Consider the following 57,671-nt stretch of genomic DNA (forward strand, 5'->3'; position numbering starts at 1 on the left):
CCGAAAAGCAAAGGCTTTTTTTCTCGCCGTTTTCGTAAACGTTGATGATGATATGAGCCGCTCCGAGCAAATGGCCGGCCGGTACAAAGGTCACATCGATGCTGTCGCCGAGCCGGAACTTCCGGTTATACTGAATCGGAACCACGTTGTCCATGGATTCCCGCACCTGCTTTTCCAGAAATAAATCCTTTTGCAGGCTCGCCATTTTTTTCCGGACCTTCTGTTTTTTGCTTTTCCCCATTTCGTTCAGCCGCCGGTGGTTGAGCGAAGCTGCGTCCTGAAGCAGCAGGTTGGTTAATGAATACGTAGGATCTGTACACAAAATCTGACCTTCATAGCCTTCCCGGTACAGGTTGGGAAGATTACCGCTGTGATCCATGTGGGCGTGGGTCAGCAAAACAACGTTGATCGAGGACGCTTCAAACGGAAAAAAACCGGCAACCGATTTCGGAGATTCTTCATCCTGACCGTTGCCGTTCAAGGCGGTTTTTTTATCCATGTCAGCCCCGCAATCAATCAATATTCGGTATTGGTCCTCTGTCTCCAGGAGAAACATGCTACCGGTTACCTGACGGGTCGCCCCCCAAAATGTTAACTTCATTCGATTCGGTTAATGCCTTTGCGACTGATTCTCACGATCCTGCAGTTTCAAAGGAAGCTACAACTAGTTTTATTTCGGTAGAACAACAGAAAAGGGCTATAAATTCTGGCTATTTTTGCAATATTACTGAAATCCGCTTTCATAAACTATCAGGAATCGGCACACCGACCGAACGAACAAAAAGGTCTTTCTTTTTCCAGTTCATGGCAACAACTGGCCGTGTGTTCCCTATTTTTATTTCCATGCATCGGTATACACCATTACTAATAGGTTATTTTTTTGTTATCCTTTCGTTTTGTCAGGCCCACCCGGCAACGGATTCGCTGGCCCTGCAACGGCTTCAAACAACGGTCAATCAACTGAAAACCAGCCCGTTTGTCCGCAACGGAACAGCCGCCGTTTCGGTGCGCCGGGTCCGCGATGGCGTGGCGTTGCTGGATGTGAACGCCCAGCTCAGTCTCCCTTCAGCCTCTACGCTCAAACTGGTTACAACGGCGACGGCGCTGGCCGTCCTGGGTGACAATTACACCTTTCGCACGGTTCTGGAAACAGACGGTTCTATCCGGGATAGCATTCTGACCGGAAATCTCTACATCCGGGGTTCCGGTGATCCGACGCTGGGCAGCAACCGCTTCGCCGAATTTGCGGATGCCCCCACCCTTCTCCGCACCTGGCGGGAAATGGTGCAGGGTGCCGGCATCAAACAAATCCGGGGTTCGGTCATTGGCGATGCCACGGTCATTCAGTCGCTGCCAGTGCCGGACACCTGGGTGTGGGGCGACATTGGCAATTACTACGGGGCTGGCATCTCCGGGCTAAACTTTAATGAGAACTTGTACCGGGCGGTTTTTAAACCCGCCAAAACCGTGGGTCAACCCGCCGGGCTCCTGCGCACGGAGCCCGCTACACCGTTTCTGCAGCTTCAGAACAACGTCCGAACCGGCCCCGCAGGCTCGGGCGACGAAGTGATTATCTACAACGCTCCGCCTTCATCCCAGGTTTTTCTGGAGGGAACGGTGCCAACGGGTGTCAATGAGTTTGGTGTGAAAGGCTCCCTGCCCGATCCGGCCTTTTTTACGGCTTTCGCCCTGCATGACCAGCTAACGCGAGCCGGTATATTCGTCAACAGCCTGCCCCAATCCATCGGCCCCGGCCGGATCGGAGCGCCGGTCGTAGCCGGAACACCGCCGATCACCCCCGCTACCAAACGCCAACCCTTGCACCTCCATACATCGGTACCGCTCTCCGAAATTGCCCGACTCACTAACCACCAGAGCATCAATCTGTACGCTGAATCGCTGCTGATTCTGGCGGGCAATGCACTGGCGAAAGCGCCGGTTAACACCGAACAGGCCGTTCAGCAACTAACCCGGTTCTGGCAGGGCAAGGGCGTCGACCTGAGCGGTTTTCGACCCAAAGACGGCAGCGGTTTGTCGCCGGTTGGGGCGCTGACGGCGGCAAACCTTTCCGGCATTCTGGCCGCCATGTCGAAGGAGAAAAGTTTTCTTCCGTTCTACGACAGCATTCCCGTGGTGGGCGAGTCGGGAACGGTCAAAAGCCTGGCACGCGGCACACCCGCCGTCGGGAACGTGCGGGCCAAAAGCGGAACCATCGAGGGGGTACGGGCCTATGCCGGGTATGCCACCTCTGCCGACGGTGAACTGCTGAGTTTTACGATTCTGGTGAATAAATACAACCCCGGTTCCCTGAAGGGCGTCATGGGGTATCTGGAACAGATCATGGCCCAGTTGACAAACCTGAAAGTCAATGAATAACGCCGGTTTTTTCTAATTCCGGCCGCTTACTTTCACGACATTGAACCAGTAGTCACCGATGGTTTGCGTAATGTCCATCAAGGTCTTGAAAGAAGACGGCTTGGTAATGAAGCTGTTGGCACCCCACAGGTAGGAATTGTCAATATCGATACCGGCGTCGGAAGTCGTCAGAATCACGACGGGAATGTGCCGGAGTTCACGGTCTGATTTAATCTCCTGCAAAGCCTCGCGGCCATCTTTCCGGGGCATGTTCAAGTCCAGCAAAATCAACTCCGGCAGCGAATGACTCGACGACTCGTAGCGGCCCGTCCGACGTAAAAATTCCATCAGTTCTTCCCCATCCTCAACAACATTCATTTCGGTCACCGGAAACTGCTGACGAAAGGCTTCGCGCGTCAAAAACCGATCGTCTTCGTCGTCATCAGCCAATAGTATATGTACTGGTTTCGTGGGTTGTTGCATTGTCATGAATAGACTGCGTCTGCTTTTCGGGTAATAGAATAATAAAGGTCGTGCCCACACCGGGCTGGCTTTGGGCGGTAATCAGGCCCTTGTGATTGGTAACGATGCGCTTGCAAATGGCCAGCCCGATTCCGGTTCCCTCGTAGGTGCTTTTTCCGTGCAGGCGCTGGAAGATTTTAAAAATATGGTCGATGTATTTTTCATTAAAACCGATCCCGTTGTCGGCAACCGTAATTTGGTAATATTTTTTTCCGGGAATAAGTTCGGGGTACCTATCGCCATCCACGGCCGCCCCCTTGATCGTAATAACCGGGGCCTTGCCGGGCTGCGTAAACTTTAGTGCGTTCGAAATCAGATTGGAAAAAAGGTGGTCCATCTGGCTCTGAACGGCTTCAATCACGGCCAGTTTTTCGATGTGAAAGACGGCCTCCGCAGCTTTTATTTTCAGTTCCTGATCCGACAGAACGCCCTGCACCACATCGGCCAGTCGCACCATCCGAAACGGTTCTTTTTTGCTGGAGATTCGGGAAAAGTTAAGCAGGTCCTTGATCATTTTCGACATCCGCTCGGCCGATTGCAGAATCTTGTTCAGATACATCACCCCTTCCGGCGTCAGCCCTTCTTCGTACCGGTCGCGCAGCAAATAGCCAAACGACTGAATTTTCCGCAGCGGCTCCTGCATGTCGTGGGAAGCCACAAAGGCAAACCGTTCCAGTTCTTCGTTCGAGATTTCCAGCAACTGAATTTTATCCTGCAATTCGTCTTCATAAGCCCGCAGTTGATCTTCCGTTTTCTGCCGGGTATTCAGCTCATTCTCAAGCAGGTTATACGAAACAATCAGCGTTACGAATGTCAGAAGCGACAACGTAAAAATAATAATCAGCGTATTGCGAAACGAATGCTCGGCGGCTTCAGAGTAGGTTTCAAACCGGGCCTGCTCGATTTCATTCATGGTTTTCAGCAATTGGCGAACCCGATCCATGCGGGATTTCCCCAGTAGCATATACGTCCGCGCAATGGAAATCGGCAACTTCTTTTTAACGGCATCGACCTGCTGGTAGGCCGTCGCTATTTTGGTATCGATCCGTTTCGACAGGGTATCGACATTCCGGAGTTGCTGCGGGTTGTCCGCAACGAGACGGCGAATTTCGTTCAGCTCCGGTGTAAACTGCGGCACGGCCACGTCGAAGGCTTCGAGGTAAATTCCGTCCCCGGAAGAAGCCAGGTACCCTCTTTCCCCGGTTTCGACGTCCGTAATCAACGACAGGATTCGCCCCAGCCGGTTGGTAACCTGCTGACTGTGTTCAATCCGGTCGCTGGCTTTCCGGTATTGATTGTAACTGTACAAGGTCAGCCCGAACCCCAAGGCAATCAGCAACAAGGCCGTACCGAAACCGAAGGTGATCCGCTTTCTCACTGCTTTGGGCAAAACAGCACGCAAACCTTTCATAGACAGTTGGTCTGTTTACGGTTTACGGTTTTCAGTTTACGGTTGATGGTTTACGGTTGGCTGACGCACTCAATAAAGGCTTGCGTCAGCCAACCGTAAACCATCAACCGTAAACCTAAACCAGATAATTACCGAATCGTTTCAACCACCAGATTGTGGTTGGTGTAAATGCAAATATCAGCCGCGATGTGCAGGCTTTCCCGTACCATTTCTTCCGCCGTCAATTGGGAAGCGTGTTTTTTCAGGGCGATGGCCGCCGACTGGGCATACATGCTGCCGGAGCCGATGGCGGCAATCTGGTTATCCGGTTCCAGCACATCACCGGTTCCGGAAATAACCAGCAGGTCGTCTTTGGAGGCAACGATCAACATGGCCTCGAGTTTCCGCAAATACCGGTCGGTTCGCCAGTCCTTGGCCAGTTCGATGGCCGCCCGTTTCAGGTTGCCACCGTAGGCATTGAGTTTTTCTTCAAATCGTTCGATCAGCGTAAAGGCATCGGCGGTGGAACCGGCAAAACCGGCCAGCACCTTGCCGTTCATCAGGCTGCGTACTTTCCGAACGTTACTTTTGGCAATGGTATTGCCCATCGTGGCCTGGCCGTCGGCTCCGAGCGCAATCTCGCCATTGTGCAGAATGCCAATGACGGTTGTGGCGTGTATTTTTTGCATTCGATTTTTTCAGTTTATGGTTTATAGTTTACAGTTTATGGTGTCTAGTCGGGAAAGGATGCCTAAACCATAAACCGTAAACTGTAAACCATAAACCCGTTTTACACCAGCATCCCGAACGGATTTTCCAACAGACCCTTGAACGTCTGGAGGAACGACGCGCCCGTTGCGCCATCGACGGAGCGGTGGTCACACGAAAGGGTCACTTTCATGATATTGGTGGGCTTGGCCACTTCCCCTTCAAACTTGACGGTCTGCTTGATCGAACCAATCGCCAGAATACAGGAATCGGGCGGGTTAATGATCGCCGTAAATTCGTCGATGCCGAACATTCCCAGGTTGGAAATGGAGAAGGTGCTGCCTTCCCAGTCTTTCGGCTGGAGTTTTTTATCTTTCGCCTTGCCAGCCAGGTCTTTCACCTCGGCGGCAATGGTCGACAGCGTTTTCTGATCCGCGTTGCGAATCACCGGTACCAGCAACCCTTCATCGACGGCCACCGCAACGCCAATGTTGACGTACGAATACCGCCGGATTTTGTCGCCCAGCCACGAGGAATTCACTGCCGGATGTTTTTTCAGCGCCAGGGCTGCGGCCTTCAACACAAAATCGTTGAACGACACTTTCACCGGGCTCACCTCGTTGACTTTGCCGCGCAGATCCATCGCCTTGTCCATGTTGATTTCCATGGTCAGGTAGAAATGTGGCGCGGTAAACAGGCTTTCCGACAACCGGCGGGCGATGGTTTTCCGCATCTGGCTCAACGGAATGTCTTCGTAACCGCCTTCCTGAGCGGCCGGTGCGGTTTGCGCAGCGGGAGCAGCCGGTTTGGCAGCCGGAGCCGGAGCCGCTTGTGCCGGAGCCGGTTGAGCAGCAGGCTGGAAGGTTTCGACATCGCGTTTTACAATGCGTCCGTCGGGGCCAGAGCCCTGCACCTTCGCCAGATCAACGCCTTTTTCTTTGGCAATGGTCTTGGCCAGCGGAGAAGCCAGCACCCGGCTATCGTGTCCGTTGCCAGTCGATGTTTCGGCGGGAGCAGCCGCCGGTTGGGCTTCGGCTTTGGGCGCTTCCGGTTCCGGAGCAGCCGCAGCGGGTTGTCCACCACCTTGCAGCAGGGCCTGGAAATCGGCACCTTTTTCGCCAACGACCGCAATCACGTCATCGACGGCCACCGCCGTTCCTTCTTTCGCACCAATGTACAACAGGGTTCCTTCTTCGTAGGCTTCCAGATCCATCGTTGCCTTGTCGGTTTCAACTTCGGCCAGCACATCGCCCGATTTCACGGTATCTCCTTCTTTTTTATGCCAGGCCACAATCGTTCCTTCGGTCATCGTATCGCTCATCTTCGGCATCCGGATGATCGACGCATTGATGTTGGCGGCCGGAGCCGCAGGGGCTTTGGGGGCTGGTTGTTCCGTTCCGTTGGTAGCGGGCGCAGGTGCGGTCTTTTCGGCGGGCGCTTCGGCCTTTGGTTCCGCAGAACCGTTGGAGGAGCCATTGCCATCCAGCAAGGCCTTGAAATCTTCACCGGACTTTCCTACCACGGCCAGAATGCCGTCGATCGGTACAGACTGGCCTTTTTCAACGCCAATGTATAACAACGTCCCTTCGTCGTAAGCCTCCAGATCCATCGTCGCCTTATCGGTTTCGACCTCGGCCAGCACGTCGCCCGACTTGACGGTGTCGCCTACTTTCTTATGCCATTCAGCGATGACACCTTCGGTCATGGTGTCGCTCATCTTGGGCATTCGGATTAATTCTGCCATATGCGGTTTTGTGCAAGTATATCAGTAGTTCTGCTTCGAGTGTTCAAAATTAGAAGAAAGCGGGGAAAGTTGGTTAATCTAAGGCGAAGTTTCCACTTATCCGCTTTGATTTGCAAATTGCCGCCAAATAATGGTTCATCCCGACTTTTCCGGTTATCCTCCCTATGAATAGAAGGAATTTCATTGAAACAGTTGCAGTTGGTGGTCTAACGGCGGCCGCTTCATCTTCTTTTGCCCCCTCAACTCCGGTACCGTCACCATCAGGCTGGTCTGCCCCATCTAAAAATAGTAACGAAATTTCGGCCGATGTAGTTGTCGCCGGTGGCGGATTAGGCGGTTGCGCGGCCGCTTTGGCGGCTCTTCGGAACAATTTACGGGTTATTCTGACGGAAGAAACCGATTGGATTGGCGGACAGATTTCGCAGCAGGGCGTGCCGCCCGACGAACACCAGTGGATCGAAACCCACGGTGCTACGCAGCTTTACCGGACCTTCCGTACCGCCGTTCGCGACTATTACATCCGGAATTATCCGCTGACCGACGAAGCCAAAAACCGCAAACACCTCAATCCGGGCGACGGTGCGGTTTCGCGGCTGTGCCACGAACCCCGGGTGGCCGTGGCGGTTTTGCAGGACATGCTGGCTCCGTACCAGAGTTCGCAGCAGTTGATCGTGTTGCTGGAACACAGAATCACGGGGGCCGACACGTCGGGCGACCGGGTTCGGGCTTTGAAAGCACTTAGTTACCGCAGTGGAAAAGAAGTGGTGCTGACGGCTCCGTATTTCGTCGACGCCACCGAGCTGGGAGATTTACTGCCGCTGACCGGTACTGAATTCGTTACCGGTACAGAGTCGAAAAAAGAAACCGGCGAATTACACGCGCCCGAAAAAGCCGACCCGAACAACCAACAATCGTTTACGGTCTGTTTTGCGATGGATTACGTTCCCGAGATCAATAAAAAGAAAACGGAACACCTGATCGAAAAGCCGAAAGACTACGCTTTTTGGCAGAATCTGGTTCCGAAACTAACGCCCGCCTGGTCGGGTAAACTGCTGGATCTCTCCTACTCGAACCCTTCGACGCTGGAACCCAAAAAGCTAGGCTTTCACCCCGAAGGCATTGCAACCGGCTCGGCGCTTAATCTGTGGAATTACCGCCGACTGATCAACAAAAACAATTTTAAACCGGGCACTTTTCTCAGTGATATTACGGTCGTCAACTGGCCGCAAAACGATTATTTTCTGGGTAACCTGGCAGGCGTCAGCGAAAAGGAATTCAAAAAGCACGTCGAGGGTGGCAAGCAGCTTAGCCTGTCGCTTTTCTACTGGCTCCAGACCGAAGCGCCCCGGCCCGACGGCGGTCAGGGCTGGCCCGGTTTGCGGCTTCGTCCCGACATCATGGGCACGGAAGATGGCATGGCGAAATATCCGTACGTCCGGGAATCGCGCCGGATCAAGGCGGTTTTTACGGTGCTGGAAGAACACGTCGGCGCGGCCAACCGGGCGTTGATTACCGGACAAAAAACCGGCAACACGGCGGCTGATTTTTACGACAGTGTGGGCACCGGCTACTACCACATCGACCTTCACCCCAGCAGCCGGGGCAATAATTACATCGATTTCGGTTCGCTGCCGTTCCAGATTCCATTGGGCGCTTTACTTCCCCAACGAATGGAAAACCTGTTACCCGCCAACAAAAACATCGGCACGACGCACATTACCAACGGTTGTTACCGGCTCCATCCGGTGGAGTGGAGCATTGGCGAAGCCGTCGGTCAACTGGTTGCTTTCTCGCTCGGTAAAAACGTGATTCCCCGGGCAGTTCGGGAGCAAAAACCGCTGCTGGAGGAGTTTCAGAAGCATGTGCGGAGTCAGGGAATTGAAACCCAGTGGCCGAAATAGTCCGCTTTTGTTCAATATTCGTTATTCAGTATTCGATATTTGAATAACATACATCACTGATAGACAATAGATAACGAAGTGTTAAATAGCGAATCATGAATAACGAATGTTGAATAACGAAGTTTAAATAACCATGAATGAAAAATTCGAAACATCGAAAGAAACCGGTGCTCACTACCAGTTAGCTTCCTTAACCGGGGAATGGGAAGGCTTGACCAAAACCTGGTTTGAAGCCGATCAACTGGCGGACGAGTCACCCATGAAGGGCACCATTCGACCGGTTCTGGGCGGACGGTTTATACTCCACGAATACCAGGGCCGTTTGAGTGGCGAACCGTTTGAGGGAATTGCACTCTACGGACATGACCTCGGCAGCGGGAAATTTCAGAGCGCCTGGATCGACAGCTTCCACATGGGAACGGCGATCATGTTCTCCCAGGCCGAAAAAACCGGTTCACATGTCAATGTGCTGGGTGGCTACGGTGCCGAAGGGCAGCAATGGGGCTGGCGAACCGAAATTGAAGTAATCAATCCCGATCAAATCGTCATCACGGCATATAATATTTCACCGGCGGGCGACGAAGCGAAAGCCACCGAAACGATTTATTCCCGAAAAAAGTAATCACACCGGTTCCCGGTCCAGTTCCCGCACCTGCTTCAGATAGGCTGGGGGCAGCAAAATCCGTTGGGTAAGCGACCGCAACTGTAACCGCTCTAGAACTTTGTAAAGCCACAGCATCGATGCCAGGACAGGCCGATCCGGCAAGGAGAGTCGTTCCTGAACCGGTTTGGGCACCAGCAACGATTGCGCCTGCAACAGCAAACCATACCGCCAGTTTCCCAACTCTTCCCGATACCGTTCAAAGAGTTTGTCGGTAAACGGGCTATGCGCCAAATCCCGGTCCAGATGAAGCTGCCGGTCGATTTGCCAGTCGGCATAATTCTGCGGAATCTTCGGAACGCCCATGCCCTCGCCTACCCGCCGGAAGGTGTCGTACAGTTCTTCGCGTTCGGGATTGGTCAACGGGCGGTGCAGCAGTTGGAAAGCCCGTTCGGAATAATCGATCAGCATGTACAGGACGTCGCGGTAGGCCCAGTCCGGAATCTGGTAACCCCGGCTTTTTTCGACGCCCCCGTGAATCGTCCGCATCCGGTTGATGGCCGCCACGGCTCTTTCATTCGGCATGAACACAATTTCCTGGGCATATTTGACCGTCGAAAATAACCGGCCAATCGGATCAGCGGGGAGCTTTCCGGTATAAAACAGCCAGTCGACGGCCCGATTCAAGGCAAACTCGGCGGCTCCACCCGCAAAAATGAGCAGAATTACATCCGCATCTCCCCAGATTTTTCGAACGATTGAATCTTCACGAACAAAGTAGCGCATCAGTAGAGTCAGCAGTCAGATGGTTTCTACCTTGATAACGTATTTTTTCTAAAAAAATGCCTCACCCTGTCAGCGTCGGGCCACCGTTGTGGGCGCAGACCCTGACCGCGGTGGCAAAGGTTACAATTTCAAAACCGTAAATTCGACGCGCCGGTTTAGTTTCTTATTGGCTTCATTGTCGTTGGGCGCAGCCGGGCGGTTGTCCCCGTAGCCCTGATATTGAAGGCGGTTTTCGGGAATTCCCCGCTGAATGAGGTAGTTGGTGATAACCCGCGCCCGGTTTTCGGAAAGAGACTGGTTCAGTCGGCGGTCGCCCACGTTGTCGGTATGTCCCGCAATTTCGATGACCAGTTTTGGGTAACTTTTCAGCGTGTTCAGCAGCATGTCCAATTGCGGATACGATTCTTTCCGCAGGATGTAACTGCTCTGGTCGAAATACACATTATCGAGCCGGATTTTGTCATTGACTTTCAAATCACGGAAAATGCTGTCGGCTTGTGCGGTGTTGGTCACGCCCACTTTCTCCATCAACGCAAGGTGTTCATAATTCGCGCAGGTATCACAAGGCACAAACAGCACTTCCTCCATCGCATAATAGCCTTTGGCCGTCGTGTTGATAATGACAGTATCGCTCCGCCCCAGCGTAAAAGCAAACGCCCGCCCCGGCTGGCTTCGTCCACTGAATTTCTTTTTCGAAAGAACCGCCTGCACCTGGTAAGCAGCCGGAACCTCGGCTTTCGTCTGTTCGTCAAACGCTTTGATCACGAAGTCCGTCGTATGACTCTTCATCAATTTGGCCCAGGATTGCGCCAGGCTGGCCGAAACCGAAAACATGATTAGCCAAACAAGTATTGTGAAGCAACGCATCGTAATTTTGCAAATTGGTTTACGGTTTTCCGTTTACGGTGGCTGATGCAAACCTATCCCTCGCGTCAGCCACCGCAAACTGAAAACCGTAAACCGGTTAATTTATTTTCAAAACCGCCATAAAGGCTTCCTGCGGAATTTCAACGTTACCAACCTGGCGCATCCGCTTCTTCCCTTTTTTCTGTTTTTCCAACAGCTTCCGTTTCCGGCTGATGTCCCCCCCGTAACATTTCGCCAAAACGTCCTTGCGCAGGGCTTTTACGGTTTCGCGGGCAATGATTTTCTGGCCGATGGCGGCCTGAATCGCAATTTCGAACTGCTGACGGGGCAGTAATTCCCGCAATTTTTCGCAGAGTTTCTTGCCCCATTCATACGCTTTGTCGCGGTGAACGATGGCCGAAAGCGCATCGACCCCTTCGCCATTCAGCATGATGTCAAGCTTCACCATCGTCGATTCCCGGTTGCCCAGAAACTCGTAATCGAGGGAAGCATACCCACGTGAAATGGTTTTCAGCTTATCAAAAAAGTCAAAAACCACTTCCGCCAAAGGCATTTCAAACTGGAGTTCGACACGGTCGGCGGTCAGATACACCTGGTTTTTGAACAGACTGCGTTTGTCCATACACAAACCAATAATCGCGCCAACGTATTCCGCCTTGGTAATGATTTGTGCTTTGATAAACGGTTCTTCAATCCAGTCGATGCTGCTTGGATCGGGCATCTCGGCCGGGGCGCTGACCTGAAGGGTTTCGCCCTTCGTCGTAATCACTTCAAACCGCACGGACGGCACGGTGGTGATGACGGTCATATCGAATTCGCGCTCCAAACGTTCCTGGACAATTTCCATGTGCAGCATTCCCAGAAAACCGCAACGGAATCCAAAACCAAGGGCTGCCGAGGTTTCCGGTTCCCAAACCAGCGAAGCATCGTTGAGCTGGAGCTTTTCCATCGCTTCGCGAAGTTCTTCATACTCGCTGGTATCGACCGGATAAATCCCGGCAAAAACCATCGGCTTGACTTCTTCAAAACCCTGGATGGGGGCAGCGGCCGGGGCAGCGAAGCGGGTGATGGTATCCCCTACTTTTACCTCTTTGGCCACTTTAATCCCCGAAATCAGATAGCCTACGTCGCCACACTCGATGACTTCTTTGGGTACCTGGCTGAGCTTTAGTGTACCAATTTCGTCGGCAAAATATTCTTTCCCGGTCGCCATAAACTTGACCTTATCACCCTTGCGAATGCGGCCATTTTTAACCCGGAAAATAACTTCGATGCCCCGGTAGGAATTAAACTGGGAGTCAAAAATCAGAGCCTGGAGTTCGCCTTCGGGGTCTCCGCTCGGCGGTGGCACCCGCTCGACGATGGCATTCAGAATGGCTTCGATCCCGATGCCTTCCTTGCCACTGGCCGGGATAATGTCTTCGCGTTCACAGCCAATCAGATCCACCATTTCGTCTTTCACCTCCTCCGGCATGGCACCGGGCAGGTCAATTTTATTCAGTACCGGGATGATAACCAAGTTGTTATTCATCGCCAGGTATAGATTCGAAATGGTTTGGGCCTCGGTTCCCTGCGCAGCATCCACCAGCAACAAAGCGCCTTCACAGGCGGCAATGGACCGGGAAACTTCGTAGGAAAAATCCACGTGACCCGGCGTATCGATCAGGTTCAGCGTGTATTTTTCACCTTTATAAAGGTAGTCCATCTGGATGGCGTGGCTCTTGATGGTAATCCCACGCTCGCGCTCCAGGTCCATGTCGTCCAGGAACTGAGCCTGCATGTCGCGCTCCCCAATGGTTTTTGTAAACTCAAGTAATCGGTCGGCCAGCGTGCTTTTGCCGTGGTCGATGTGGGCAATAATGCAAAAATTACGTATGTGCTTCACGCTGTGAAAACGGTTGTCTGTCTCGGTGTAAATGCAAAAATACTTAAAAAACCGCAGATTCTCGTCACCCTGTCAGCGGTCGCAGACCCTGACAGGGTGACGAACGTTGACTGGTACTTGACCATGTCAGGATCAAAGACTGCTGACAGGGTTAGGGTGACGCCAATTGCATCAAGATCCCGCAGAGATAACCCATATAGGTTCCAACGGCATAGCCTAAAATCGCCATCAACACCCCCACCGGCGCCAGAACCGGATGGAAAGCGGCCGCAATGATGGGGGCCGTGGCCGGGCCACCGATGCAGGCCTGACTGCCTACCGCCAGAAAAAAATACGGAGCGCGGATCAACCGGCTGAAACCGATCATTAGCAGCACATGAAAAAGCATCCAGACCAACCCCACCAGAATCAAACCGGGGTGATCGGCAATCGCCAGAATGTTCATTTTCAGGCCGATGGTGGCAATCATGAGGTATAAAAAAACCGTGGCAACTTTCGACGCACCCGCGCCTTCCAAATTCCGGGCTCTGGTGAAAGAAAGCCCAATGCCGATGGCCGTGGCCAGACCGACAATCCAGAAAAACGGCGCATTCAGGCTGAACTGACTCAATAGGGGAGAATTTCGGTCAATGTACGGTGCAATCTGATCAGCCAGCGCGTGGGCAACTGCCGTGGCTCCGAAACCGACCGCCAAAATCAAGACCAAATCGGTGGCGGAAGGAATCCGGCGAATGGCATTAACCTGATTCTGAATGCGTTGCTTCACTTCTTCCACCGCACTGGCGTCGGCACCCAGCCAGCGATCGATGGCAGCGGAATGGCCTGCGCCATACAGCAATGCCCCCAACCAGAGATTGGACACAAACACATCGACAGTAACAATGGCGGAAAACAGATTGCTGCTCGGCTGAAAAACCTCTTTCAGAGCGGTTTGGTTGGCCCCTCCACCAATCCAGGTACCGGCCAGCGTGGCCAGTCCGCGCCAGACAGCCTCCGGGCCCTGTCCACCCACCAGTTCCGGTGCAACCTGGGCGATGACCCAAACCGCCAGCGGACCGCCGAGCATGATGCTGATGGCCGAAGCCGCAAACATCAGAATGGATTTGCGACCCAGCCGCCGAAAAGCTTTAAAATCGACACTCAGTGTGAAGAGAACCAGGGAAGCCGGTAGCAGGACGCGCGACACCACGGGGTATAATTCAGTGTTGTCGGCATCGACCAGGCCAAAGGTGTTTAATAAAGAAGGGATAAAGTAACAAAGAAGCGTTGCTGGAACGTAGTGGTAGAATTTCTGCCAGAACGGACGCGCACTGTCGGCGGTGGTCAGAACCGCTGCTAAAATCAGAAAAAGGGCACCGAGGGTAATGGGGTCTGACATCTGAGCTATAACAAACAACGCCGGCCTCAACCTGAGCCGGCGTGTTAAGATTACACTTCATCAACAAACTAAAAACCAATCGGAATGCAGCTACAGAAACCAAATTGAGCTGCCGAAGCCTTAATTATGTTGCGGCTGATTAAAATCAGGCCATGAGCTGTAGGAGGGGGACTCGAACCACCCACGGTGCGGTTAGCTACAGTACAACTTCTGGTGGTCAACCCCAGTCGCTTTTGCAAGCGGCATTATGCTGCGTTTATCCCGAACTCACCACCCCCGAGACAGGAGGGCACGTCTGCCAATTTCGACATCCTACAAGGTAAAAGAACTCGGTTCGCCCGGTATATTGACCCGTTTACCGTTTGAACAGTGCAAAGTTACTATAAATCCGTGCAAGTTTACAAATTCTTTAGAAAAATTTTGGAAAAATTTCTGTTTTCTCAAAATATCACTTATTTTGTTGAGGATATTAAAAATTTTACGGTTCAAATGGAAAAAAATTTAGAGATTGACAATGTCGATCTCAAGATCCTCACGTTATTGATGGAAGATGCCAACATGGCCTACACTGAAATCGGTAAACGGATTTTTGTCTCGGGCGGTACCGTTCACGTCCGGATGAAAAAAATGGAGCAGATGGGCATCGTTCGCGGTTCCCAACTGGTCATCGATCACACCAAGCTGGGCTGGGACATCAGCGGTTTTCTGGGCATCTATCTGGACAAAAGCTCCCTGTACGAAGACGTTGCAACTGAATTATTGAAAATCCCCGAAGTCGTCAACATTCATTATACGACCGGCATTTACAGCATTTTTGCCAAAATTGTTTGCCGGGACACCCAGCACCTGCGCGAAGTATTACACGACAAAATCCAGAAAGTAAGCGGCATTCAACGGACCGAAACCTTTATTTCGCTGGAAGAGCGCATTTCCCGACCGATTCCGTTCGGCGTTAATGTACCTGCCGATAAAGAATAAAGGTTCATTCCGGACAATCGTCCAGTCGGGTAACTTCCCCTCGATCAAGAAGCCAGCAATTTCCGTAGACATCGGAATAGGTAATCTGAAACTGAAACGTTGAATCGCTGGTGACCTGTCCCAAAAAATCAGCCAAGTAGCTGCTGTTAGTCGTTTTATAGATTTCGATTTGATCACCGGCCTTAATAACGTCGCCCGGCACAACGGCATTCCAGAAGCGGCCTGCCTTCCTGACCGAGTCCTGGATTGTCTCTGTATTTACAATGTGATTCAGCAATTTCGTATGGGAGAACTCGCTTTTCCCGTGGTAACGGAATTCAACTTTTTTGATTAATGCCGGGCCGACGCCGTTGTTTTTTAGAAGCAGTTCGAAATTATTGTCAAGGTGATTGCTGGTAAGCTGAATGTAGGGCCAAACCGAAGCCTGCTGTTGCTCCCGGGCAATACGTGTCTGAAAAATAGAAACAATTAAAGCGGCAACACTCAAAAAAGTGGCTGACAAGCCAAGCAGCAGTTCGATGTTGATCGGTTTTCTGGGGTCAACCGGTTTGTCAGATTGCATCGTCAATAAACAGGCTTAGTTTAATCGGTTTTACCAAATAAAGGGAAACTTTCCGATATTTGCCTTATCAGAATGGAACAGTCCCCCGGTCCGTTGTGTTATCCTATAGACTTTTGCGTGTATTAGCCCGCAACCCATCATGAGCAAAGACGTTGAAATTTTAGAGAGTATTACCAATTCCGAATACAAGTACGGTTTCGAAACGCTGATTGAAGCGGATGAGGCACCGATTGGCCTGAGCGAAGACATCGTTCGGTTTATCTCTGCCAAGAAGAATGAACCGGAATGGATGCTGGAATGGCGGTTGAAAGCGTATCGGCATTGGGTGACGCTGTCTGAACCCCACTGGCCGAATCTCAAATACCCCGCAATCGATTATCAGGGACTTAAATACTACTCGGCCCCGAAGCAGAAAAAAACCATCAATAGCCTGGACGAGATCGACCCCGAGCTGCGCGCGACCTTCGAGCGGCTGGGCATTTCGTTGCAGGAACAGGAACGGCTTTCGGGTGTTGCGGTCGATGCCGTAATCGACTCGGTTTCCATTGCCACCACGTTTAAGGTGAAACTAAAGGAACTCGGCATCATTTTCTGTTCGATGACCGAAGCGGTGCAGGAATACCCCGAACTGGTTAAAAAGTACCTGGGATCGGTGGTTCCGCCGAGGGATAATTACTTTGCCGCCCTCAACTCGGCGGTTTTTTCCGACGGCTCGTTCTGCTACATTCCCAAAGGCGTTCGTTGCCCGATGGAACTTTCAACCTATTTCCGGATCAACGCGGCCGGAACCGGGCAGTTCGAACGGACGCTGATCGTGGCCGATGAAGGCTCCTACGTGAGTTATCTGGAAGGTTGTACGGCCCCGATGCGGGACGAAAATCAGTTGCACGCGGCTGTCGTTGAACTGGTTGCGGCCAAAGAAGCGCAAATCAAATATTCAACGGTTCAAAACTGGTATCCGGGCGACAAGGAAGGGAAAGGCGGTATTTACAACTTCGTGACCAAACGCGGCATTTGTGAAGGCGCTCATTCAAAAATCTCCTGGACGCAGGTAGAAACCGGTTCGGCCATCACTTGGAAATACCCGTCGGTGATCCTGAAAGGTGATTATTCGATCGGTGAGTTTTACTCGGTAGCGGTGACCAACAACTACCAGCAGGCCGACACCGGAACCAAGATGATTCACGTCGGCAAGAACACCAAAAGCCGGATTGTTTCGAAAGGAATTTCGGCGGGAAAGAGCCAGAATTCTTACCGGGGTCTGGTGCAGGTGTTCAAGCGGGCCGAAAACGCCCGGAACCACTCCCAGTGCGACTCCCTCCTGTTGGGCGACCGCTGCGGAGCGCATACGTTCCCGTACATCGAAGTGAACAACCAGACGGCGACTGTCGAGCACGAAGCCACGACGTCTAAAATTGGTGAAGATCAACTGTTTTATTGCAACCAACGCGGTATTCCGACGGAGCAGGCTGTGGCGCTGATCATCAATGGATACGCCAAAGAAGTGCTGAACCAGTTGCCGATGGAATTTGCGGTGGAGGCTCAGAAATTACTGGAAATCAGTCTGGAAGGAAGTGTGGGATAACCCTGCTTTCTGACTATTCATACAAAAGGCAGGCTTCGGCTTGCCTTTTTTGTTTTAAGCTTTCGGATTGGAACACGGATGCAACGGATTGAACGGATTTGCGCAGATTAAAATCCGTTCAATCCGTTGCATCCGCGTTCCAATCCAAAACCGCTGGCAACCAAAGCATCCATTCGCGCATCTCTGATCAAAAACCAGTTAGCATGAAATTCACCGGCGCTTTCCTGATCTTTCTTTTCGTCTCTTTTTCTTCATTTGCCACCTGGTCAATCATTATCGTCGACACAAAAACCGGCGAAATTGGCATTGCCGGCGCTTCGTGTTCTTACAATTGCTACGGAATAGGGCGAATCATTCCGGGCAAGGGAGCCGTCATTGTTCAGGCTATGAGTAACAATGATGCCCGGAAAAAAGGGTTGGAAATGCTGAAAGCCAATGCCTCGCCCGAGCAAATCATCAAGGCACTTCGTGATCCTGAATTCGATCCGGAAGAGCAGCAATATGCCGTCGTCAGTCTCAACTATCTGAATGATTCCAGAACGTATACCGGTGCCGCAACCCACACTTACCATGGCTCTTTAACAGCCCGGGGCGTTTCAGTTCAGGGGAATACGCTCACAAATGAAGATGAATTACAAGTGATTCTGAATGTGGTCTTGAAAGGACAAAAAGACGCCCTTCGCATCGATGAAATTCTGATGCTGGCGCTGGTGGCCGGGTCGGAAGCCGGTGGCGATAAACGCTGCGGGCAACAACGGGCCACCAGTGCCTTCATCATGGTGGCAAAACCTACCGACAAACCCAGAAAACCGTATTTGGAGTTACAGTTTTTCGGTCAAAAGCGGGGCGGCATGAACGCCGTCATGCTGTTAAAAGGAAAATATGAGAAGTGGAAAGCCAACCATCCGGAGTGATTTTCCCGGGAACGAGTCGGTTTTCCACTGCCAGGGGTTAGAATGAGCGTTGGATTCCTATCGAAACGCTTTGCCGTAACCAAATAACCGATCGGGGTTGATCGTACTTGAAATAGCTCATCTGGTACCTACAGGTTGCCTGGTATTTTCTACTGAATTGATACTGATAACGGGCCTGCACAGCCAGGATTGGATTTTTACCAAACCAGGTTGCCGCTATTTGTTCCTTATCGTTGTAATCGTAGTCGGGCCGATAAACCGCGCTGACAACCGAAGCAAAAGCCTGAATCTGTAACCGATGAACCGGAGTAAACCGGTACGAAACCAGGGCCGAGGCACCCAGCGAAACCGCAGCCGTTGCCTGAACGGTCGAAACTTCACTATCGGGTGAGTAATTCGTGGAGTTTCCCAAAAGTCGAAGTCCAATTCCGCCAAAATACTGAAGACGGTTTTCAGGTTGTCTGGCCGGAGAAAGCCGCCAATGGTAGTTCAGGATCAGATCGACGAGCCGGGTGGAGGCTTTTCTGGAAACTATGGACTGGGGGTTTGTCTGTGTATAACCAGCTTCCAGTTGCCATTGGGTCTTCGTTCGCTCCTGGCCATACATTCCCTGCAGACGCAGGCCGGTTCCCCGATAGGTGTAAGGCGAATAAAAATAATCCTTGATTTGCAGGGGAGCAACACCGGCGTGAAATTCCAAATACCGGCTCTGCTGCTGCGCTTCAACGCGGACAAAAACCGTCATGGACACGACACAAATCAGGATTTTACGAAATGACGGGTCCATCATAATGCAGGAAGAATACCGAACCGAATCATACCAAATAACTGCGCCGAAAGACCGGAATTCAGGTTCCCGGCGGTAGAAACTACTACTAAATTCTCGCCCGGAATCACGACGATAAAATGACCGCCATTGCCAGACGCATAATAAGCCGGATAGATTTTCCCGTCCATCGTAAACTGCCGTCGCCACCACAAATAACCGTATTCCTGGTTACGCAAAAGAACCTGATGGCGGGTCGATTCCTCAACCCAATCCGCCGAAATGAGTTGCCGTCCCTCCCACTGCCCTTTGTTCAGAAACAGTTGACCAATCTTGGCCATGTCGCGGGGCCGAATAAAGAGCCTACCGCTCGTATTGACCTGGCCGGTTGGCATTCGATCCCACCGGACGGGTTTGATCGTTAATGGTTCCCATAAATACTGTTGGGCAAACTCATCCACGGTTTTTCCACTCGCCTGCTGAATAATACCGCCCAGAATAGCCACGCCCCCGGTGCAATAGGCAGAGGTTGTACCGGGACTATTCGCCATGGGAAGGCCCAGCGTGTAACGAATCCAATCCTGAGACTGATACATCTTTCCCTCGCTCCCCGGCGATTGCGGATCGTCGTCGTTGCAATCCAGACCGGAACACATGGTTAGCAAATCGCGGATGGTCATCTGCTTTTTGGCCAGCGTCAGATTGGGCAAAGAACCCTGGGGAAAATAATCGATCACCTTCTCATCTACACTTTTGATAAATCGTTTATCCAATGCAATCCCGACCAGCGCCGAGGTTATACTCTTTGTTGCCGAGTAGATATTTTCGGGAACCGTTTGCGTGTAGCCCCCGAAATAATTTTCGTATACCAACCTGCCGTTTTTGATAATCAACAGACTGTGAATATTCCGATACTGCTCGGTCGTAATCATATCCGTTAGTTGCTCAATCGGTTTTGGATTCATTTGCTGACTTTGCAGCGAAGCAACCGACCACCCATCCTCCAATTGATCAGGGATTCGGTAGGTATACGTAGCGGGCGGATCGGTGGTTAACTGACTACAGCCAAGCAGGCTGGCTAAACTCACACTCAGTACGGATCGGCGTCGTAAAATCCAATGCATCATTCGTCACTTCCGGTTTATTGCCTCCAAAGTTGAAACGGTTGCTGAAGGTATCAAACGAAACCGGGTCGACTTAACAAACTTTAACAGGAATACACGCGCCATTTAATACAACCAGAGGAAAGGAGGATACCAAATGGAGTGTCTAACCTTTTGATTTGCGAGGGTATTCAAAAATGCTGTCGTATGTTTGCAAAACCACCAGACTGGTTCCGTTTTCTGATTATTGAAATTTATGTCCCTTTCCCTCAAAACCCCACTGGGTCGTTTCCGTTTCATTGGCATTCTGGAAGGTATTTCCTACCTCGTTCTGCTGGGAATTGCCATGCCGTTAAAATACTGGGCGGGTTGGCCGCTGGCTGTTAAGTACGTGGGCTGGGCGCACGGCGTTCTGTTTATCGCCTACATCATCGCTCTGATTGCCGTAACTTTCGACCGTCGCTGGTCGTTCATCCGCCTGGTCGTTGCCTTTGTTGCGTCTCTGGTTCCTTTCGGCACGTTCTGGCTGGAAGGCCGTCTCAAAAAGGAAGAAGAACAATCTGTCTCATAGTCAGAGCGAAACGCTTTTTGACAAAAAAATAGTCGGTACTTTGAATAACTTCCGGCGTTACCAACAAAACCTTTTGCGTATATTTCCCCGGACCAACTCCATTTCACCATCCAATTGTGTCGCCCGGAAGAAGATGAGCATTACAAAGAGTGCCCTAGTACCCCTTGCCATTTCGCTATTGACTGCCGCTACCCTGATTTCCTGCTCGCAAACAAACGAAACTTCGCAAACTACTGATACTAAAAGCGATAGTGCTACTGTAGCGACCGCCATACCGGCTTCATCGACCACCACCACGCCCGATCCGGCAACGATTCCGGCCGGCAAGATCGCCGATGCTGCCACCATCCTGAGCCGTAAACAGGTGCCGATTCTGTGCTACCACCAGATTCGGGAATGGCGCGCCAAAGACTCGAAAAGTGCCAAGGATTACATCTGCCCCACTTCGGTTTTTGAAGCCCAGATCAAAATGCTGGCCGACAGCGGCTACCATGCCATTTTGCCCGATCAGTTGTATGCGTACCTGACCACCGGCGCCCCGCTACCCAGCAAACCGGTCATGATTACGTTCGACGACGGGGACCTGGACCAGTATGAAACCGCCGTTCCCATTCTGGAGAAACACAACTACAAAGCGGCTTTTTTCATCATGACCGTAGCCATCGGACGACGCGGCTACCAGCCCTACATGGACAAACAGCAGATCAAGGACCTGGCCGACCGGGGGCATACCATCGGCTGTCATACCTGGGATCACCACAATGTCAAGAAATACCAGGGCCAGGATTGGGTGACGCAGATCGAAGAACCGACCAAAAAACTGGAAGCCATTACCGGAAAACCGGTCAGGCATTTTGCCTATCCGTTCGGTCTCTGGAACCACGAAGCCACGGTTGAACTGAAGAAACGGGGTTATCTGGGTGCCTATCAACTGGCTGAAAAGAAACGCGATGAGGAAAATCCGTTGCTGTCCGTTCGCCGGATCATCGCCAGCGGCTACTGGAGTCCCCGGACGTTGCACAACAGCATGGTGAACAGTTTCAAATAGCATTTCAACCCTGCACCCCTGAAGAGGGCTTTTAACGCCAGACGCGGTAAAACTCCCTTCAGGGGGTTAGGGTATCTTTCTCAGTTTCAACACGTATTTCGAGTACGGTATATCTCCTTTGTAAAATACTTCCCCTTCCGGCTCCATGCCAAACCGCCGGTAAAAATCGGCCGCCGAAAGCCGGGCATCACACCACAGCGTATGGGCACCCAGCGTTCGGGTTTCTTCGATAACCCGATTCAACAGGTGCGTGCCGACGCCCTGCCGCTGGCAATCGGGGCGGGTGGCAAATTTCCGAAAGCGGGCGATCCCTCTTTCTTCAAATAGGGAAATAACCGCCACTAGATCTGCATCACGAAAAGCCCCAAAATGACGGCCATCAGCATCTTCTTCCAGCACCACGTAGTCAAACGGTTTGTCGGGCCACAGCACCGCATGACGCAATGTGTACGTCTCCTCCGGTTTAATTTGTCGAATCGTCATCGAAATACATCGGGTAAATTGCTAAGTTAGGGGTTCATTATTTTCCAGACCCCGTAAACGCATGGCACAGAAAAAATTTATCCTGAGCGAAGCCGACATTCCCGAAAAATGGTACAACATCGTGGCCGACATGCCCAACAAGCCCCTGCCACCCCTGCACCCCGGAACCAAAGAACCCATTGGCCCCGACATGCTGGCTCCCCTGTTCCCGATGGAGCTAATCAAGCAGGAAGTGACCACCGACAAATGGGTCGATATTCCCGACGAAGTACGCGAAATCTATAAAATCTGGCGTCCCACGCCCATGTTCCGCGCCTATGGTTTGGAGAAATTGCTGGACACACCCGCCAAAATTTACTACAAATACGAAGGGGGCAGCCCCGCCGGTTCGCACAAACCCAACACGGCGGTTCCGCAGGCGTATTACAACAAACAGGCTGGCGTCAAGCGCATTACGACCGAAACCGGCGCGGGTCAGTGGGGCAGCGCACTGAGTTTTGCCTGTCAACTGTTCGGTATCGAGTGTGAAGTCTACATGGTTCGGGCGAGTTACGACGGCAAACCGTACCGCAAAATCATGATGAACACCTGGGGCGCCACGGTGTACCCCTCCCCCTCGAACCGCACCGAAGCCGGCAAGAAAATCCTGGCGGACGATCCCCAGTCGCCGGGCAGCCTGGGCATTGCGATTTCGGAAGCCGTCGAACTGGCGTTTCAGGACGAAAACACCAAATACGCCCTCGGCTCGGTGCTCAACCACGTGCTGATGCACCAGACTGTCATCGGTCTCGAAGCCATCAAGCAACTGGAGCAGGCCGGTGATTTCCCGGATATTATTGTTGCTCCGTTTGGGGGTGGTTCCAACTTTGCCGGGATCACGTTTCCGTTTCTGCGGTATAATCTGGAAGAAGGCAAAAAAATCCGCTGCATTGCCGCCGAACCGGCTTCCTGTCCCAAGCTGACGCGCGGGGTGTTCCGCTACGACCTGGGCGACACGGTGGGCATGACACCCCTCCTGCCGATGTATACGCTCGGCCACAATTTCATTCCGGCCCCGATTCACGCGGGCGGTTTGCGGTACCACGGCGCAGGGGCCATTGTGAGTCAGTTACTCAAAGACGGGCTGATCGAAGCGCAGGCACTCAAGCAGTTGGAGTGTTTCGAAGCGGGGATCAAATTCGCCAAAACCGAGGGCATCATTCCGGCACCGGAAGCCACGCACGCCATTGCAACGGCCATTCGCGAAGCCCAGCGGGCCAAAGAAGAAGGAACCGCCAAAACGATTCTGTTTAACCTCTGCGGGCACGGCCACTTCGACATGAGTGCCTACGAGCAGTATCTGTCGGGCAAGCTGGTGGAACATGAAGTGACGCAGGAAGAAATTCTGGAGTCGCTGGCGGAGCTGGATACACCGTTGATTGCCTGATCGTTAACCCCTCCTTCCGATATTCGTTATTCACTATTCAGTATTCGATATTTATTGATTTAACCTCACTAATATCGAATACTGAATAGTGAATAACGAATATTGACTAACGAATACCACATCTCAATTTATGCTCACCGTAAATTTCGACCCTTTCCCCATCCTAACCACCCACCGACTGCTAATCCGGCAATTGGTCGAAAGCGATGCAAATGATTTGTTTGCCCTTCGTTCCCATGAAACCCTGATGCGGTTTATTCCCCGCCCCCTGGCGAAATCTGTGGACGATGCGGTTTTGTTGATCCGGGGATTTGACGAACTGATTCGGGCCGGTGAAAGCATTACGTGGGGAATCGCGCTAAAAAATGAACCCAACGTGATCGGAACCATTGGTTTCGTTCGCTTTCAGAAAGAAAACTTCCGGGCCGAAGTCGGCTATTTGCTGCATTCGGACTACCACGGTAGCGGGCTGATGCAGGAAGCCCTTCTGGAGGTGGTCGACTACGGTTTTCGGGCGCTACAACTCCATTCCATCGAAGCCATTGTCGATCCGGACAATACCGCTTCCGCCAACGTTCTGGAACGAAGCGGTTTTCGGAAAGAGGGGCATTTCAAAGAAAATAAATTCTTCAACGGTCGCTTTCTCGATTCGGTTTATTACGCCCGCCTGGCCCCGATTGAATAAATACCGGCATAAATTGTACTGGTCAAATGCGTCCGGAAAATTGCCTGAAAAAACAACATACATTCCAAAGAAGTTACTAAAAAACAGTGAATTACATCGCAATAATTATAGTTTTATAGGATAGACCACGCGTTTTACTGATTATGCCACAAAGTAGTCGATTTATACAGAAAGACCCGGACGTTGTGTTGATTGGGGCCGGAATCATGAGTGCCACGCTCGGCATGTTACTCAAAGAGCTAGACCCAACGTTGACCATCGAAGTTTTTGAACGGCTGGATGTGTTGGCCGCCGAAAGTTCAGATGCCTGGAACAACGCCGGAACCGGCCACTCTGCTTTTTGCGAATTAAACTATACTCCGGAAAAAGAAGACGGATCGGTCGATATCTCCAAAGCCGTTAAAATTGCCGAGTCGTTCGAGGTTTCCAAAGAATTCTGGGCCTATCTGGTACAGCAAAACATTACGCCCTCACCCGAAACGTTTATCAACGAAATTCCCCACATGAGCTTCGTTTGGGGGGAAAAGAACGTCGAATATCTGAAAAAGCGGCACGACGCGCTCGACAATCACCACCTCTTCAAAGGAATGCTCTATTCCGAAGATCCGGCGCAATTGAAAGAGTGGATGCCGCTGGTCATGAAGGAACGGGAACCGGATCAGAAAGTAGCCGCTACCCGCATGGACATTGGGACCGACGTCAATTTTGGTGCCCTGACCCGCGCCTTATTCGACCACCTCCGGAAAATGGAGGGTGTCACGATCCGGCTGGCCCACGACGTTCGCGACCTCGAACAGGAGAAAGACGGCACCTGGAAAATCACGGTAAAAAACTGGTCGACACGGAAGAAACGGGAGCTGCGCACCCGGTTTATTTTCATCGGTGCGGGCGGTGGCTCCCTGCCCCTGCTCGAAAAAGCCGACATCCCCGAAGGCAAAGGCTTTGGCGGTTTTCCGGTCAGCGGCCAGTGGCTGGTCTGCAACAACCCGGACATCGTTGAACAGCACGAAGCGAAAGTATACGGCAAAGCGGCTGTCGGCTCTCCCCCGATGTCGGTCCCGCACCTCGACACGCGGATGATCGACGGCAAAAAAGCCCTCCTGTTTGGCCCCTACGCCGGTTTTTCAACGAAATTCCTCAAAAATGGCTCCTTCATGGACCTGCCATTGTCCATTAAAGCCAACAATTTGCTGCCCATGATGGCGGCCGGTTTGCACAACATTCCGCTGACGAAATACCTCATCGATCAGGTGCGGCAATCGCCGGAAGATCGGCTGGCCGCGCTGAAAGACTATTTCCCGGCGGCCAAAATGGAAGACTGGGACCTGGAAACCGCCGGTCAGCGGGTTCAGGTCATCAAGAAAGACCCCGAAGAAGGCGGTATTCTGGAATTCGGCACGGAAGTCGTCTGTGCAGCCGATGGTTCCATTGCGGCCCTATTGGGGGCGTCGCCGGGAGCGTCGACCTCCGTTTCCATCATGCTTGACCTGCTAAACCGGTGTTTTCCCACCCAACTTCGTACGGAAGCCTGGCAGACCAAATTGAAGCAGATGATTCCGTCGTACGGGCAATCGCTGGCGACCAATGCGGAACTGGCGCACCAGACCCGTGCCTGGACGAGTGAAGTGTTGAGGCTCAAGGAGACTGAACCGGTTCTTTAATGGAGTCAGATCATGGCCGCACCCAACGATGCCGTCCGGTTTGACGCGGTGATCGAGCGATTTACAAACGCAATAGGAGCGCATTATATTGGTGTTCCCGACGAGGTGGTGCAGCAGTTTACGCAAAAGTCGGCAGTACGCGTCATGTGCCTGCTCAACGGCACCGTCGAGTTTCACTGTGCTCTCCGGCCCAAAGGCGACGGTTCGTTTATGATCAGCATCGGAACACCCATCCGGCAGCAGCTCAAAGTGCGGCTGGGCGACAGCGTGAAGGCGGTAATCTGGAAAGATGAAAGTGAATATGGTCGAAAAATGCCGGAAGAACTTCAGGAGTTGCTGGCTATCGACGAAGAGGGAAACCGGCATTTTCAGGCCCTCACGCCCGGCAAGCAACGCAGCATTATGTATTACATCGACGGAGCCAAAAACGTCCAGGTCCGCGTGGACCGCGCCATTATGATGATCGACCGGTTGAAAACGAAATAATTTTACGGCTGAACATTGCCGTTAAAAAAGCCGTACCGTATTTCAGTACAGTTTTTATTTTTATCGGATTGCCGTTCTATTCTCAGGAATCATGAGCGAAATAAAACTATACGATGCCCCGGAATTTACGGCGAAGTTCATGCCTTCAGAGGAGTTAGATGCGATTTTAAAAGCGGATCGCAGCAAGTTTTTTATTGTACGGGTAGAAGAAATGTATCGCCATGTCGACAGCCCGGTTCCGCCTTCCCGATCGACAATCTATTCCTGTTTATACCTCACCGAAGGTGAAGCAAGCATGAAAATCGGGAGTGAATTGTATACCATTCACAGCCAGGAATTACTGATTGTCCCTGCTGGACAGGTTTTTTCATTTCGGGAAAATGACGTAAACAAAGGCTATCTTTGCGGTTTTCACAGCGATTTTCTGGTGGGAAAATGGCTCAAAAACAACCTGTTAAAAGAATTTGACTTTTTACAGATCTGGGGAAATCCACTCATCAAACCGGACGAGCAATCTGCTCAGTTTATAGAGTCCCTGTATGGACGACTTCTGATTGATTACTCCCAAAATGGCCTTCAGAACCCCGGCATTTTACAGTCGTATTTACTCGCGTTGCTGTGTGAGGTAAACCGGGTTTACCAGGCCATTTCACCCCCTGATCCCATCGCGGCTGTGACCCTGACAAACCGGTTTCGGGAGTTGGTCTTCTCGCTGTTCCGGACGAAACAACGGGTATCCGAGTATGCCGCCCTGCTCAATATTACCCCCAATCATCTGAATAAAACCGTTCGGGTCGTTTCCGGAAAATCTCCGACCAAATGGATCGACGAAGCCATTCTGCTCGAAGCCAAAGTGCTGTTATGCCAAACCGGTTTGTCCATCAATGAAGTCGCTACCCAAGTCGGTTTGGACGATCCCTCCTATTTCACCCGTCTGTTTAAAAAGCTGGAAGGACAAACGCCAACCGAGTTTCGAAGAATGATTGAAAAGTCCTGAAACTCGCCTTATCCATCCTACCCCCCATTCTCCCAAAAACCGACCTTTGCATCATCAATCGATGCAATAGAGCCATGTATTTCCTTCTTTTAAGTGTTCACTCTGCCTTCCGATGGCTGGTTGTTGTGAGTGTTTTGTACGGAATTTACCGGGGATTCCGGGGCTGGTTTGGCCAGCGTTTGTTTACCCGAACCGATAACGCCACCCGCCACATTACGGCCACGATTTGCCATACTCAGCTACTGATTGGCTACGTCCTCTATTTTAACAGTCCGTTGATTCAGTATTTTCGGTTCCATTATGACGAAGCCCGCAAGCAATTCGACCTGTTGTTTTTCGGGCTGATCCACGTCATTTTGATGACCATAGCGATCATTTTGATCACGATTGGTTCATCAGCCTCGAAACGCATGAATTCTGATCGGGGGAAATTTAAAACCATGACAATATGGTTCTTGCTGGCCCTATTAATTATGCTATCGGCCATTCCCTGGCCTTTTTCACCACTGGCCAACCGGCACTACTTCCGCTCTTTTTAATCATGAAATTTCTGACCACCAAAATCGGTCGTCTGCGGCTGATCGGCTTTTTAGAAGGGCTCTCTCTCCTCATCTTAATCGGCATTGCGGTTCCCTTAAAATACGCCAGTGGGGACCCATCGCTCGTGAAAACAATGGGACCGGTACACGGCCTATTATTCCTGCTTTTTAGCCTGAATACCCTGAGTTTTGGAATCGAGCAGAAATGGAAATTTCAGGAAACAACCTGGAAGGTATTGGTCGCCTGCCTGATCCCATTTGGCACGTTTTACGTAGATTATACAATTCTGTCGCGACAGGAGGTCCAATAAAAAAACGGTCACGAACCGTACGTTAGACTGTCCATGACCGCTTCGTTGGCATTTCAATCGTTACTGCGGCCCCCGACGGCCGCCACCGCCCTCACCCCGATTGGAAGAGTTTTGACGCTCCTGATACTGGCGGGGCGGCTGACTCGGAGTCCGTTGCTGAAACTCTCCTCCCTGACGCTGGGGCCGTTCTACCCGTTGCGGAGTGCTTTCACTGCCTCCACCACCGCCCGACCAGCGGGAACGCTGGCTCGACTGATCAGGCTGGGGATAACTCCGGGGTTCGGCCCGGCGCTCGACCGACGGAGAGCCCGCGCCCGGATTGTAGCTGCGGTTCGTGCGGTTTTCGGAAGGGCTTTCCATCCGGTTTGGCATAGTTCCGGAACCAGACCGGTTGTCAAAATCAGGACGGTTTGAAGTACGGGAGTTAGACCGGTAATCAAAATCGGGACGATTTGAATTCGCAGAATTGGACCGGTTCTCGTAATCCGGGCGGTTTGTGTTATCAGCATTCGGCCGGTTGTTGAAGCCATCGTTGCGGTTCATCGAATTCTCACCCCGATTGGTTGGATTACGATCATAGTCATAGCGGTTCGAACGGTTTGAGTTCGGATAGTTCCCGGCTACCTCACCCCGATTATTGCCGTTGTAATTGCCATTCCCGTTGTAACTCCCCCGGTTATCTCCCCGATTGGAATTCCCGTTTCCACCCCGGGCACCATACGCGCCACGACTCGCAACATCGTTGGCCCGGTAGACCGGAACACTCCGGCGGGTATAGCGTTCCATCTCATCCCGGCGCGGGCCGTAGCCATACGACCGGTTGTTGTACCGGTATACGTTATTGATGATGGTTGTGTTGTGATAGACGTTGACGACCCGGGTTCTGGGAATGCAATAGCTGTAAACGCGCGGGCTGGTGATGTACATCTGCGGAACAAACGTCCAGTAATTGAACGGAAGGTTGATGTTTACGTTGATGCTCATGTCCGGCCCGAGCGGTGCCCAGCCGTAGTAGCCACCACCGGAACGCCAGCTCACCCAGGCCGGTCCCCATTCGCTGTCCGGAACCCAGACCCAGCGTCCGTAATAGTCATCGAACAGCCAGCGTCCATAGTGAAAAGGCGCCCAGCCCCAGTCGTAGTCCGACACCCAGGTGTTGCCATATTCCGTTACGGCCCAATGACCATTGGTGGCATAGGGTTGAAAATCACCCGGCACATCCGGCATCCAGACCTGACCGTACGTCGGGTTCCGGGTCCATTGTCCATAAGGAGCCAATTCATCGTAAAAGGATTCCACTGGCAGATCGACGCCGGGTTGTGCCATCGTTTTTTGAGGCATCGCCAGCGCGATTAAAAAGAATAGGATCACCCCAAAAGCCGGTATGATTCGTTGTGTTTTCATGGCCCGTCGGACGTTAAAAGTAGAACTGCTCCTTTGATAAACGAAAGAGCCAAAGGTTTAATCTACTTTACAACAGTTTATCCAGCGTAATGGGCAAACTCCGAATCCGTTTTCCGGTAGCGTGAAAAACCGCATTGGCAATGGCCGCAGGCATCCCGACAATTCCGATTTCACCCAGTCCTTTCACCCCCAGCGGATTCACAATGGTGTCAGTTTCTTCCACAAATATCACATCAAGACCCTGAATATCAGCATTAACCGGAACGTGGTATTCAGCCAATGAATGGTTCATAAACCGACCAAACTGGTGGTCCATCACACTTTCTTCCTCCAGCCCTTTGCTGATGCCCCACACCATGCCGCCGATGATCTGGCTCCGGGCGGTTTTCGGATTCAGGATTTGTCCGCCCGCTACGGCAGTTACCGCCCGGGTCACCCGAACCGTTCCAAAATCCTCATCGATCTCCACTTCCACAAAAACCGCCGAATGAACCGCCCGGGCGTATTTGCGTTGTTCGAGCATATTGGGCAACGATGTCGATGTTTCACTGACGGCCCGCCCGCCATTCGTTCCCACGATGTCCAGCAGCGAAACCGCTACCGACGAATCCTTTTTGAGTCGGATGTGGGCATTCTCAAAAACAACCTCCTCCAGTTTCACACCACTAAACGGCGATTGCTTCATTTTCTGCGCCATTTTGAAGAGCTTTTTCCCCAAATCCTCGCAGGCCACTTTCACGGCGGAACCTACCGTGGCTGCCGTCCAGGAACCGCCCTGAATGGGTGCCAGGGGCATATCCGTATCCCCCAGTCGAAAAATAACGTCTTCGATGGGCATGCCGAGGGTGTCGGCGGCAATCTGGGTCATAATCGTGTAGGTGCCGGTTCCGATGTCGGCAGTGGCACTACTGACCCGAAGTTTTCCGTTGACCGTCAGCACGGCTTCCGCCCGCGCAGGCATGTGCATCGACTCCCAAATACCGGTAGCCATGCCCCAGCCCACCAATGTATGACCATTGCGCATCGAACGGGGTTCGGGGGTTCGGTTCGACCAGCCAAACCGCTCGGCACCCTGCCGGAAACATTCCCGCAACTCCTTGCTCGAATACGGCAGGTCTTCGTTCATGTCCCGTTCCGTGTAGTTTTTCAGGCGAAATTCCACGGGGTCCAGGCCCACTTTATACGCCAGTTCATCAATGGCACATTCCAGTGCCGACATACCAGTTACCCCACCCGGTGCGCGCATGTCGATCGGGGTATACACATCCAGAGGCACCAGATTATAGGTCAACGTCACATTCTGAGCCGGATACAACATACCCGCCCAGTTCACGACAATTTCGGTATAATCCTCAAATCGGGAGGTTTCTCCCACGGCATCGTGCCGAATAGCCTCAAGCTTTCCGTCTGCTGAAGCGCCAAGCGCGACCTGCTGAACGCAGACCGGGCGGTGTCCGAACGTAAACATCTGCTGGCGTGTGAGCGAAACCCGAACCGATCGTTCGAGTTCACGGGCGGCCAAAACCGCCAGAAACAACTGGTATTGCGGACGCAGACCGGCACCAAAACCGCCCCCGACGAAGGGCGAAATAACCCGGACATCCTTGAAGGGAATGCCAAATACCTGCGAAACGTACAACTGGCTGTTGGGTGCTCCCTGCGTTTTGTCGTATATCGTTAGCTTATCGTTCTTTTCATACACCACCGTGGTGGCAAACATTTCCATCGGATTATGATGCTCGGCGGAGTGGACATACGTTCCCGAAACCTGCACCGCTGCCCGCTGGAAAGCCTTTTCAAAATCACCACGCGGTTTAGGCGGTGGCGGTTTCAATAAGCTGGCAACGCCTGATTTCGGTTCCCGCGCCCGGTGCAGGTTATGCTCCAGCGCCGTTTCATGGTCTTCTTCTTCGTACTCAATCCGGATCAGCGAAGCCGCATACCGGGCCAATTCCAGCGTTTCGGCCACGACCAAAGCCACCGGCTGGCCACTGTATTTCACCGTCGCATCACGCAACGGCCGGAACGGCGAACCCGGTGGCGCATCCTGGTCTTTGTAGCTCATATCGAAACAGGCCAGACCGGGTCGGTTTTCGTGCGAAAACACCTGAATAACCCCCGGCAGTTGCAGTGCGGCTTCGACGTCGATGCGGGTAATTTTCCCTTTGGCAATGGAACTGGAAATCACCCAGCCATGCGCCAGGTCCGCAGCTTTGTACTCAGCGGCATATTTTGCTTTTCCCGTGACTTTGGCTACACCGTCGACACGATTGATGGATTTTCCGATGTATTTTGTCATGATGCGGGTTCAAGTTTAGCGGCCTGTTTCAGCGCCCGGACAATGGCGCGTTTGGCCAGTTCAATTTTAAATGTATTGTGCCCATACCCTTTGGCACCAGCCAGAAGCGCTTCAGCTACCGATTGAAAATCAGCTTCTGACAGATTTTGGCCTACCAGCATGGCTTCCACCTCAGTCTTGCGCCAGGGTTTGTGCGCCACCCCGCCCAGGGCAATCCGGGCTTCGGTGATCCGGTTATCTGCAATTTCCAGTCCCACCGCCACTGACACCAGTGCGAAGGCGTAGGAAGTCCGGTCACGAATTTTGATGTATGCATTATAGTCCGAAAATCCTTTAGCGGGTAGATCGATGGCCGTTACCAGCTCACCCGGCTGAACGGTATTGTCGCGCCAGGGTTCATCGCCGGGCAACCGGTGAAAATCCGCAAACGGTATAGTCCGCTCGCCCGTTGGGCCGGTTACCCGAACGACAGCATCGAGGGCCGCCAGGGCCACGCACAGATCTGACGGATGGGTGGCAATGCAGGCCGTTTCGGGCGGTTGATCACTGGTGCCCAGAATAGCATGAATCCGATTGTAGCCATGAATCGCCCCACACCCTGACCCCGGCTCTCGCTTGTTACAGGGCGTTGCCAGATCGTAAAAATAATAGCAGCGGGTTCGCTGGAAGAGGTTACCACCGTTGGTGGCCATGTTGCGCAACTGTGCCGAAGCTCCCGCCAGAATGGCCCGCGACAACAGCGGATATCGGCTTTCGACGGCCGGATGATACGCCGTATCGGCATTCGTCACCAACGCACCGAGTCGAAGGCCACCGTCTTCGGTGTCGTCAATGGTATTCATTGCCAGGCGGTTAATGTCTACCAACCGGTTCGGCCGTTCGACATTCTCCTTCATCAAATCGAGCAGGTTGGTTCCTCCCGCAATAAATTGGGCTCCCTCATGGATTGCCAGTTCGCCCACGGCCATGCCGATGTCGCTGGGTCGGGTATACGAAAAACTATTCATAGCGTCAGGCGTTGGGGTCAAGTTGCATTACGTCCTGAATGGCATCGACAATATGGGGATAGGCTCCACAGCGACAGATGTTACCACTCATCAATTCCCGAATATCGTCGGCGGTTTTCGCACGCCCTTCGTTAATCATTCCAACCGCCGAACAAATCTGACCAGGTGTACAGTAGCCACATTGGTAAGCATCGTGTTCGATAAAAGCGGTTTGCAACGGATGCAGGCCGCTTTCACCCGCCAGTCCTTCGATGGTGGTAATGTCTGAACCGTCCTTCATAACGGCCAGCGTCAGGCAGGAGTTGATCCGTTTGCCATCGACAAGTACCGTGCAGGCTCCGCACTGCCCGTGATCGCAGCCCTTTTTAGTACCGGTCAGGTGCAGGTATTCGCGGAGAGCATCGAGCAAACTCGTCCACGGTGCCAGTTCCAGGTGGTGAGCGGTGCCGTTAATGGTGAGCTTGACGGTGTGTTTTTCCGGCAACGGATTTACAAACCTCGCTTCGGATTGGGGAGATAGGGTCGTTTGCATAGTGAGTGGTTCATAACGTAGTATACTAAGCAGGACAACGGAGTAAATGTTGGGAAATGAGTCCAATTATTAGCCTCCGGCCTGTAACCACCAGACGAGGCCAGGTGCGCGAGCGAAATAAAATCCGGTTTGGTTGGTTTTCCGGTTGGCGACGGCGTACTTCGTCGCGATCAAACCAAATCCGCACCCCTATGAGATTAGGACTATTTTTTGTCTTGCTTTTCGGTATCCTGTCGGGCGTTTCAGCCCAGACGGTTTCCCGGTTTCCGCTGAATGTGTTGTCGTTTAACATTCGGTACAACACGCCACAGGATGGGTTAAATGCCTGGCCGAACCGGAAGGGAATAGCCGCTCAGGTGCTCACGGATTACCAGGTCGATTTTGCCGGTTTGCAGGAAGCACTCGCCGGACAGATCGCTGATTTACAGGACCAATTGCCCAACTACGCCTGGATTGGCGTGGGTCGTGACGACGGAAAAACCCAGGGCGAGTTTTCGCCGATTTTCTACAACAAGCAGAAATTTGAGGTGTTGAAACAGGGCACGTTCTGGCTCTCCGAATCCCCCGAGGTGCCGGGCAGCAAATCCTGGGAGGCCGCTTTTCCCAGGATCGCAACGTATGCGGTTTTTCAGGACAAACGCAATGAAAGTCAGGTTTTTGTAATCAATACGCACTTCGACCACATCAGCGAAACCGCCCGCCGGAACAGCGCGAAACTGCTCATCAGCAAGATCAAAGAATTGAGCAACGACCTCCCGGTAATCTTAACGGGCGATTTTAACACGCCCGACGCGTCGCTTTCCATCCAGACCCTGACGAGCGACCCGACCTTCAAACTCACCAACTCGGAAAGTCTGTCGGAAAACCCGCATACCGGCGGCACCAGTACGTTCAACAACTTCAAAACCGACCAGCGCGGCCCGGTGATCGACTTCATTTTTGTCGGCCCGGAGGTAGCGGTGAAACGCCATGATTACCTGCCCATTCTGAAAGATCAGGTGTTCATTTCCGACCACTGGCCGGTTTTGAGTCGGTTGGTTTATTAAAAATTGATTGATGCTGTGCGTTATTTCAGCTTGCCGACCGAGCTAAAATCGCCAATCACCGTAACACTCGGCTCCGGCCCTTTGATGCCGTCTTTGCTAAACTGGCGCGCGATGCCTTCGTGAACAAAGTAATAGGTGTCCCAATAATCGGCACTGTTGCACCAGACCCGGACGTCGAAATGAAACGCCAGTTCGGTTAGCTTGGTCACCAGAATGTCGTGTTCCCGGTTTTTCAGTCCAGTCGGGCAGGCATCCACCACGCGTTTGATCGACGCCTTGACCGCATCGACCGCATTGGCGTTTCCGGCGGCAAAAACCATATCGACCCGGATCGTTCCTTTTCCGGAAATATTGATTACCGGCGACGTTGACAGTGCCCCGTTGGGCAGAATGATGGTGCGGTTATCGAGCGTTACCAGAATGGTATTGAAAATGTGAATGGCTTCCACATGGCCCGTAAAACCCTGAGCCGTAATCAGATCGCCCACCCGGAACGGTTTGAACGTCAGAATGAGCACGCCACCGGCAAAATTGGCCAGGCTTCCCTGAAGTGCCAGACCCACCGCCAAACCGGCGGCACCAATGATGGCGACAAACGAGGTGGTTTCGACGCCCAGCGTACTGGCCACACTCAACAACACCAGCACCTTCAAAATAGCACCCACCAGCGACAGCAGAAAAGGCTGAACATCCCGGTCGACCTGCCGTTTGCTCATCACGGTGGACAGCATTTTTACCAGTTGATTGACCAGCCAGAGGCCGACAATCAGTATAACAATGGCCAGCAGAATTTTGAAACCGTAGAGCGTGGCGAACGCGACGGTCTGGTCGATAACATTTTGAAAGGACAATTGGGTGGGTTCCATGCAGTTGTAGTTTTAGTTTCTACAGTTAAGAAGCCGGGAACCCCGAAAAGTAACATGTTACTGAATATTTATTCGCACGGGATGGTTTAAAGCCAGTTTTTTCGCCTGAAAATCAATAAGGTTACCAGCGACGACAGGACGATGGAACCCAGCGCGATCGGATAGCCCAACTGCCAGCTCAGTTCCGGCATATTGGCGAAGTTCATCCCCCAGATGCTCGCCAGCAAGGTCGGTGGCAGAAAAACCAGCGACACGACGGTGAAGATTTTGACGATCCGGTTTTGCTCCAGGTCGATCAAACCGAGGTAGGTATTTTGCAAAAACTCCAGCCGTTCGAAGATGAAATTCGTGTGGTCGATCAGGGAGTTGATGTCTTTGATCAGCGTCCGGAGCCGCTGTTGTTCATCGTCCGTAAACCAGCCGTCGCTGCGAATCATGGAGGTAATTACGCGCTGTTTGTCGACCACGTTTTCCCGAATCGACATCGTTAGCTCCTGATAGTCGTTGATTTTCAAGAGCATTTCACGATCCAGGTTGGCTTCCAGATCCAGTTGGCGGTTGATGGATTTAATTTCCAGCGACACCACCTCGATCAAATCGGCGTCATAATCGATCCGGGATTCGAAGATCGTGATCAGAATCTGCGCCCCGTCGTTGAACATCGACCGGCGCGATTTGATCCGTTTGACGGTATCGGCAAACGATTTCAGATCGGCGTTCCGATACGTAAACAGCGTCTCGTCTTTCAGCATGAAACTGACCGGCACCGTCACGTACATCTGTTCCTTGTCGGGAACCATGAAATTGGAGTTCGCAATCAGAAATTCATCTTCCTCGATGTAGCGCGAACTGCTCTCGATCTCGGACTGCTCCTGTTGTGTCTGAAAATTAACGTCAAATTTATCTTCTACGCTCTTGGTTTCTTCGCGCGTCGGGTTCTGTAAATCAACCCAGAGGGTGCGCTCGGTATCGGAAAACGAGTCAATATCCCGAACCTTCCGAACTGCGGCTTCATCCTGTTGGAATATGCGAATCATAGAATAGGGTTACATCTCTAAACAATCATTTAAGGTATGCGCTTGCCCGGAATGTCGCGTCCGTTCTGGTGAAGCACCAGTTGCGTCACCTGCCCTTTTTCGTCCTTCACGAACGTCACCTGCGCCGGCACCACCTTGAGATAAAACTTGGTTTCCGATTCCGGAAAAAGCTCAAAACGGTCCTGACCGGTGGCCTGCGCAAACAGTTGCGTGGCCGTCCGGGTCACGGTAATGCTGAAAGTCGGCGCCAGCTCGTATTTACCGACGTATTTTTCGAGGATTTCGGCCGACACCGTCGCATCCTTCGGACCGGCTACCTTTTCGCCCAGCGTTTTCAGCACTTCAACGCCGTTGGTGTTGCGCGGATTCAGTTCCACCGACTTCTTATAATCCTTGATAGCCAGCTCTTTATCGCCGTTTTTCAGGTATGCTTCGCCCCGGCTGTCATACACATTGGACGACTGGGGATACGCTTCCACATTGAGATTGAAAACCGCCAGGGCTTCCTTCATTTTGCCTTCCCGCATTAAATCGTAGCCCAATTCGTTCATTTCGTCTTCGTTCAGTGAATAGGCTTTGTCCGTTTTTAACTGTACAAATTGCTGGAGGGCTTTTTCCAGCGATGCCGTCGCGAGGGTTTGCCGGAGCGCCGTCGCGATGGATTTTTTCGGTTTCTCATAGGGCTGGTCGTACAGGATGTTCAGGATATTGGCCTGGATGGCCCCCAAAACCGTTCCGCCGGTATTATTCAGTAAAATAACCGTGTGTTTGTCGTTGGGAATCCGGGTGAACTGGGTATTGAACCCGTTGATGCCTCCGCCGTGCGAAACGATCAGAACGCTGTCTTTCCGCTGGCCGATCTTCGCGTTACCCACGCCCCAACCGTAGGCATAATGCGCCAGTGCGGGCGTAAAAAGAGCCTTTTTTGAAGCCGCTGAGAGCAATTGATCCGTATACAAAAGCTGATCCCAGCGATACAGATCCTCCACAGTCGAATACAGCGACCCGGCGGCATACGGAATCGTCATGTCCAGGTAGGGCGCATTGACATAACCGCCCCCCCGTTTTTCGTAGGCTGCCGCCCTTTTGGGCAGAATCGGACCGGGCAAATCATAGCCCGTATCCTTCAGTTTCGCCGGGTTGAGAATACCCTCCTGCAAAACCGTCGCGTACGGTTTGCCGGTTACTTTTTCAATGAGAACGCCCAGCAGAAAATAGCCGGAATTGCTGTAGGAAAATTTGGAACCGGGTTCAAAATCCAGCGGCAGATCGGAGAACTTCTTCACAAACGCTTCGGGCGCGTACGGGTCGCGGCTCATGGTTTCAAAAAACCGGGGGAAATTGGTATAGTTCGGAATGCCCGACGTATGTGTAAGCAGGTGGTGAACGGTTATTTTATCGCCGGTGGCTTTGGGATAATCGGGCAGGTAAGTCGTGATTTTCTCACTGACTTTCAATTTCCCCTGATCGACCAGTTGCATGATGAGAAAGGCCGTGAACTGCTTGGTGACCGACCCCAGCCGGAATTTGGTATCGGGCGTGTTCGGAATGTTCCACTCCATGTTGGCCATACCGTAGCCTTTCTTCACAATCACCTTGCCGTTTTCGGCTACCAGCACCGTTCCGTTGAACTGTCGGTTTTCGGCGTACTGGCGCATGAGTTCCTCTATTTTCTCCGCCTTTTTCTGGGCGAAAGCGTACGGAACCATCAAAATCGTGAGGACAACGGGAAGGATTCGGGAGGTAAATCGTGTGTTCATGAGCTTGTTGGGAAACGGTTAAAATGAAGGAGGAAGGTCGCTGACGGAGCGATTGCCAAATCTACTCCATTCTGTTTGAATTTGACAAAGTTACTCCACGGATGGTAAGCCTTTTACCCCAAATAACACCCGGCAAAAACCAACCGGTTGGGCCAAAAAAGTCTCCGACAACTTTTGTACATTTGAATTTCGCAAACCAGCGCTCCCATGACAACCACCACACTGGAAGGATTTTATAACGAAATTGCTTCGTTAGTCCCGGAAGGAATCGGCAAAGAGATTGGTCATTTCAATGTTTTCAAAATCGACGAGGTCGCGGCTCAGCTCAAAGTAAAACCGGTGATGCCCTACAACCGGCGTGCTTATTACAAAATCAGCCACATCAGCGGCCGGAACAAAGCCGAATACGCGGATAAAGTAATCCACATCGAAAAGAATGCGTTGCTCTTTGCCACGCCAAAAATACCGTATCACTGGGTTCCGCAGGACGAAAACCAGTCCGGTCACTTCTGCATTTTCACGGCCGATTTTCTGGTTCAGACCAAAAGCGGGGTGGTGTTGGACGATCTCCCGATCTTTCAGCCCGGCGGTTATCCCATCTTTCAGCTTACCGACGAAGCGTCGGAAGACATCGCGTATATCTTCCGCAAGATGTACAAGGAACTGGCCTCCAATTATGCCTTTAAATACGATCTACTGCGTAATTACGTCCTCGAACTGATTCATTACGGACAAAAGTTGCAACCCGAAACCGCCCTCTATCCGTCGCACACGGCCTCGGCCCGGGTGTCGTCTTTGTTCATCGAACTCCTGGAACGGCAGTTTCCGATCGAATCTCCGCACCAGAAACTCAACCTGCGCACGGCCAGGGATTATGCCGAACGGCTGGCGGTTCACGTCAATCACCTGAACAAAGTGCTGAAAGAAAGTACCGGCAAAACCACCACCGACCTCATCAGCAGCCGGATCGTTCAGGAAGCCAAGATCCTGTTGAAGCAAACCGACTGGAACATTTCCGAGATTGCGTATTCGCTGGGATTCGAGGAAGTGGCTCACTTCTCTAATTTTTTTAAAAAACAGACCACCTTCGCCCCCATCGCTTTTCGGTCCTGACAACCCTGATTTGAATTTTGCAAAGGATGGATTGATGCTTGCAAACCGTACCCGGCGCTGGCCCGCTACTTTTGTTTCAGTCAATTGAAACAAAAAACAACCATGAAATCACAACATAAAATAGCCCTGGTAACGGGCGGTAGCCGGGGATTGGGGAAAAACATGGCCCTGCGTCTGGCCCAACAAGGAATCGATGTCATTTTGACTTACAACCACAAAAAAGAAGAAGCCCTGGCGGTGGTGGCCGAAATTGAACAATCCGGTCGGACAGCGGCCGCCCTGCAACTCAATACCGGCGACGTCAAAAGCTTCGACGGTTTTTTCACCGACTTATCGGCGGTTTTGCAAGACACGTTCAAAACGGATCACTTCGATTTTTTAATCAACAATGCCGGTATTGGACTCTACGGCTCGTTTGCCGAAACGACGGAAGAAGCCTTCGATCAATTGATGAACATCCACTTCAAAGGCGTCTATTTTCTGACCCAAAAAGCGTTGCCCCTGATCCAGGACGGTGGCCGGATTATCAACCTGTCGACGGGGCTGGCCCGGTTCAGCCTGCCCGGTTATTCGGCTTATGCGTCCATGAAAGGGGCCATCGAGGTGCTGACGCGCTACCTGGCGAAGGAGTTGGGCGCACGCGGCATTGGCGTCAATACCGTAGCACCGGGAGCCATCGAAACCGATTTCGGCGGTGGCGTGACGCGCGACAACCCGCAGGTCAATCAGCACATTGCCGGTCTAACCGCCCTGGGCCGGGTTGGACTTCCGGACGACATTGGCGGGGTTGTGGCCTTCCTCTGTTCGGAAGAAGCCCGGTGGATCAACGCCCAGCGAATTGAAGTGTCGGGCGGTCAGAATCTTTGAGGGGATCGGGATACGTTACCCTGAATATCCGTGTAGGAAACGGGGTTGATAGAAGCGAGATATAAATACAGAATTTCAAATAATAAATGATGAATACTAAATGTAAAAGTGTTTCAATACAGCCTCCTTTTATATTCAGCATTCATCATTTATTATTTGAAATTTACCAGCCTCAATAGGACGAGATCCAGACCCGCTTCCCCGCTTCAAAACCGACAAAAGATGCGTAGGATCAGGATCCGTCTTCCCGCGTTTTCAGTCCAATTACACTCAGCTTGGTTTCGATGTGCAGAAGCAGCCGGTTTTCTAACGCTTTTTCTTTCTCGTAAAACAATTTATCGAGTCGATCCAATAAGTTATCATATTTCCCTTCGGGCCAATGGTCAATCACCTCGTTTCGTTCTTCAATGTCTTTCGATGGTTGTCCGCCCGGAAATAAGGTGTTGACCCGTACCAAGAGATCGGCGATGTCCGGAAAACCGAGTGTGTGCAGATCCTGAACGGTTTCCTGATTATAGTCGGCGTCGGAATTGTAATAGTGGCTGATTAACCCACCGTTATCCACCGCCCCGATCAGCGACTCAATCGTAAACCAAATTCGCTCATCTGCTGACAGCGAATCGATGTCTTCCAATCCTTTTTCAAACAGTTTTTCCCGGTCTTGATGGAAGTCTGCCAGCGTTTTATGGGTTGCTTTCATTTTACAGTATGACTTTTGCTTACTAGCCTTTGCCCTGAGGTTTTATAGGAATGCGGAATCGTGTTCCTATAAAAACCCTTTCAGCGTTACAATCACATTGATGCCATTGGGAAATGTTTTTTGGATCGGCAGCTCCCCCGTTGAAACCGTAGACGAATAGGCGATGGGCCGGTTGCTGAAGATGGGCCGATAACCGATTCCGAAGCCGACCAGGGTGGTCGTGTTGAGTCGGTATTCGGTGTTGAGGACGGGTTCAATCGCCACATAATTGACTTGCCTGCTCGTAAAGTTCCGGTCTTTCAAATCATACTTTAGAAAGCCCCAACCCAGGAAGAGTTCCAGGCTGGATGCGAATCGAGCGCTTTTCAGGAAATAATACGCGAGTTCCGTCCCTACTCCATTGATAAACAGGCGGGGTTGTTTATCAAATCCGTCGAGGTTAGCCGGGGCTCTGAAACGCGTCAGATAAAACGAGTGGTAAATCGAAAGCGAAGCCTGAAACCGGTCGTTGACGGCCCGACCTACTTTGACCCCACTCAGCATCGTCGGCTGATCCTGTAACTGCGTAAACCGCAGCGGCAGAACAATAAACCATTTTTTATCTTTTTGAATCCGATCCTGTCCGTAGCTGGACATGGAAGCGCCGACGAAAAAAACACAGATTAACCGACGTGCTTTTTGAGATAGTGATTTCATGCTTAGACCAGAAAAGGTTCTCCCAACGCTAAAAACCTGAGCTGATTCTTGATTTTGCCTTCCGCGTAAAGATTTTTCAACACCGTTTCGGGTTCTCCCATCGGTTCATCGGCAGAGTCAAACGTTCCGTAATGAAAAGGAATGAATGTCTTCGCCCCCGTGGCATGAAAAGCCTCGACGGCCTTGTAGGGGTCTTGATGATGCTGTCCCATAAACCACGTTGGCGAATAAGCCCCCGCGCCGATCAAAGCCACATCGATGGCCGGGAAAAGCGCACCAATGGATTTAAAATGTGAACCATGGCCTGAATCGCCCCCGTAGTAGACGGTTTTAGATTCGGATTGAATCATAAATCCACCCCAAAGGCTGGTGTTGACATCAAAAGGGCTTCTGTTCGCCCAATGCCGGGACGGTAAAAACGTAATTTTCAAAGTGTCAGTATGTTGATACTGCTGATACCAACCCGCCGATTGAATCGGGTTCGTCACCCATTTGGCCACGAGTTCATTGAGCTTCAACCCCACCAGGAACCGGGCTTGCGGATTATTACGCGCGATGGTTTTGATACTGTCTTTATTGCAGTGGTCGTAATGTGCGTGGGAAACCAATACATAATCGATGTTCTGGAATTTTTCCGGCTCCACAGGCAACTCCGAATAGCGTTTCACAACCGGCAACTTCCCGAAAACAGGGTCAATCAGGATCCGAATACCGGATAGCTGTATAAAAAAACTCGCGTGCCCCAGCCACACAATTTTATCGGATGCATCCGAAAGCCAATCTTCTTTTTTACGAACGGTTATTCGCCAGGTATCCTGTTTTTTCGCTTCCCGCTGCGGATTTCTTTCCAGCATAAACTTAAGGACGGCGCTGTAACTAATTACGGTTGGATATTCGTAGTTGATAAACAAACCATGCTGGTCCAAAGGCGTGCCTAACCAATCCGGCATCAGGGTTGGTAAGGCCGGATTGGAGGTGTAACTTTTGATGGTTGGTATGTTTCTTTTTGCAAAAAAACGCTTGAGGATCAATAGCAATGCTGTTACCATTTTTTCTGAAAATTACTGGTGACGACTCCTTACGCATAATCGGTTAGTGACTTGCAGCTTGCCCCAGCAAGGTGGTCGGCGCATACCCAAAATGCTTTTTAAAGGCATACGAAAAGTGCGACAGGTTTTCGAACCCCACTTCGTAGCAAACATCGATCGGTTTCTTCTTTTTTTCTATAAACTGGTAGTGCGCCAGTTCCAGCCGCTTTTGGGTAAGCCACCGCTGCGGTGTGGCGTTGAACGCTTTGCCAAAATCCCGTTTGAAGGTCGTCAGGCTGCGGCCCGTCAGGTAGCCGAATTTTTCCAGCGGCAAATTGAACATAAAGTTTTTTTCCATGTAGCTGACCAGATCGATTTTACCGGGTTCCTCGAAATTGGCCAATACGGAATCGATTCCCGGGTCGATTGCCCGGAGAATGTGGATGGCTTCGGTGATTTTCAACGCGGCAATCGTTTCGGGAAGATCCGCCATGTCGAAATACGGAACCAGGGAAGCCAGACAACTTTCCAGCAACGGGTGATTGTTGAACCCATAGATTTTCTGCGATTCCGAAGCGCTGGGTTTCACCGGCAGGTTGGCGTAAAAATCCCGGAGCCTGGTGGTCGTCAAATGCATGACGACGGTTTTGTGCGGCTGGCCGTCTTTCGGATAATTAATGATCGTTGCCAGTTGATTTCTGGGTATTAAAAAGATATCGCCTTTCCTAAAAAAGTAAGTAGCATCGGCCTGCACAATTTTGGTTTCCCCGGAAATGAACCAGATCAGCATGTGGTGGTCGAACAGGATGTCCGACTTGAAAAACCGATCCTCGTACCAGGAAAGTTTGATGTCGTCGGTGATGTATTTCGCCTGATAATCCATGTTTTATTTGCTTTAATTGGATGAAATATCTGATCCATTCCCGTAGGGAATAAACAGCGCAGGAGCGGTAGGCCAATTCGGTTATCCCGTATTCCGACGTGCCGTGAGGCACGCAACATTGTATACCTGGCGGTCGCGTACCTCACGGCACGCTGGAACAATGGGTAATCCTTTTCTACCGCTCCGGCGGCCCGGCGACGCTCCGCTGTTGAGCCCCCGACGGGGCAGCAAACGAATCGGTTATTTAAAGAGTTTAAATAATAGGAAATTGAATACTACAAAAAATAATATAACCAAAACGTTGCTGGCTATACGGACTGTCCGCCGTCGATCAAAAAATTCGAACCGGTGATATAGGCGGATTCGTCACTGGATAAATACGCAATCAAATCCGCTACCTCCTCAGCCTTGCCTAATCTTGACAACGGGATACTGTTGACCAGTTGCTTTTCCAACTGATCGTCCAGGCCAATTTTATGCATAATTTCTGTAGCGATCGGCCCCGGACTTACGGTATTGACCCGAATTTTCCGGGATGCCAGTTCGAGCGCGGCAATTTTGGCAACTGCATTGATGGCGGCTTTACTTGCCGCATAGACCGATGCACTTGGCGGGGAAATGGTGGCCGATGTGGACGATAACAACACCACGGATGCGTTGTCATTCAGAACAGGAATAAATTTACTCAGCGTAAAATAGGCTCCCTTGAAATTTACATTCATGATTTCGTCGAACATCGTTTCAGTCATCTGTTCAATGGGCGCAAACTTGGAGATGCCTGCATTGATGAGCAAAATATCGATTTTACCACATTGTTCGGCCACATCCGCTACCAGCCGGTCTATGTCGGCTAAACTGGATTGATCAGCCAGTAAACCGGTCACCTGTAAGGCGGTTGCCGCCTGTTCAACCGCTTCTTTTCGTCTACCGGTGATAATGACGTTGGCCCCTTTTCCATGGAGTGTTTTTGCGGTGGCATAGCCGATACCGCTGTTGCCGCCCGTGATGACGGCAACTTTATCTTTTAAAGTTTTCATTGTACGGTTTTTAATCTGATTAGTTGATCTCGAAGGTGATTCCGGTCATTGCCTCGCTCCAGGTCCACAGGCGTTTTGCATAGGCTTCGTCCACGGCGTAGCGTTTTACACCCGTTGACATTTCCGTGTCGGAAGCCAGCCCGGCCACCTCGACATCTTCGCAGTATACCCCGCCGACCGCATCGAGCAAGGGGCTGGTGGCGCACCAAACCGTCGTGGCCGCGCCCTGGGGAATGGTTTTGAGGGAAGCAGCGACTTCCGGCAGCATATTCCCGTCGGCATCCAGAAATCCCATTTGCTGAAACAGCTCCAGAGGGGCTTCCCGGCCTAATTCCGTGCCGCCGATTGAACCGGGGTGCAACGAATAGGCCCGAACGTGGAAGGCACTGGCCCGGTTGTCGAGTTCAAGGGCGAATAGATTGCTGGCGGTTTTCGATTGCCCGTAGGCTTGCAGCGTTTCGTAGTCCCGGTTCAGAAAATTGGGGTCATCGAAATCGAAGGGCGCGAATTGATGCCCGTGCGAGGACACGTTGATCACGCGGGCGCCATTGGCTTTTTTGAGGGCGGGCCATAGCCGGGCCGTAAGCTGAAATGGCGCCAGATAATTGGTTGCCAGTTGCGATTCGATACCCCGGCTATCCCGGCGCAGCGGCACCCACATGATGCCCGCATTGTTGATGAGCAGATGAAGCGGCCGACCCGATGCCCGGAATTTTTCAGCAAAGGCGTCGATGGAAGCCGGAGACATTAGATCCATCGTTTCCAGTTCGACGCGGGGAATGCCGGCCAGATTTCTCTTTGCTTTTTCGGTGTCCCGCGCCGGAACGATGACTGTGGCTCCGGCGGCTGCCAGTGTTTTGGTGGTTTCCAGACCGATGCCGGTGTTCCCCCCGGTTACGATGGCGATTTTGCCGGTCAGGTCAATCCCTTTGATGACGTCGCTGGTTGTGGAGGTAGCGTTGAATCCTGAACCGATCGGCTGCTGCAACGCGCCCTGATCATTTGTTTGTCCCATGATTTAAAACCGTTTATTTGTTTTTGTTGGGACAAAATTAGGCAGGGTGGTTCTGAGCGACTTTGTTTAAACGTCCGAATATACTTTGTTTAAAAGGCCGGTGGTTTTTCCAGGGTTCTTTCAGCTTCTCTACGGTTTGATGACAAACGCTTTTAACTCGTCCATTAAACCGTCTCGAAATCGCCAGACGTCGCAGTAGTCATAGAGGGCGGTTTTTCCATCGTCGTCCTTCAGGCTGATTTTGCCAATGGCGGTCACATAATCGCCCTCGGCAATGAAGGTTTCGACCCTGAATTTTGGCGGTTCCGCGTAGGCCGTTGCCATCCATTCTCGAACGGCTTCCTTGCCTTTCAACGTCCTGTCGCCCACAAAGATCCATACGGTCTCTTCTGTGCAATGCGACAGAAAACCTTCATGGTCGCCCTGGGTGATCGCTGCGTTTGCCTTTTCCAGAGTTGCTTTGTTGTTCTCCATGCTGCGGCTATTTTAGATTCAAGGATCTTTGGGCTTTTCTACCAAATTTCATTCATTTCGGTCAGCACCAGCGGTTTGCCGTCCGTAACCACAATGGTATGCTCGTGTTGGGCCATAAAACCGCCCTTGTTTCCAACCATCGTCCAGCCGTCCTGCTGGGTTTCGGCATAGGTGGAAATCGTTGAAATGAAGGTTTCAATGGCAACGACCGAATTTTTCTTGAATCGGGTCGGATTCGAGCGGTCCCGGTAATTCGCTATTTCGCGGGGTTCTTCGTGCAGGCTTCTTCCGATGCCGTGTCCCGTCAAATTTTTGATGACTTTGTACCCCCGTTTTTTGGCTTCCGTTTCGATCAAATGTCCGATGTCGGCAACGCGAACCCCGCCTTTGATCGTGTAGATGGCTTTCTGCAAAATCTGCTTCGATGCGTCGATCAGCTTCTGGTGTTGGTTGACATCTTCGCCCAGTACAAAGGAACCGCCGTTGTCCGACCAGAAACCGTTCAGCTCGGCAGAAACATCGATATTCACCAAATCACCCTCTTTCAGGATGGTGTTGTCGGACGGAAGACCGTGGCAAAACGCATGGTTCACGCTGATGCAGGTCCAACCGGGAAATTTGTAGGTTAAATAGGGGGCTGATTTTGCCCCAAAATCAGCGAGGATGGAGGCTCCGTAGTCGTCCAGTTGTTTGGTGGTCATACCGGGTTGCGCATAGTTTCGCATCGCCTTCAAGGTGTAAGCCACCGCTTCACTGGCTTTCTGCATTCCGATGAGTTCCGCTTCTTTCGTTATTGACATCGTCGTTTGATTGTTTTTACTCGCTCGTCATAGCCTGACCCCTACCTCCTAACTAGACGAAGTTTGGGTTGGTTTCCTTCGGCCAGACAAAAGGCAAACTTGCTAACAAAAAAGGAGCCCCATTCCCGAAGCTCCCTCAAGTATAAAAAAACCGTTTCACATTCCATTCCATTGCTAGTTTTTACCGGCATACGCCTTCCGCAAGGTCTCGGCTTCCGCGGCTGTTACGAGTGAAACACAGCCGTGCCGCGCTTCCGACGGAAAACTGACGTCTTCTTCCACCGTCCAGTGAATCAAATCCGGCGAAGACGAAGCGCCAAAGCGGTTTGTCATGCAATAATCGTATAGCAATAACCAGCCGGGTTTACGGGGATCTTCCATGACGGTGGGGCCTTCGGTGATGACCGGAACGATCTGCCCTTTGTTCATCGGGCCTTCCACCACGGTATAAGGCCCTTCCAGGTGCTTCGAGGTGGCCACCCGAATCGCCCTGCGCTCACCGGTTTTGGCCCCAAATTCTTCTTCTTTGTGGTAGAGGTAATAGGTGCCCTGGTGTTCCAGCAAGGTGCCGTCGATCACGGAATAGGGCGGTTCAAACAGGACTTTGGCCGGGGTGAAGGTCTTCCAGTCGCGCGTCCGGCAATACCAGAGCCGACTCTCCTTCCAGCCCGCATCCTGATAGGACGACGACCAGAACAGGACATATTCCCCGGTTTTGGTATCATAAAACCATTCGGGTGCCCAAATGTTGCGGGCCAGTGCGCCGGACGCATTCCGCACGTCCTTCATCAACGGCAACGGCCCTTCCACCTGCCAGTGAATCAGATCCTTTGACGTGGCATAGAGACAACTTGGCCCTAGTTTCTCCCGGTCTTTGCCACCCCCGCCGGTGGTCAAAACGCGCCAAAGCCCGTCTGGCCCCCGCCGAACATACGGGTCGCGCATGGGTTGCTCCCAGACGGGATTGTTGTCGTTCAACGGCGTCCAGTGACGCCCATCCGTCGACAAAGCGATGTGCAGTTTGTTGATCAGCATCGGGTTTTCCAGCGGCACCTCCACGGTTTTTCCCTGCGCATCGATCTCAATCCGGGTCGGATACCGCTGCCGGAAGTAGGTTAGCATCCAGACCTTTTGATCTTTCCTGGTGTTGAGGGGTTGGTCGATTCCAAAACCGTCGGAGGTAGCTTTTTTTTCAGGTTGTGGCAACGCTCCCGACAGGGAGAGCAACAGGGTTAACCATCCGATAAATGTCATAACTGCGTTATTTTTGGCCAAAAATAAGGGATATTTCCGTCAAAGTAAGCCGGGCTTTTGTCAATCAATTAAACGAAGCCCTGAATTCCAGGGGGCTTTGCTTTGTTTTTGTCTTGAATAATTTGCTGAACGACTGCGAATGTTCGAACCCCAATTCATAAGCGATTTCACTGACCGACAATTCGGTCGTGGAGAGTTTTTCTTTGGCTTTCCCGATCAGTTTTTCGTGGATATGCTGCTGGGTCGTCAGCCCGGTAAGTTGTTTCAGCAAACTGCCTAAATATTTGCTGGAAATGTTGAGACGATCCGCAACGTATTGCACGGTGGGCAACCCTTTCGAGAGCAATTCTTCCCGGTTAAAATAGTCGTCCAATGCGTCTTCCAATCGCGTTAAAATCCGGCTGTTGGTCACTTTACGGGTGATGAACTGGCGTTCATAAAACCGCTCGGCATATGTAAACAGGAGTTCTAACTGGGCAATGATGACGTCCTGGCTAAATTTGTCGATCGGTGCGTTGTACTCCTGTTTAATGTTGTCGATGATTCCGTTCATCAACGTTTCCTCCCGATCGGAAAGAAACAACGCTTCGTTGGTGGCGTATCCAAAATAGTCGTACTTCTTTATTTTTTTAGCCAGGGACGTATTCCATAAAAAGTCGGGATGGATAAACAGCATCCAGCCCTGGAGGTTGGGCGGACGACCGTTTTCTTCACCCCGCAGAATCTGTCCGGGGGCCATAAACGCCATCAGGCCTTCGTCAAAATCGTATTTCTGCTGCCCGTACAACAGGTTGTCGCAGCCCCGTTTCAGCGATACGGCGTAGAAGTCAAAAATAACCGCCTGTATATCAGCATGATTTTTAAATTGAGACACATCCACCACACTGATCAGCGGATGATGCGGTTTTTCAAGTCCCGTTAAGCGATGCCCTTCCGAGATGGTTTTTATTCGGCGTGGCGTTGTATTCGACATCGTGCAAAAGTGGTTTTTAAAATTTTAACGGATACTTCAGCCAAATCAGCAACAAGGGGATGGCCAGAAACGGAATTTCCAGCAAGGCCATTTTATAATCCCCCGCCCGCAACGCCAATGCCATGATCAGAACAATGGAAAAGGCGTTGAGCAAATTGGCCGCGAAAAAGGTCTGTGGGAACAGCAATAACAAACCCGCTGCGATGGAAGCCACCCCAAAATAAGGTAAAACGGCTTGGGAAATACCCAGGGTTGCCATCATTTTTGCCTGTTCGGCATTACCGGGTTGGAAGGCGTCCCACCCGTGTTTGATACCCAAAAAAGCAGAAACCAGAAGAAGAATTAGGCTGATGATTTTCATTTTTTTTAAGCTGTTTAAGTCTATGTTTTATTGACAGGAACACGAATTGGCGCAGATTAAAATCCGTTTAAATCGGTTCAATCCGTCGAATCCGCGTTCCTGTCCGAAGCAAAAAATCATTTTCCGTACATCGTCGAAGCGCCCATTTTGCCAGCTTGTGCGATTAAAAACCGGGGCGCAATGCGGCTCATCACCCGCATGACTTTCGCCAGTCCCGGATAGATTTCGTCCTTATCATTTTCCATGCCTTTGAGGGCGGCATCCACAATTTTTTCGGGGGCCATCAGGGCGCTGGCACTAAATCCGTCTTCGTTCCTGAATTTATCATTCAAGGGTGTGGAACTTCCCGGCGCCACCAATTCGATCACCTGAATGTCCGTGTTTTTGAGTTGTACCCGTAAAGCCTGTGTATACGCCCGCAGCCCCGACTTACTGCCACTGTAAATGGGTGAAATCGGAAAAGGCGACAGCGCAATGCCCGAGGTGACATTCACGATGGCCGCATTTTTCTGTTTTTTCAGGTGGGGCAGAAATTGTTGTACCATGCGGATGGGTCCCATCAGGTTGATTTCAATTTCGCGGGTGATATCGGTCAGTTCGTGTGGCTGGTGCAGACTGATTTTCCGCATTTCACCGGCATTGTTGATGATGATATTCAGGGCGGGAAATTGCTGGGTTACCTGCTTATACAACCTGATGATGTCGTCGGCATTGCTCACATCGCTCTGCATGGTGTGGACGGCTGGCAGTTGGCGTTTCGTTTCCTGCAATTTTTCCGCGTTCCGGCCGGTGATGATGACGGTGTTGCCCAGCGCAAGCAATCTGGCGGCAAATTCGATGCCGAAACCGCTGGTTCCGCCGGTCACTAAAATGGTGTTGTTCTGTAAGTTCATTGTTCTGATCGTTTGTTGCTGCAAAGTTCAGCAGGGATCAGAAAACCGCTGTAGCCAAAAGTCGCAATGTTGTAGCTGAAAGGGCGTTACCGGTTTGTCGTCGGCATGGTTTGCCCATCCGGTTTACGTTGCATGAAGTCTTCCTTTTGGGTAAAATACTCCATTCCTAAAACCAGCAGCGTTGAACCGATGAACGATACCTTCTGCATGATGGCCAACAATCCCCAATCACCGGAACCGTATAAGTAGAGGGTATAGTAAAAAATCAACAGGCAGATGACACAGGCGAATTTTAAGACGTGACGTTTTGACTTTAGAATAAACACCGTGCAATAAAAAAGACCCAGTAACGACAACGTACTCGATACCATAACCATCACGTCGTGCAAGGAAGTGACGATCAAGACATCCAACGCGATGGTGGCAATCCCTACGGATTTTAAAACCGTAGCCGCATGGCGATCCGTCATCTTTTTTGACATATTGATAAAGAAAATCCCAGACCCAACCGAGTGGAATGCCACACCAAGAATGGCCCAAATTCGGGACGGATTCTCGGAACCGTTGATTGCTTTTTCCCCAAACAGATTGCTGATGAAGTTTTTAGTCCAGTCAAATCCGACCGAATTTTTATCAAACAAGGAACCTCCGGGATAAAGCAAGGTTGCTGTGATAATTAAGATCACCGAAATGACGATGCAGAGTAAGACGGCATGTTTCTTAATCATTTTCGTTTTAAGTTTGTAGCGGTGCACCGTATCTATAGTTTTCTATCCTTTAAAGCACTGATAATCGTCTTTGTCAACAATTTCCAAAAATTCTTTTAATGTTGAAACTTCTGGCATTGGTTCGTATGCATACCAGTTGAGATTTGCTCGCAGCCAAAATATTTTCCAAACATTTTTACTTTTAATAAAAGTCGCCTTTGCATAACCGTGTTCAGCAGACTCAACGGGATTATTCCAAATGGAGCGAATCTCAGTAAGTATCACACTTTGGCCTTCTATTCGGTAACTCAAGTCCAACTGCTTCCTGATGTTTTCCGGAGGACGAACTTTTTCTATGTAGTTCTCCATAATTTCAATGATGTCAACAGTTTTTAAGATGTCAATTGCCATTACGAATTCATTTACTAAGGAGACTACCTACGATTTCAGCTAACGTCCAGGGCTAGCTGCTGTGCTGGTATTTTATAACTGTCAGCCCGGAACTGAAGCCCGATAAAATTACTGATGTTCAAGATAAGAACTGAAGCAGAATTACGTCTGCCCGAACTGCTGCCGATAGCGAACAAAAGATGAGGATTTATTCGTCAGCCAGCATAGCAGCATACCCCATGTTAGTGGCAGGGCTTCGTCGAGCTTTGCTTTACTTATTCAAATTACCCGCTTCACTAAGGGTATTTTACGAATTAGGCCCACTAGTATGTAGGAAAATACAATACTTAAAAAGCAGGCTAAAATATATTTAACAGGTGTGTTCAGTGTTAAAAATTCCAGCATAATAGTAACACCAACTACAACTGCAGAATGAAAAATATAAACGCCGTATCTGTTGTCTCTCATTAGTGATGATACAAAATTTGTGAAGTTGAATTTTTTCTTGAAAAGATGAAGAAAAAAACCAGAGAAGCCAAAGCACAAAAAAACCTGGGCTAATGAAAGAGATACAGATTCCCAAGTAATGCCCAATACAAATTTATTAACTATAGATGGGTACTTTGAAAGCAGGTAAATAATTAAACTAAAGTAAGTGGCTGCAATAATTGAAATAGGAAACCACGTTATTGACAATTTTCTGGAAAGATCATCAAGCCACCCTTTTCGATAAACCAATAGTCCGATTACATACATGAAAATATAAGGAGTAATATTGGAAATCTCTATGCCGATAAAATTTTCTCCCAGTGGAAAAAATTGCCGCACTAATAATGTAAGACCGCTGCACAGAACAATAACAGTCAATATATTTACATGTGTGGGAATTTTATCTGACAGAGATTTTGAAATGGAAAAACGCGGTTTTATAAATTTCCAATAACCAATATATACCAACTCAAAAATTATCAACACAAGGATAAACCACACATGAGAAGTATATGGTTTAGCATTTTGTTGTAACAAATAACTAAACCATGATAACTGAGTTGTGCCGTTATAAATTTCAATAAAATATAAAACACTTGGTGCAAAAATAATCATGACAAATAACAGAGGTATCGCCAATCGTATTAATCTTGTTTGTATAAATTTTGATACTCCTTTTTTCTCCAATGATGGAATAGTTAAGAAAGCGGAAATGAAAAAGAAAAGGCCCATTGAAAAGGATGCCTCTACTCCGGTTAATGCCGAAATGAAAATTTGAGTTGTACCAGTAAGTTTTTGTGATGTAACATAGCACCAGCCACCCATTGTCCCATAACCAATGCTAACATGATGGAGTACAACAAGGGCAGATAAGAATATCATAAGATTATCTAAATAATAAAGTCGCTTCACTTGCTACATCTAATTTTGATAATGAGTTGGGTGTTTCATAGCCTTGCCACTAACTTATAGATAGACGAAGGTTTTGTGTAACAATATGAATTTACACCATTTTCATTTTAGACGTACATAAAACCAATAAATAACTTATTATCAAATACTTACATAAAATATTCTTAACGTTTAAGTGCGAAAAAATACAAAATGCGAAATCTACAAAAATCCCTAACGTCACTAATACTACAAAAAATTCTCCTAACTTTCCAATATCCGACTCTCTATACATCTCACAATTTACGTGGTACAACCGCTTGTGTTTGTCATTCAGATTGAGGTGACGGCCTTAAACATACGTTTTTGGTTCGTATTTACCGCAAATCGTCTTTCGAAACCACCAACGTCACGCATTTACCTTTTTCGATTGCGCCCACCACCTTGTTTATGCCACAAACCATTCCCAACTATTTCGTCAGCCTTAATTTTAACGCGAAAAACGGGATTATTCCTTTGCCTACCAGCTGTTTAAGTGCCAGCGGCACGAAATGTTACTAGCAAATGGGTATTCATGAGCACTCCTTGCGTGCCGGAGGTACGCGACCACGCTGCCAATGGTTGCGTTCCTCCGGCACGCCGGGAGGGCTCAACGCACCGGTTTGCTACAAACATTCGACCCCTCTGGGGCCTATGATCTCGCATGGTTCGTGTTCATTTAGGTTTTTCTCGGCCCTTAAGAATCGATATGCCGTTTGGAAAACTGGTAGGCTAACACGCCTTACTCTTACGTTTCACAACTTTCACAAAACCGTTTGCTGGTAGCCGCGCTATTTCTTGGTAAAATGGGGTAAAATGTATTTGACCAGGATATCAAAAGGTAGTTTTGATTTGGCAGAATTGTAACTATTGCCCGTGAAGGTTACCACCAAATCCAGATCTCTGATCACCATAATGTACTGCCCGCCATTCCCGGAAGCAAAAACAACCGTGTACTTCCATTGATCCGTTTTTATTGCTTCCGTATACCAGGCATACCCATAATAAGTAGGTTGCGGAATAGCGGTTTTATTTCTGGAAAACCGCACGTTTGAAAAGTCTTCAATTTTTATACAACTTTCTGTCATTTTTTTAACCCATTGCCCGGAAACAATTCGTTTACCATTATAAACGCCGTCATTTAAAACCACCTGCCCAATTTTGTTCATATCGCCCGGAGAAATGTAAAAAGAACCCGCCGTCGTTTCGTGACCAAGCGGATCTTTTGTCCACCTGTACTGGGTAATTCCCAACGGTTTGAACAGATACTGATCGGCAAACTCCGAAACCGACCTATGGGAAGCATGCGCAAGGATGCCGCCCAATAGCATGGCATTGATCGACGTATAATCCCACTTCGTCCCCGGTTTGTTTTTTAAGGGCAGATCCAGGCAAAATTTTATCCAGTCCTGCGTATTCTCCATGTCGTCTTCACAATCTTTGCTTCCATCCCATTCTTCGCAGTCAAAACCGGATTTCATTTCCAGCAAATGCTCAATGGTCATGCTGTCTTTTAAACTAGTCCAGTTTCCGTAGGGCTTATACTCCGGGAAAAAAGGATATACTTTTTGATGGACATTTTTAATAAATCCTTTGTCGATCGCAATGCCAATCAAGAGTGCTGTCACGGACTTCAAAGCAGAACGCGTATCGTGCAGACCGCCCTTCCGTAACCCATGCAGATAGGTTTCAAAAACAAGTTTGCCACCTTGGGTTATGGTAACGCCTTCCAGGTTGGGATAGGTGCCATTGTTCGCTGCAATCGTCATGCTATCCAGGAGGCTGGCAGCCCTTCGTTGCGCAGTTCCGGGACCGCATAAGAATAGGAGTACAACCAGCGTTGCGAATTGTTTCATGAAGTATCAGTTAGGTGAGTTTCACTTGGCGAACTTTGCAATAAAAAAAGGAGCCCAATCCCTCGGGCTCCCAATTATAAGCAAAAGCAAGGTTATTTCCCTAAATCCGGCTGTCCATACTTCTCGCGGTACATGTGGTACAACCGCTTGTGTTTGTCGTCCAGATTGATGTGACGGCCCTGGATATACGCGTGTTCGATCACGTTGGTGCGCATGTCCAGCAAATCGCCTTTCGACACCACCAGCGTTGCGTGTTTACCCTTTTCGAGCGTGCCCACCACATTGTCGATGCCCATGATTTTGGCGGTCGTGGACGTGATCATTTTCAGCGCGTCCTCTTTGTCGATGCCCCCGAAACCGGCGGCTGTTCCGGCCTGAAACGGTAGGTTTCGCGTCCGCCAGTAGGCTCCGTCGTAGCTCAGGCTGACCGCAATACCAGCTTTCTGGAGCATTCCCGGCAGTTTATACGGCAGATACACATCCTCGTCCTGGAGGTTGGGCAGGCGGTGCATCGGCCCCAGAATCACGGCGACGTTGTTCTCTTTCAGAAAATCGATCACCCGACCGGCGTCTTCTCCGCCCACAATCACCGGTTTCCGAATGCCCATCTGCTTCGCAAATTTGATGGCTTCGATGATGTCCTTGCCGTAATCGGCCCGGATGTACAGGTTTTTCGTGCCGTCGAACAGGCCCTTCATCGACTCAAACTTGAGGTTTTTCGGAGCCGGATTTTTCAGGGCGGCATAGGCCACCGCGTCGGCAAAGGTCGCTTTCAGGGCGTTGATGCTTTCCTGCCGCTGTTCGTTCTTTTTCAGACTGACCGAAAAATCCTCGAAATCAAAGCTGCGGGCGAAATACCCCGGCCAGGTCAGCCAGATACCGTCGTCGGCTTTCAGCACGGCATCTTCCCAGTTCCAGGCGTCGGACTGCACCACGGACGAGCTCCCCGAAATGACCCCGCCCATCGGCATCACCTGCGTCAGCAGCAGGCCGTTGTTTCGGATGGTCGGAATCACCTCCGAATCGGTGTTGTAGGCAATCAACGACCGGATGTTCGGGTTGATAAAACCGGTTTCCTGAAAATCGACCGTGGCCCGAACCGCACTGATTTCCTGCAACCCCACCGTCGAAGCGGGCGAAATGATGCTCGGATAGACGTGTTTTCCGGCCACATTGATCACTTCCGCGCCGTTGGTGGGCGTGTTGCCGTCGCCGACGGCCGTAATGATCCCCTTGTCGAACAGGATCACCCCGTTGTTGATCACCTGCCCGTTGCCGACGTGAATCGTCGCACCCGTCAGGGCAATGGCCCGCGTCTGTGGCCCCGCCGGAGCCGGGTTCTGGGCAAAACCGCTGAGCGAGGCCAGCAGGAGTATGGAGAGTGTTAGCTGTTTCATTTTCTTGTTAGAAGTGTGCGATGCGACAAGAGAAAGAGACTTTTCAAGCCATTCGATCAAAATCTTTCTTCTCTTCTCTATCCTCTTTTGTCTCATTTAGTTTCTGCTTCCCGTTCTTCTCCCTCCGCCATCACGCCTTCCACGTCTTCGCAGTGCCACATCCGCTGACGGCGGAAGGTGGGCCGCTGGGTCGAGGCACCACCGGTTTTGGCCGATAACATCTTCTGGATCAGCCGGGCGCGTTCTTTTTGCAGGTCATCGCGTTTGCGGTCTTCGTCCTGCAGGTCGAAATACACCGTGCCGTCGATGATGGTTTTTTCGGGCCGGGCATAAATCGCCAGCGGGTTGTTGTTCCAGAGCACCAGGTCGGCGTCTTTGCCAGCCCGGATGCTCCCCAGCTTGCTGTCGAGGTGCAGGAGTTTCGCCGGATTGAGGGTCACCATCTTCCAGGCATCTTCCTCCGACATCGCGCCGTATTCCACCGCTTTGGCGGCTTCCTGATTCAGCCGTCGCGCCATTTCGGCATCATCCGAGTTAATCGACACCAGCACGCCCGCCCGCGCCATCAGGGCGGCATTGTACGGAATGGCGTCTTTCACCTCCATTTTATAGGCCCACCAGTCGGCAAACGTCGAGCCGCCGACGCCGTGTTTCGCCATTTTGTCGGCCACTTTGTAGCCTTCCAGAATGTGCGTAAACGTGTTGACCTTGAAGCCCAGCGAATCGGCCACTTTCATCAGCATGTTGATTTCCGACTGTACGTAGCTGTGGCAGGTGATAAACCGCTTTTTGTTCAGGATTTCGGCCAGCGCGTCCAGTTCCACATCCCGGCGGGGCGGCACGGCTTTTGCTTTTTCCTTGGCATTCATCGAGTTATACGCTTTCCAGGCGCTGTCATACTCGCGGGCGCGGGTGAAATGATCGAAGTAGACCTGCTCCACCCCCATCCGGGTTTGCGGAAACCGAATCCGGACGCCATCGCCCCAGTTGGCCTGTTTGACGTTTTCGCCGAGGGCAAATTTGATAAAACCGTCGGCGCCTTTCACCAGCATTTCCTGCGGAGCTTCCCCCCATTTCAGTTTCACAATCGCCGACTGCCCCCCGATGGAGTTGGCCGAACCGTGGAGCAGTTGCGAGGTCGTGACGCCCCCCGCCAGTTGGCGGTAAATGTTGATATCTTCCGAATTGATGACGTCGCTCATCCGCACCTCTGCCGAACTCGTCTGTCCGCCTTCGTTGATGGAATAGAGCGCGATGTGTGAGTGTTCGTCGATGATGCCGGTGGTCAGGTGTTTGCCCGTTCCATCGATCACCTGCGCACCCGCCGGTGCCGCCAGACTTTTGCCCACCTGCGCAATTTTGCCGTTCTGCACCAGCACGTCGGCATTCGGCAGCACACCGTCTTTCTCGTTGGTCCAGACCGTCGCATTCCGGATCAGCAGGGTCTGCGCTTTGGGTTTTTCGAGATTGCCCATGCCAATAAACGGATACAGCAATTTCCCGAACTGCGGGGCAGTTTTCTTCGATGTATCAGCTTTGGCAACCGCCGTCGAAGAGAACGGTTGTGCCAAAACCGCCGTCCATTTAACGGTTTTTCCGTCGGGC

56 protein-coding genes (2 of these 56 cut by a window edge) are annotated in these 57,671 nt (G+C 51.1%); 18 read left to right on the plus strand and 38 right to left on the minus strand.

Going from position 1 to position 57,671, the window contains the following annotated elements; translation table 11 throughout:
* Nucleotides 1-601: the 5' end (the start) of an MBL fold metallo-hydrolase RNA specificity domain-containing protein gene (locus tag FH871_RS06340; protein WP_138990498.1), read on the minus strand. The gene continues 842 nt to the left of window position 1, outside the view; 601 of the gene's 1,443 nt are visible here — the first part of the coding sequence; the start codon lies at nt 599-601; its stop codon lies beyond the left edge, outside the window.
* Nucleotides 602-843: 242 nt separating this feature from the next.
* On the opposite strand from FH871_RS06340, the gene dacB reads away from it, so the two are divergent.
* Nucleotides 844-2,376: a D-alanyl-D-alanine carboxypeptidase/D-alanyl-D-alanine-endopeptidase gene (dacB, locus tag FH871_RS06345; RefSeq protein WP_171062773.1), complete on the plus strand. Its 1,533-nt coding sequence runs from the start codon at nt 844-846 to the stop codon at nt 2,374-2,376.
* A gap of 12 nt (nt 2,377-2,388) precedes the next feature.
* On the opposite strand, the gene FH871_RS06350 is transcribed toward dacB, so the two are convergent.
* From FH871_RS06350 to FH871_RS06365, 4 genes are all read right to left on the minus strand, one after another.
* Nucleotides 2,389-2,805, minus strand: coding sequence for a response regulator (locus FH871_RS06350; protein ID WP_306439229.1), 417 nt, complete (start codon nt 2,803-2,805; stop codon nt 2,389-2,391).
* The gene (locus tag FH871_RS06355) at nt 2,798-4,288 is read right to left on the minus strand and encodes a CHASE3 domain-containing protein (protein WP_171062774.1); all 1,491 of its coding nucleotides are present in this window, start codon (nt 4,286-4,288) and stop codon (nt 2,798-2,800) included. Before FH871_RS06355 ends, FH871_RS06350 begins: the two co-directional genes overlap by 8 nt.
* Nucleotides 4,289-4,416: 128 nt before the next feature.
* A complete protein-coding gene (hslV, locus tag FH871_RS06360) occupies nt 4,417-4,956 on the minus strand; it encodes an ATP-dependent protease subunit HslV (protein WP_114404681.1) in 540 nt (179 codons plus the stop codon).
* Nucleotides 4,957-5,057: 101 nt separating this feature from the next.
* Complete coding sequence (locus tag FH871_RS06365) at nt 5,058-6,719, minus strand: pyruvate dehydrogenase complex dihydrolipoamide acetyltransferase (RefSeq protein ID WP_138990501.1); 1,662 nt, start codon at nt 6,717-6,719, stop codon at nt 5,058-5,060.
* A gap of 164 nt (nt 6,720-6,883) precedes the next feature.
* Here FH871_RS06365 and FH871_RS06370 point away from each other — a divergent pair, with 164 nt between their 5' ends.
* Both FH871_RS06370 and FH871_RS06375 read left to right on the plus strand, forming a co-directional pair.
* Entirely contained in the window at nt 6,884-8,620 is a 1,737-nt protein-coding gene (locus FH871_RS06370) for an FAD-dependent oxidoreductase (protein ID WP_138990502.1), read from the plus strand.
* Between the two features lie 133 nt (nt 8,621-8,753).
* A complete protein-coding gene (locus FH871_RS06375; RefSeq protein WP_138990503.1) occupies nt 8,754-9,242 on the plus strand; it encodes a DUF1579 domain-containing protein in 489 nt (162 codons plus the stop codon).
* Here FH871_RS06375 and FH871_RS06380 read toward each other — a convergent pair whose 3' ends face one another.
* The 4 genes from FH871_RS06380 to FH871_RS06395 all read right to left on the minus strand — a co-directional run bounded on the left by FH871_RS06380 (nt 9,243) and on the right by FH871_RS06395 (nt 14,137).
* The gene (locus FH871_RS06380) at nt 9,243-10,007 is read right to left on the minus strand and encodes an oxygenase MpaB family protein (protein ID WP_138990504.1); all 765 of its coding nucleotides are present in this window, start codon (nt 10,005-10,007) and stop codon (nt 9,243-9,245) included.
* 120 nt (nt 10,008-10,127) lie between these two features.
* Nucleotides 10,128-10,841 carry an OmpA family protein gene (locus FH871_RS06385; protein WP_229317098.1) on the minus strand — a complete coding sequence of 238 codons (714 nt, stop codon included), beginning with the start codon at nt 10,839-10,841 and terminating at the stop codon, nt 10,128-10,130.
* A gap of 130 nt (nt 10,842-10,971) precedes the next feature.
* Entirely contained in the window at nt 10,972-12,759 is a 1,788-nt protein-coding gene (gene lepA / locus FH871_RS06390; protein WP_114404676.1) for a translation elongation factor 4, read from the minus strand.
* Between the two features lie 151 nt (nt 12,760-12,910).
* The gene (locus tag FH871_RS06395; RefSeq protein WP_138990506.1) at nt 12,911-14,137 is read right to left on the minus strand and encodes a DUF819 domain-containing protein; all 1,227 of its coding nucleotides are present in this window, start codon (nt 14,135-14,137) and stop codon (nt 12,911-12,913) included.
* A gap of 489 nt (nt 14,138-14,626) precedes the next feature.
* Here FH871_RS06395 and FH871_RS06400 point away from each other — a divergent pair, with 489 nt between their 5' ends.
* Complete coding sequence (locus FH871_RS06400) at nt 14,627-15,115, plus strand: Lrp/AsnC ligand binding domain-containing protein (RefSeq protein ID WP_138990507.1); 489 nt, start codon at nt 14,627-14,629, stop codon at nt 15,113-15,115.
* A 4-nt stretch (nt 15,116-15,119) separates the two neighbouring features.
* On the opposite strand, the gene FH871_RS06405 is transcribed toward FH871_RS06400, so the two are convergent.
* A complete protein-coding gene (locus FH871_RS06405) occupies nt 15,120-15,677 on the minus strand; it encodes a hypothetical protein (protein ID WP_138990508.1) in 558 nt (185 codons plus the stop codon).
* 139 nt (nt 15,678-15,816) lie between these two features.
* Between FH871_RS06405 and sufB the strand changes: the two genes are divergently transcribed.
* Nucleotides 15,817-17,262, plus strand: a complete 1,446-nt coding sequence (gene sufB / locus FH871_RS06410) for a Fe-S cluster assembly protein SufB (RefSeq protein ID WP_138990509.1) — start codon at nt 15,817-15,819, stop codon at nt 17,260-17,262.
* Between the two features lie 203 nt (nt 17,263-17,465).
* Entirely contained in the window at nt 17,466-18,176 is a 711-nt protein-coding gene (locus tag FH871_RS06415) for a DUF1028 domain-containing protein (RefSeq protein WP_138990510.1), read from the plus strand.
* 37 nt (nt 18,177-18,213) lie between these two features.
* Here FH871_RS06415 and FH871_RS06420 read toward each other — a convergent pair whose 3' ends face one another.
* Both FH871_RS06420 and FH871_RS06425 read right to left on the minus strand, forming a co-directional pair.
* Entirely contained in the window at nt 18,214-18,966 is a 753-nt protein-coding gene (locus FH871_RS06420) for a hypothetical protein (protein ID WP_138990511.1), read from the minus strand.
* Nucleotides 18,963-20,069 carry a serine hydrolase gene (locus FH871_RS06425; protein ID WP_138990512.1) on the minus strand — a complete coding sequence of 369 codons (1,107 nt, stop codon included), beginning with the start codon at nt 20,067-20,069 and terminating at the stop codon, nt 18,963-18,965. Before FH871_RS06425 ends, FH871_RS06420 begins: the two co-directional genes overlap by 4 nt.
* Before the next feature lie 232 nt (nt 20,070-20,301).
* On the opposite strand from FH871_RS06425, the gene FH871_RS06430 reads away from it, so the two are divergent.
* On the plus strand, nt 20,302-20,616 hold the full coding sequence (locus FH871_RS06430) for a DUF3817 domain-containing protein (RefSeq protein WP_138990513.1): 315 nt from the start codon (nt 20,302-20,304) through the stop codon (nt 20,614-20,616).
* A 133-nt stretch (nt 20,617-20,749) separates the two neighbouring features.
* Nucleotides 20,750-21,664 (plus strand): polysaccharide deacetylase family protein, encoded by a 915-nt coding sequence (locus FH871_RS06435; protein ID WP_138990514.1) that lies wholly within the window; start codon nt 20,750-20,752, stop codon nt 21,662-21,664.
* A 66-nt stretch (nt 21,665-21,730) separates the two neighbouring features.
* On the opposite strand, the gene FH871_RS06440 is transcribed toward FH871_RS06435, so the two are convergent.
* Nucleotides 21,731-22,147 carry a GNAT family N-acetyltransferase gene (locus tag FH871_RS06440; protein ID WP_138990515.1) on the minus strand — a complete coding sequence of 139 codons (417 nt, stop codon included), beginning with the start codon at nt 22,145-22,147 and terminating at the stop codon, nt 21,731-21,733.
* A gap of 61 nt (nt 22,148-22,208) precedes the next feature.
* On the opposite strand from FH871_RS06440, the gene FH871_RS06445 reads away from it, so the two are divergent.
* The 7 genes from FH871_RS06445 (at nt 22,209) to FH871_RS06475 (ending at nt 28,252) form a co-directional block, all read left to right on the plus strand.
* Nucleotides 22,209-23,573, plus strand: coding sequence for a TrpB-like pyridoxal phosphate-dependent enzyme (locus FH871_RS06445; protein WP_138990516.1), 1,365 nt, complete (start codon nt 22,209-22,211; stop codon nt 23,571-23,573).
* Nucleotides 23,574-23,703: 130 nt separating this feature from the next.
* Nucleotides 23,704-24,258, plus strand: coding sequence for a GNAT family N-acetyltransferase (locus FH871_RS06450; protein WP_138990517.1), 555 nt, complete (start codon nt 23,704-23,706; stop codon nt 24,256-24,258).
* A gap of 143 nt (nt 24,259-24,401) precedes the next feature.
* Complete coding sequence (locus FH871_RS06455) at nt 24,402-25,919, plus strand: malate:quinone oxidoreductase (protein ID WP_138990518.1); 1,518 nt, start codon at nt 24,402-24,404, stop codon at nt 25,917-25,919.
* A gap of 12 nt (nt 25,920-25,931) precedes the next feature.
* The gene (locus FH871_RS06460; protein ID WP_138990519.1) at nt 25,932-26,405 is read left to right on the plus strand and encodes a YdeI/OmpD-associated family protein; all 474 of its coding nucleotides are present in this window, start codon (nt 25,932-25,934) and stop codon (nt 26,403-26,405) included.
* A gap of 91 nt (nt 26,406-26,496) precedes the next feature.
* Nucleotides 26,497-27,402, plus strand: a complete 906-nt coding sequence (locus FH871_RS06465; RefSeq protein ID WP_138990520.1) for an AraC family transcriptional regulator — start codon at nt 26,497-26,499, stop codon at nt 27,400-27,402.
* A gap of 74 nt (nt 27,403-27,476) precedes the next feature.
* Nucleotides 27,477-27,941: a hypothetical protein gene (locus tag FH871_RS06470; RefSeq protein ID WP_138990521.1), complete on the plus strand. Its 465-nt coding sequence runs from the start codon at nt 27,477-27,479 to the stop codon at nt 27,939-27,941.
* A 2-nt stretch (nt 27,942-27,943) separates the two neighbouring features.
* Nucleotides 27,944-28,252: a DUF3817 domain-containing protein gene (locus FH871_RS06475; RefSeq protein WP_306439230.1), complete on the plus strand. Its 309-nt coding sequence runs from the start codon at nt 27,944-27,946 to the stop codon at nt 28,250-28,252.
* Between the two features lie 60 nt (nt 28,253-28,312).
* Here FH871_RS06475 and FH871_RS06480 read toward each other — a convergent pair whose 3' ends face one another.
* From FH871_RS06480 to FH871_RS06495, 4 genes are all read right to left on the minus strand, one after another.
* A complete protein-coding gene (locus tag FH871_RS06480) occupies nt 28,313-29,656 on the minus strand; it encodes a DUF6600 domain-containing protein (RefSeq protein WP_138990522.1) in 1,344 nt (447 codons plus the stop codon).
* A 67-nt stretch (nt 29,657-29,723) separates the two neighbouring features.
* A complete protein-coding gene (locus FH871_RS06485) occupies nt 29,724-31,955 on the minus strand; it encodes a xanthine dehydrogenase family protein molybdopterin-binding subunit (protein WP_138990523.1) in 2,232 nt (743 codons plus the stop codon).
* Nucleotides 31,952-32,962 carry a xanthine dehydrogenase family protein subunit M gene (locus tag FH871_RS06490; protein ID WP_138990524.1) on the minus strand — a complete coding sequence of 337 codons (1,011 nt, stop codon included), beginning with the start codon at nt 32,960-32,962 and terminating at the stop codon, nt 31,952-31,954. The genes FH871_RS06485 and FH871_RS06490 overlap by 4 nt, the downstream gene beginning before the upstream one ends.
* A gap of 4 nt (nt 32,963-32,966) precedes the next feature.
* A complete protein-coding gene (locus tag FH871_RS06495) occupies nt 32,967-33,494 on the minus strand; it encodes a (2Fe-2S)-binding protein (RefSeq protein ID WP_138990525.1) in 528 nt (175 codons plus the stop codon).
* 191 nt (nt 33,495-33,685) lie between these two features.
* Here FH871_RS06495 and FH871_RS06500 point away from each other — a divergent pair, with 191 nt between their 5' ends.
* Nucleotides 33,686-34,540, plus strand: coding sequence for an endonuclease/exonuclease/phosphatase family protein (locus tag FH871_RS06500; RefSeq protein WP_171062775.1), 855 nt, complete (start codon nt 33,686-33,688; stop codon nt 34,538-34,540).
* 20 nt (nt 34,541-34,560) lie between these two features.
* Here FH871_RS06500 and FH871_RS06505 read toward each other — a convergent pair whose 3' ends face one another.
* From FH871_RS06505 to FH871_RS06515, 3 genes are all read right to left on the minus strand, one after another.
* On the minus strand, nt 34,561-35,406 hold the full coding sequence (locus FH871_RS06505; RefSeq protein WP_138990527.1) for a mechanosensitive ion channel family protein: 846 nt from the start codon (nt 35,404-35,406) through the stop codon (nt 34,561-34,563).
* 86 nt (nt 35,407-35,492) lie between these two features.
* Complete coding sequence (gene corA / locus FH871_RS06510) at nt 35,493-36,443, minus strand: magnesium/cobalt transporter CorA (protein WP_138990528.1); 951 nt, start codon at nt 36,441-36,443, stop codon at nt 35,493-35,495.
* Between the two features lie 29 nt (nt 36,444-36,472).
* Entirely contained in the window at nt 36,473-38,203 is a 1,731-nt protein-coding gene (locus FH871_RS06515) for a serine hydrolase (RefSeq protein WP_138990529.1), read from the minus strand.
* Between the two features lie 207 nt (nt 38,204-38,410).
* Between FH871_RS06515 and FH871_RS06520 the strand changes: the two genes are divergently transcribed.
* Nucleotides 38,411-39,316: an AraC family transcriptional regulator gene (locus tag FH871_RS06520; RefSeq protein WP_138990530.1), complete on the plus strand. Its 906-nt coding sequence runs from the start codon at nt 38,411-38,413 to the stop codon at nt 39,314-39,316.
* Nucleotides 39,317-39,418: 102 nt separating this feature from the next.
* On the plus strand, nt 39,419-40,183 hold the full coding sequence (locus FH871_RS06525) for an SDR family NAD(P)-dependent oxidoreductase (RefSeq protein ID WP_138990531.1): 765 nt from the start codon (nt 39,419-39,421) through the stop codon (nt 40,181-40,183).
* A 232-nt stretch (nt 40,184-40,415) separates the two neighbouring features.
* Here FH871_RS06525 and FH871_RS06530 read toward each other — a convergent pair whose 3' ends face one another.
* From FH871_RS06530 to FH871_RS06615, 18 genes are all read right to left on the minus strand, one after another.
* Entirely contained in the window at nt 40,416-40,883 is a 468-nt protein-coding gene (locus tag FH871_RS06530; RefSeq protein WP_138990532.1) for a DUF4375 domain-containing protein, read from the minus strand.
* Between the two features lie 66 nt (nt 40,884-40,949).
* Nucleotides 40,950-41,579, minus strand: a complete 630-nt coding sequence (locus tag FH871_RS06535) for a hypothetical protein (protein ID WP_138990533.1) — start codon at nt 41,577-41,579, stop codon at nt 40,950-40,952.
* A gap of 2 nt (nt 41,580-41,581) precedes the next feature.
* Nucleotides 41,582-42,529 (minus strand): MBL fold metallo-hydrolase, encoded by a 948-nt coding sequence (locus tag FH871_RS06540; RefSeq protein ID WP_171062776.1) that lies wholly within the window; start codon nt 42,527-42,529, stop codon nt 41,582-41,584.
* A 142-nt stretch (nt 42,530-42,671) separates the two neighbouring features.
* Nucleotides 42,672-43,490: a helix-turn-helix domain-containing protein gene (locus tag FH871_RS06545; protein WP_138990535.1), complete on the minus strand. Its 819-nt coding sequence runs from the start codon at nt 43,488-43,490 to the stop codon at nt 42,672-42,674.
* Between the two features lie 308 nt (nt 43,491-43,798).
* The gene (locus tag FH871_RS06550; RefSeq protein WP_138990536.1) at nt 43,799-44,527 is read right to left on the minus strand and encodes an SDR family NAD(P)-dependent oxidoreductase; all 729 of its coding nucleotides are present in this window, start codon (nt 44,525-44,527) and stop codon (nt 43,799-43,801) included.
* Between the two features lie 19 nt (nt 44,528-44,546).
* Nucleotides 44,547-45,542 carry an SDR family NAD(P)-dependent oxidoreductase gene (locus tag FH871_RS06555; protein ID WP_138990537.1) on the minus strand — a complete coding sequence of 332 codons (996 nt, stop codon included), beginning with the start codon at nt 45,540-45,542 and terminating at the stop codon, nt 44,547-44,549.
* A gap of 129 nt (nt 45,543-45,671) precedes the next feature.
* Complete coding sequence (locus FH871_RS06560) at nt 45,672-46,016, minus strand: nuclear transport factor 2 family protein (protein WP_138990538.1); 345 nt, start codon at nt 46,014-46,016, stop codon at nt 45,672-45,674.
* 38 nt (nt 46,017-46,054) lie between these two features.
* A complete protein-coding gene (gene map / locus FH871_RS06565; protein ID WP_138990539.1) occupies nt 46,055-46,816 on the minus strand; it encodes a type I methionyl aminopeptidase in 762 nt (253 codons plus the stop codon).
* Between the two features lie 174 nt (nt 46,817-46,990).
* Entirely contained in the window at nt 46,991-48,070 is a 1,080-nt protein-coding gene (locus FH871_RS06570; protein ID WP_138990540.1) for a glycoside hydrolase family 43 protein, read from the minus strand.
* 64 nt (nt 48,071-48,134) lie between these two features.
* The gene (locus FH871_RS06575) at nt 48,135-49,043 is read right to left on the minus strand and encodes an AraC family transcriptional regulator (RefSeq protein ID WP_138990541.1); all 909 of its coding nucleotides are present in this window, start codon (nt 49,041-49,043) and stop codon (nt 48,135-48,137) included.
* A gap of 16 nt (nt 49,044-49,059) precedes the next feature.
* Nucleotides 49,060-49,404, minus strand: coding sequence for a hypothetical protein (locus tag FH871_RS06580; RefSeq protein ID WP_138990542.1), 345 nt, complete (start codon nt 49,402-49,404; stop codon nt 49,060-49,062).
* Nucleotides 49,405-49,520: 116 nt separating this feature from the next.
* On the minus strand, nt 49,521-50,297 hold the full coding sequence (locus FH871_RS06585; RefSeq protein WP_138990544.1) for an SDR family oxidoreductase: 777 nt from the start codon (nt 50,295-50,297) through the stop codon (nt 49,521-49,523).
* An 86-nt stretch (nt 50,298-50,383) separates the two neighbouring features.
* Nucleotides 50,384-51,025: a hypothetical protein gene (locus FH871_RS06590; RefSeq protein ID WP_229317100.1), complete on the minus strand. Its 642-nt coding sequence runs from the start codon at nt 51,023-51,025 to the stop codon at nt 50,384-50,386.
* Between the two features lie 42 nt (nt 51,026-51,067).
* Nucleotides 51,068-51,415 carry a DUF3024 domain-containing protein gene (locus FH871_RS06595; protein WP_138990546.1) on the minus strand — a complete coding sequence of 116 codons (348 nt, stop codon included), beginning with the start codon at nt 51,413-51,415 and terminating at the stop codon, nt 51,068-51,070.
* Nucleotides 51,416-51,673: 258 nt separating this feature from the next.
* The gene (locus tag FH871_RS06600) at nt 51,674-52,795 is read right to left on the minus strand and encodes an acyltransferase family protein (RefSeq protein ID WP_171062777.1); all 1,122 of its coding nucleotides are present in this window, start codon (nt 52,793-52,795) and stop codon (nt 51,674-51,676) included.
* An 809-nt stretch (nt 52,796-53,604) separates the two neighbouring features.
* Entirely contained in the window at nt 53,605-54,582 is a 978-nt protein-coding gene (locus FH871_RS06605; RefSeq protein WP_171062778.1) for a serine hydrolase, read from the minus strand.
* Between the two features lie 179 nt (nt 54,583-54,761).
* Nucleotides 54,762-56,066 (minus strand): amidohydrolase family protein, encoded by a 1,305-nt coding sequence (locus FH871_RS06610; RefSeq protein WP_138990551.1) that lies wholly within the window; start codon nt 56,064-56,066, stop codon nt 54,762-54,764.
* Nucleotides 56,067-56,158: 92 nt separating this feature from the next.
* On the minus strand, nt 56,159-57,671 hold the end of the coding sequence (locus FH871_RS06615; protein ID WP_138990553.1) for an amidohydrolase family protein. 1,544 nt of this gene lie beyond the right edge of the window; the window shows 1,513 of its 3,057 coding nt (coding positions 1,545-3,057); its start codon lies off the right edge, out of view — the gene reads right to left on this strand; its stop codon occupies nt 56,159-56,161.

This window comes from Larkinella sp. C7, from assembly GCF_006149005.1.
GTDB lineage: Bacteria > Bacteroidota > Bacteroidia > Cytophagales > Spirosomataceae > Larkinella.

Excerpts from the sequence above, each read along its gene's own strand:
- FH871_RS06370 (WP_138990502.1), top strand. The coding sequence starts at position 6,884 with ATGAATAGAAGGAATTTCATTGAAACAGTTGCAGTTGGTGGTCTAACG.
- FH871_RS06520 (WP_138990530.1), top strand. The coding sequence starts at position 38,411 with ATGACAACCACCACACTGGAAGGATTTTATAACGAAATTGCTTCGTTA.
- FH871_RS06590 (WP_229317100.1), bottom strand. The coding sequence starts at position 51,025 with ATGATTAAGAAACATGCCGTCTTACTCTGCATCGTCATTTCGGTGATC.
- FH871_RS06385 (WP_229317098.1), bottom strand. The coding sequence starts at position 10,841 with ATGTTTTCGGTTTCGGCCAGCCTGGCGCAATCCTGGGCCAAATTGATG.
- FH871_RS06475 (WP_306439230.1), top strand. The coding sequence starts at position 27,944 with ATGAAATTTCTGACCACCAAAATCGGTCGTCTGCGGCTGATCGGCTTT.
- FH871_RS06460 (WP_138990519.1), top strand. The coding sequence starts at position 25,932 with ATGGCCGCACCCAACGATGCCGTCCGGTTTGACGCGGTGATCGAGCGA.
- FH871_RS06470 (WP_138990521.1), top strand. The coding sequence starts at position 27,477 with ATGTATTTCCTTCTTTTAAGTGTTCACTCTGCCTTCCGATGGCTGGTT.
- FH871_RS06355 (WP_171062774.1), bottom strand. The coding sequence starts at position 4,288 with ATGAAAGGTTTGCGTGCTGTTTTGCCCAAAGCAGTGAGAAAGCGGATC.
- FH871_RS06575 (WP_138990541.1), bottom strand. The coding sequence starts at position 49,043 with ATGTCGAATACAACGCCACGCCGAATAAAAACCATCTCGGAAGGGCAT.
- FH871_RS06455 (WP_138990518.1), top strand. The coding sequence starts at position 24,402 with ATGCCACAAAGTAGTCGATTTATACAGAAAGACCCGGACGTTGTGTTG.
- FH871_RS06560 (WP_138990538.1), bottom strand. The coding sequence starts at position 46,016 with ATGGAGAACAACAAAGCAACTCTGGAAAAGGCAAACGCAGCGATCACC.
- FH871_RS06485 (WP_138990523.1), bottom strand. The coding sequence starts at position 31,955 with ATGACAAAATACATCGGAAAATCCATCAATCGTGTCGACGGTGTAGCC.
- FH871_RS06395 (WP_138990506.1), bottom strand. The coding sequence starts at position 14,137 with ATGTCAGACCCCATTACCCTCGGTGCCCTTTTTCTGATTTTAGCAGCG.
- FH871_RS06490 (WP_138990524.1), bottom strand. The coding sequence starts at position 32,962 with ATGAATAGTTTTTCGTATACCCGACCCAGCGACATCGGCATGGCCGTG.
- FH871_RS06450 (WP_138990517.1), top strand. The coding sequence starts at position 23,704 with ATGCTCACCGTAAATTTCGACCCTTTCCCCATCCTAACCACCCACCGA.
- FH871_RS06365 (WP_138990501.1), bottom strand. The coding sequence starts at position 6,719 with ATGGCAGAATTAATCCGAATGCCCAAGATGAGCGACACCATGACCGAA.
- FH871_RS06530 (WP_138990532.1), bottom strand. The coding sequence starts at position 40,883 with ATGAAAGCAACCCATAAAACGCTGGCAGACTTCCATCAAGACCGGGAA.
- FH871_RS06500 (WP_171062775.1), top strand. The coding sequence starts at position 33,686 with ATGAGATTAGGACTATTTTTTGTCTTGCTTTTCGGTATCCTGTCGGGC.
- FH871_RS06430 (WP_138990513.1), top strand. The coding sequence starts at position 20,302 with ATGTCCCTTTCCCTCAAAACCCCACTGGGTCGTTTCCGTTTCATTGGC.
- FH871_RS06605 (WP_171062778.1), bottom strand. The coding sequence starts at position 54,582 with ATGACGATTGCAGCGAACAATGGCACCTATCCCAACCTGGAAGGCGTT.
- FH871_RS06525 (WP_138990531.1), top strand. The coding sequence starts at position 39,419 with ATGAAATCACAACATAAAATAGCCCTGGTAACGGGCGGTAGCCGGGGA.
- FH871_RS06425 (WP_138990512.1), bottom strand. The coding sequence starts at position 20,069 with ATGATGCATTGGATTTTACGACGCCGATCCGTACTGAGTGTGAGTTTA.
- FH871_RS06465 (WP_138990520.1), top strand. The coding sequence starts at position 26,497 with ATGAGCGAAATAAAACTATACGATGCCCCGGAATTTACGGCGAAGTTC.
- FH871_RS06400 (WP_138990507.1), top strand. The coding sequence starts at position 14,627 with ATGGAAAAAAATTTAGAGATTGACAATGTCGATCTCAAGATCCTCACG.
- FH871_RS06480 (WP_138990522.1), bottom strand. The coding sequence starts at position 29,656 with ATGAAAACACAACGAATCATACCGGCTTTTGGGGTGATCCTATTCTTT.
- FH871_RS06550 (WP_138990536.1), bottom strand. The coding sequence starts at position 44,527 with ATGAAAACTTTAAAAGATAAAGTTGCCGTCATCACGGGCGGCAACAGC.
- FH871_RS06540 (WP_171062776.1), bottom strand. The coding sequence starts at position 42,529 with ATGCCGGATTGGTTAGGCACGCCTTTGGACCAGCATGGTTTGTTTATC.
- FH871_RS06380 (WP_138990504.1), bottom strand. The coding sequence starts at position 10,007 with ATGCGCTACTTTGTTCGTGAAGATTCAATCGTTCGAAAAATCTGGGGA.
- FH871_RS06445 (WP_138990516.1), top strand. The coding sequence starts at position 22,209 with ATGGCACAGAAAAAATTTATCCTGAGCGAAGCCGACATTCCCGAAAAA.
- hslV (WP_114404681.1), bottom strand. The coding sequence starts at position 4,956 with ATGCAAAAAATACACGCCACAACCGTCATTGGCATTCTGCACAATGGC.
- FH871_RS06440 (WP_138990515.1), bottom strand. The coding sequence starts at position 22,147 with ATGACGATTCGACAAATTAAACCGGAGGAGACGTACACATTGCGTCAT.
- FH871_RS06580 (WP_138990542.1), bottom strand. The coding sequence starts at position 49,404 with ATGAAAATCATCAGCCTAATTCTTCTTCTGGTTTCTGCTTTTTTGGGT.
- FH871_RS06610 (WP_138990551.1), bottom strand. The coding sequence starts at position 56,066 with ATGAAACAGCTAACACTCTCCATACTCCTGCTGGCCTCGCTCAGCGGT.
- FH871_RS06435 (WP_138990514.1), top strand. The coding sequence starts at position 20,750 with ATGAGCATTACAAAGAGTGCCCTAGTACCCCTTGCCATTTCGCTATTG.
- FH871_RS06420 (WP_138990511.1), bottom strand. The coding sequence starts at position 18,966 with ATGATGGACCCGTCATTTCGTAAAATCCTGATTTGTGTCGTGTCCATG.
- FH871_RS06585 (WP_138990544.1), bottom strand. The coding sequence starts at position 50,297 with ATGAACTTACAGAACAACACCATTTTAGTGACCGGCGGAACCAGCGGT.
- map (WP_138990539.1), bottom strand. The coding sequence starts at position 46,816 with ATGTCAATAACGAAAGAAGCGGAACTCATCGGAATGCAGAAAGCCAGT.
- FH871_RS06570 (WP_138990540.1), bottom strand. The coding sequence starts at position 48,070 with ATGACATTTATCGGATGGTTAACCCTGTTGCTCTCCCTGTCGGGAGCG.
- FH871_RS06535 (WP_138990533.1), bottom strand. The coding sequence starts at position 41,579 with ATGAAATCACTATCTCAAAAAGCACGTCGGTTAATCTGTGTTTTTTTC.
- sufB (WP_138990509.1), top strand. The coding sequence starts at position 15,817 with ATGAGCAAAGACGTTGAAATTTTAGAGAGTATTACCAATTCCGAATAC.
- FH871_RS06545 (WP_138990535.1), bottom strand. The coding sequence starts at position 43,490 with ATGGATTATCAGGCGAAATACATCACCGACGACATCAAACTTTCCTGG.
- FH871_RS06595 (WP_138990546.1), bottom strand. The coding sequence starts at position 51,415 with ATGGCAATTGACATCTTAAAAACTGTTGACATCATTGAAATTATGGAG.
- corA (WP_138990528.1), bottom strand. The coding sequence starts at position 36,443 with ATGATTCGCATATTCCAACAGGATGAAGCCGCAGTTCGGAAGGTTCGG.
- FH871_RS06495 (WP_138990525.1), bottom strand. The coding sequence starts at position 33,494 with ATGCAAACGACCCTATCTCCCCAATCCGAAGCGAGGTTTGTAAATCCG.
- FH871_RS06375 (WP_138990503.1), top strand. The coding sequence starts at position 8,754 with ATGAATGAAAAATTCGAAACATCGAAAGAAACCGGTGCTCACTACCAG.
- dacB (WP_171062773.1), top strand. The coding sequence starts at position 844 with ATGCATCGGTATACACCATTACTAATAGGTTATTTTTTTGTTATCCTT.
- FH871_RS06515 (WP_138990529.1), bottom strand. The coding sequence starts at position 38,203 with ATGAACACACGATTTACCTCCCGAATCCTTCCCGTTGTCCTCACGATT.
- FH871_RS06505 (WP_138990527.1), bottom strand. The coding sequence starts at position 35,406 with ATGGAACCCACCCAATTGTCCTTTCAAAATGTTATCGACCAGACCGTC.
- FH871_RS06555 (WP_138990537.1), bottom strand. The coding sequence starts at position 45,542 with ATGGGACAAACAAATGATCAGGGCGCGTTGCAGCAGCCGATCGGTTCA.
- FH871_RS06415 (WP_138990510.1), top strand. The coding sequence starts at position 17,466 with ATGAAATTCACCGGCGCTTTCCTGATCTTTCTTTTCGTCTCTTTTTCT.
- FH871_RS06405 (WP_138990508.1), bottom strand. The coding sequence starts at position 15,677 with ATGCAATCTGACAAACCGGTTGACCCCAGAAAACCGATCAACATCGAA.